A 56485-nucleotide genomic window follows, 5' to 3' on the forward strand; every position below is an offset into this window, starting at 1 on the left:
GCGAACTCGCCCCGGCCCCGCGCCTCCAGGAGCCCCTGTGTCACTGATCACGACCCTCGCCCGGCTGGAGGCGGTGAGCACCGGCCGGGCGCAGCCCGCCGCCACCGTCCGCCACCGGCGTCTCTCCGACCACCCCCTCGTGCTCGTCCCGCTCACCACCGCGGGCGAGGCCGGCGCCCCGCTCGGCGCGCTGGTGGGGACCGACCGGGACGCCCCGCGGCTCCTGGTCGTGGCACAGCCGCGCGACCGGGACCTCAGGTTCGCGTTCCTGGCCGAACTGGCGGACATCGTGCTGCCGTACGTCGACGGATACGCCGAGACGGTCGAGGCGGCCGAGCGCAACGAGACCGATCCGGAGACCGGCAAGCGCGTCAAGGTCGAGGTCGAGCTGTGCGCGGACGCCCCGCAGCTGATCCTGCCGAGCCGCGCGGGCGTGGATTTCGTACGGCTGCTCGGGCGCTCCATGCGTTTCCGGCGTACGGCGGAGCAGGACCCCGAGACCCCGTATCCGGCCCCGCCCCGGGTGCCGTTGCTGGGTCGGTGGCTGACCCACTTCGGGGAGCGGGCCCGGGTGCCGGGCTCGTCGCTGCTGCTGGCGATGACGGACGTGCTGGGACGGCACTGGTCCACTGGCCAGTCCACCCTGGAGGACCAGCACCTGGGCGCGCTGCTCGCCTGGATCGACCCGCCGGAGGGCCGCTCCGGCGCCGAGGCGGCCCTGGAGGCCGAGCTCGCCCGGGACGACCGCGGCCAGCTGCTGCACCCGCCCGCCGGTCCCGCGACCGACCCGGCGTTCGACAACAAGCTGCTCGCGCCCGCCCTGGAGCGCTACGACCGCGCGCGTACCGCCTTCGCCGCCGCCGAGGACGGACTGGAGGCCGACGACCGGCTCGGCACGCTCACCGCCGCCGAACAGGAGATCCGCGCACTGGTCGCGAGCCGCACCCGCCCCACCTGGGACGCGGTGTGGCGGGGCCTGGACCTGCTGCGGGCGCTGCCCGAAGGGGCGCACACGGAGGAGCGGTGGACGCGCGACCGCTGGTCGTTCACGAGCCACCGCGACCGGGTCACCGCTGGCGAGCCCCCGCAGCCGCGCCGCGACGACGCCGTGACCGCGGCCAACAAGCTCGCCTCCCGCGAGCGCGAACAGGCCCGTCTGGAGGCGCAGGAGGCGCTCGACGACCCGCTGGTGATGGCGGGGCGGCGGCTGGCCGGGGAGGCGTTCGCGGGCGAGGTCACGGATGTCGTGATGACGTACAGCGAGGGCAAGCGGCCGAGCCCGCGCCCGCTGGTGACCGTGCGGACCGACGACCGGCCGCATCTCGGCGAGCGCGCCAAGGTGTACCGCTCGCTGGGCGGGAAGCCGCAGTCGGCGGAGTTCGTGGGGTACGAGGAGGAGGGCGCGCTGATCGTGCTCAAGGTCCTCGACAAGATGGGCCGCGGCAAGGAGCCCGAGACCGGGTCCGTGCCCGAGAAGGGCGACCGGCTCTGCTTCACGCTCTTCGAGCACGAGCAGCGCGGCGGCGCGAAGCTCCCCGACCCGGAGAACACGCCCTGGACGCACGGCGGTCCGCCCGGTGAGGCCGTGCCGGAGAACGCCGATCCCCTGACCGCGGAGGACGTGCTGTGACCACCCCGGCCCACCGGGCCTTCGACCCCGGTGCCGAGGCCACGCGGGCCACCGACGCGATCCTTCACGACACGTTGCACGGCACCCATCGCGGTGTCGTCGTGGACTCCCCGCCCGGCGCCGGGAAGTCCACGCTGGTCGTCCGGGCGGCGCTCGAACTGGCCGACGCGGGGCGCCCGTTGATGGTCGTCGCGCAGACCAACGCCCAGGTGGACGACCTGGTCCTCAGGCTCGCGGAGAAGAACCCGGACCTGCCCGTCGCCCGGCTGCACAGCAGTGACGCCGACCCGTACGACAAGGCGCTGGACGACCTGCCACAGGTCCGCAAGTCGGCCAAGGCCGGCGATCTCACCGGGCTGCCCGTCGTGATCTCCACGGCCGCCAAGTGGGGGCATGTGAAGACGGACGAGCCGTGGGCGCACGCGATCGTCGACGAGGCGTACCAGATGCGCTCGGACTCGCTGCTGGCCGTGGCCGGGCTGTTCGAGCGGGCGCTGTTCGTGGGCGACCCGGGGCAGCTGGACCCGTTCGCGATCGTGGGCAGCGAGCAGTGGGCGGGGCTGTCGTACGACCCCTCGGCCTCGGCGGTGACGACCCTGCTGGCGCACAACCCCGAGCTGCCGCAGCACCGGCTGCCGGTGTCCTGGCGGCTCCCGGCCTCCGCCGCGCCGCTCGTCTCCGGCGCCTTCTACCCGTACACGCCCTTCCGCAGCGGCACCGGCCACGACGACCGGCGGCTGAGCTTCGGCGTCCCCTCGGACGGCTCGGGCCCCGACCGGGTGATCGACGCGGCGGCGGAGTCCGGCTGGGGGCTGCTGGAGCTGCCCGCGCGGCACACTCCGCGGACGGACCCGGAGGCGGTGCGGGCGGTGGCCGCGGTGGTACGACGGCTGCTGGACCGGGGCGGGGCCGCCACCTCGGAGCGCTCACCGGACCCGGCTCCCCTGACGGCCGACCGGATCGCCGTCGGCACGGCCCACCGGGACCAGGCGGCGGCGGTCCGCGCGGCGCTGGCCGACCTGGGCGTCGTGGACGTCACCGTCGACACGGCGAACCGCCTCCAGGGCCGCGAGTACGACGTCACGGTCGTGCTGCACCCCCTCTCCGGCCGCCCCGACGCCACCGCCTTCCACCTGGAGACGGGCCGCCTCTGCGTCCTGGCCTCCCGTCACCGCCACGCCTGCATCGTGGTGTGCCGAGCGGGCGTGAGCGACCTCCTGGACGACTACCCCTCGACGGAGCCGGTCCAGCTGGGGACGCTGGTGAAGTTCCCGGACGGCTGGGAGGCGAACCACGCGGTGCTGGCGCGGCTGGCGGAGCACCGGGTGCCGTGGCGGCCGTGATGGACGTCCGCCGATCACGCGGTGCCGGCGGAGCACCGGGTGTCCTGGAGCCCTTGAGCGGGAACATCGTGGGGGGCGTCGGCCTTGGTACCGCCGGAGGCCCCCGTGCCCTCTTGCACAGGCGCGGGACAATGGACGGTGGCCTGTGCACAGGCGGGCCGTTCGGCACGACGACGTACGAGGAGGATGAAGACATGGCGGAGCCCACGCCGCGTCGGAACGAACCGCGGCTACGCCCCGCGCCCCTGCTGTTCGAGCCCACGCAGGTGGCCGACGACCCGGAGCACTTCTTCGACCTGGAGTCGATCGACGACCCGCGCGCGCTGCTGACCCGGGCCACCGAGCTGACGCACGCCTTCCGCGCCGCGACCGACCGCGCGGTGGAGTTCCAGGCGATGGCGGCGGCCCAGCTGGCCGACCCCCGGCGCTTCGACCGGCTGACCACGGCGGACATCGCCGAGCGGGCCGAGTGGACCGAGGACTACGCGAAGAAGATGGTCGAGTTCGGCCGGGATCTGCTGCGCGGCGCGGAGGGAGGGGCGGGGCACGCCGATCCCGTGTGAGCTGTCGCCGCCGTGACCCTCGTAAAAAATGCTTGGCATATGCCAGGCGGGCAAGATACTCCCCCGCACCCTTCCCTGTCCCGAATTCCCGCAACCCTCGGAGACTGGTCGCTCACGCCCGGTACATGTAGGTGACATGAGCACACGCGAAGAACCGTTCTCCGATCGCTTCGACGTCTCGGGCGTCACCGCGGACGGGGCCGCCTGGCTCGCGTCGGCAGGAACGTATCCGCGTAGCACCCTGGCGCTGTGGGAGGAGCGGCCCACGGCCCCGGTCGTGCTGCCCTGCGGGACCGCCTTCGACGTGGTCAGCACACCGGCGATCTTCGGGCGCCGGATGCTCGACCGGCTGTGGGACGAGGGGCCCGGTTCCGGCCCGGTGGCCACACTCCGGGGCCGGATGCTGCTGTTCGTGGCGCCGGGCGCGGCCCAGCGGCTGCCGTCGCTGCTGCGCTGGGAGGAGTTCGGCCGCACGGGGGCGATCCCGCCGCTGCTGTGCCACGGCACCGGCGACGCGGTCACCGTCCCGGCCCCGCTGAGCGCCGCGAAGTCCGCGCTGACGTCGCGCTGGCTGGTCGCCCCCGACACCCGTCACCCCTGGCTGCCGGGCCCTGAAGTCCTGGTCTGGGCGGCCGTCCGAGCGGCACGGACCGCCGTACGGATTTCGATTTTTCCCCCGGCCGATCAGGATGCTAAGGTCTACGACGTCAGCAGGCGCCGCTAGCTCAGTTGGTTAGAGCAGCTGACTCTTAATCAGCGGGTCCGGGGTTCGAGTCCCTGGCGGCGCACCGACATCGAAGGCCCTCCGTGGAAGCGGGGGGCTTTCGACGTTTCCGGGTGTCGCAGGGGCGGCCGGGGGTGCGCGAACCGGCCTCGCCATCGTCGTTCCTGCGCGGCTGCGCCGCGCGTTGTGGGGGCTCCGCCACCCACACCCCCTCGGCGTCGGCCACCGAGCCGTCGGTCAAGGAGTCACCCGGCCGTGATCTCCACATCCCACGCCCCCGACTCCGTCCGCCCCGTCACCGTCACGCGTACGTTCGACCCCGGGACCTTGAAGGTCTCGCCGACCGCGACCGGGGCGTCCGCCAGGGGTGGGTAGACGGAGTTTTCCCAGCAGGCCTCGGTGTGGGGGTGGGCGTCGAGGACCTGGATGGGGCCGGTGCCGGAGGCGGCGCCGCTGTGGACCCGGTAGACGAGGACGCCCTGGCGGCAGACCGCCGTGTCGTTGGCCACCGCGCCGCGCGCCTCGAAGGCGAGCGCGCTGTCGGCGCCGGTGCGCACGACCGCGAGCTTGGTACCGCGTCCGGGGCCGAAGATCCCGGCGTTGCCGGGGCCGGTCTCCAGCGGTTCCAGCGTGAGGCGCCTCGGCTCAGGTCCCCGTACGCACGCCACCTGCCGGCGTTCCAGCCAGCCCAGCTTCCACTTGTGCCAGGCGAACAGGTCCGGGGCGAGCCCGAACTGGCTGCCCATCAGGTCCCAGTCGCCGACGTAGGTGTCCCAGTCCCCCTTGCCGTCCATCGGCCGGTGGTAGAGGTCGGGCAGGTCGAAGACGTGCCCGGTCTCGTGGGCCAGCACCAGCCGGTCCGGCGGGTGCTTCTCGAAGACGGTGACGACCCGGCGGATGTCGGTGCCGTCGGCGCGCAGCGGGACGTCCAGGTTGACGACCTTCGTGGCGTCCGAGTCGACGCCGGGCGCGTCCGGGTCGGCGACGAAGTACACGACGTCGTAGCGCGAGAAGTCGACCTGCCCGTCGGCCGCGGCGAGCGCGTCGCGCAGATACGCGCCCCGGCGTTCGGCGTTCCAGTCGCGCTGTATGGCGTACGACGTGGACGGGTGCGGCATCCGGATCCAGTGCGGCAGCGGGTGCGGGCGCAGCGTGAAGCGGCCGTAGGAGGCGCGCTCGAAGAAGCGGGTGGTGGCCGGGAAGTGATCGGCGGTCAGTTCGGCGGGGCTGGTCAGCGGACGGGCGTCCGGGAAGGAGAGGAAGACCATCACGGCGTCGAGCGCGCGGGCCGGGCGCGGATACGCGGTGTTCCAGGTGTCCACGCCCTCGGAGTGGTGGGCGTCGGTGCGACCGAGAGTGCAGGGGGCCGAGGAGAAGGGCTCGGCCACCGAGGGCCCGGTGACGAGGGAGGTGGCGGCGAGGGCCGCCATCGTGGTGAACACGGCCGCGGTGCTGCGCAGTCGGGGGCGCGGAAACGAGCGCGGCAAAGGGACCTCCGGGAGCGGTTCACGGGACACCGCACCCAGCCTGTGGGGGTTTGCAGTAATATGCCCTGTTTATCTGCACCGGACGAGTGAGAGTGCGTAACCCTCCGTCGGCGCCGACACCCCCGAATCGCTCACGGAACGTCACAAGCGGTCCGGAGCCCGAAGAACCCGTCCAGCTGCGGGCAGAAACGATCTGTCAGAAGGGGTTGCCGGTCCGTCAGACTGGGCAATGGCTGGAAGGGCCCGGGGGCAGCCTCTATGATCGGCACACTTTCCTGCGCGGACAGCGATCGAGTGCACTGCGGGAGCTAGCGGTGAACGGAACGTCCGAAGGGCCGGCGCCCGCGGCAGACCTCGACGGGTCAGCCGTAACAGAGAGTGACACCACCACACCTACTCGTACCGAGTGTCCGGCACATCGTGCGGCCTTCGCGGCCGCCCCGCTCGCCATGGCCGTGGTCGACCGTGAGGGCCTGGTCCTCGACGCCAACCCCGCCTTCGGCGAGCTGCTCGGCGCGGTGACCGAGGAGTTGGCCGGGGCGGTCGCCGCGGACCTCGTGGACCTCAGCTCGGACGCGCGCACCTGGCACGCGTACCGCGAGGTGCTGCGCGGCCGCCAGGCGAAGCTGCGCTGCAAACGCCGGCTGAAGCATCCCGACGGGCACTCGCTGTGGGCGCAGATCACGGTCGCGCCGCTGGCCGACGGCGCCCCGGGTGTCCTGCTGTCGCTCGCCGACATCACCGCCCGGCGTGAACTCCAGGCGCGGCTGCGGCACTTGCAGATGCACGACCCGGTGACCCGGCTGCCCAACCGCACACTGTTCTTCGAGCGGCTGACGGCGGCCCTGGAGGCGGAGTCGTACGAACAGGGCGGCACGGGCCGGATCGGGCTGTGCTACCTCGACCTCGACGGGTTCCAGGCGGTCAACGACACCCTCGGCCACCGGGTCGGCGACCGGCTGCTCGCCGCCGTGGCCGAGCGGCTGACGCGCTGCGCCGACGAGGCGGGGCAGGGTCGGGCGACCGCTCCCCTGGTGGCGCGGCTGGGCGGCGACGAGTTCGCGCTGCTCGTCGAGGACTCCACCGGCACCGAGCAGCTCGCCGACCTCGCCGAGTCCCTGCTGAAGGCGATCCAGGCGCCCTTCGACGTCTCGGGGCACCGGATGTCGGTGTCGGCGTCGATCGGGGTCGTGGAGCGGCAGGCCGAGGGCACTTCGGCGACCGGGCTGATGCAGGCCGCGGACACCACGCTGTACTGGGCCAAGGCCGACGGCCGGGACCGCTGGACGCTCTTCGACCCCGAGCGCAACGCCCACCGCGTGACCCGGCAGGCGCTCGCCTCGACGCTGCGTCCGGCCATCGAGCGCGGCGAGTTCCAGCTGGAGTACCAGCCGCTGGTGGGCATGGAGGACGGGCGGCTGCGCGGGGTGGAGGCGCTGGTGCGCTGGAACCACCCGCAGTTCGGGATGCTGACGCCGAATCGGTTCATCGCGCTGGCCGAGGAGGACGGCTCGATCGTGCCACTGGGCCGCTGGATTCTGGCCACCGCCTGCCGCCAGGCCCGCCGGTGGCAGCTCGACCACCCCGACGAGCCGCCGATCTTCGTGAGCGTGAACGTGGCGGTGCGTCAGGTCTGGGACTCCGACCTGGTCGCGGACGTGGCGGCCACCCTTGAGGAGACCGGCCTCGCCCCGCACCTGCTCCAGCTCGAACTCACCGAGTCGGCGGTCATGGGTTCGGCGGGCCGCCCGCTCCAGGCCCTCCAGGCGCTGAGCGACATGGGCGTCGGCATCGCGATCGACGACTTCGGCACCGGCTACTCGAACCTCGCCTACCTCAGCCGGCTGCCGGTCTCCGTCCTGAAGCTGGACGGCTCCTTCGTACGGGGCTTCCAGTACGAGGGTGAGGGCGTCGCTCCCAACCCGGCCGACGAGGTCGTCGTGGAGGCGATGATCCAGCTGGCCCACCGCCTCGGCCTCACCGTCACCGCGGAGTGCGTGGAGACCTCGGCCCAGGCCAGCCGGCTGCGCCGGATCGGCTGCGACACCGGCCAGGGGTGGCTGTACTCACGGCCGGTGTCGCCGGATCGTATCTCCGGGCTGATGGGTGTGAAGGCCTAGAAAGCCTTCGGCTTCGGCAGACCGTACGCGTCCGCGATCAGCTCGTAGGAGCGCAGGCGTACGTCGCCGCTGTGGGCGTTGCCCGTGAGCATCAGCTCGTCGGCGCCGGTGCGCTTGTGGAGGTCGTCCAGGCCGGAGCGGACCTCGTCGGAGGTGCCGTGGATCACGTTGGCGTTCCAGGAGTTGGCGAACTCCTCCTCCATGGGGCTGAACTCGTACGCTTCCGCCTCCTCCGGGGTGGGGACCAGGCCGGGGCGGCCGGTGCGCAGCCGGATCATGTTGAGGGCGGCGGCGCGGACCTGGCGGCGGGCCTCCTTCTCGTCGTCGGTGGCGAGGGCGGAGACGCCGATGAGGGCGTACGGCTCGGCGAGGACCGCGGAGGGGCGGAAGGACTCGCGGTACAGGTCCAGGGCGGGGATGGTGTTCTGCGCCGAGAAGTGGTGCGCGAAGGCGAAGGGCAGTCCGAGGGAGCCGGCGAGCTGGGCGCTGAAGCCGGAGGAGCCGAGCAGCCAGACGGGCGGGCGGTGCGGGGACTGGACGCCGCCGGGCGAGGTCGCCTGGACGGGGCCGGGTACCGCGTGGATACGGCGGTAGGGGTGGCCGTCCGGGAAGTCGTCGTCCAGGAAGCGGACGAGCTCGGCGAGCTGCTCGGGGAAGTCGTCGGCGCCTTCGTGCAGGCGGTCGCTGCGGCGCAGGGCCGCTGCGGTGGCGCCGTCGGTCCCCGGGGCCCGGCCGAGGCCCAGGTCGACCCGGCCCGGGGCCATCGCCTCCAGCGTGCCGAACTGCTCCGCGATCACCAGCGGGGCGTGGTTGGGCAGCATGACTCCGCCCGAGCCGAGCCGGATGCGGCTGGTGTGGGCGGCGAGGTGAGCCAGGATCACCGCGGGCGAGGAGGAGGCCACCCCGGGCATCGAGTGGTGCTCGGCGACCCAGTAGCGGTGGAACCCGCGCTCTTCCGTGAGCCCCGCGATGGCGACGCTGGTGCGCAGGGCGTCGGTGGCCGTGCGTCCGGCGCCGACGGTGACCAGGTCCAGTACGGAGAGGGGTACGGGGGCGGCGCCCTGTGCAGTACCCCGGATCTCGTCTTCCGCCACGGTGGGCTCCTCCTGTGTGTCGCCGTGCGCTGTCGCTCCACGGGTAACAGGGGAATGTCCCCGGTTGTTCCCGGGGACGGGGTGGATCGTCCTCCACGGCAGTCTTCGGCACCGGCGACCGTCCACCGAGCGGGCTCAGACCTGGACGATCGGCTCCTTGGTGAACAGCGCGCCCAGCGAAGGCGCGTTGACCCTGCGGTCGGTCAGCCTGAGGGCCTCCCAGACCGTGACCTGGTTCGCGGTGAGGACCGGCTTGGCGAGTTCCTTCTCCAGGGCCGGGATGTGGGTGGCCGTGTGCAGGGCGGTGTCCGGGAGGAGAACCGCGTCGGCGTCCGGTGAGTCGGCCGCCCGGGCCAGCGCGAAGACCTCCTCCTCGCCCCAGGTGCCGACCTCGGCGGCGGTGATGATCCCGGCGCCGCGCACCTGGAGCACGTCCACCCCGCCCGCCCTCAGGAACTCCGCGAACAGGCCCGCCACGTCGTCCGGGTAGGTCGCCGCGACGGCCACCCGGCGGGCCCCGATCTCCTGGGCCGCGTGCACGAAGGCGAAGGAGGTCGAGGAGGCGGGCAGACCGGCCGTGCGGGCCAGGGTGCGGACCTGGTCGTGGGCGCCCTCCCAGCCGTAGACGAAACTGCCGCTGGTGCAGGCCCAGACCACGGACTCGGCGCCCGACATCCGCAGTTCCTCGACGCCCGCGGCGAGCCGGTCGGCGGCGCCCATCTCCAGGAGGGCGTCCACGCGGTGGGCGTCGGTGCCGATGTCGGTGTGGACGACGTCCAGGCGGATGTCGCTGCCCAGGAGCTGCTCGATGCGGGGATAGTCGTCCTCGGCGGAGTGGCCCGGGTAGAGGAATCCGAGTGCGGTCATGTCCAGCCTTCCTGCTGCTGTTCTTCGTCCGGCAGGCCCCGGACTTCCGGCAGTCCCGGAATCTCCGGGCGCACGGGACCGGTCCTCGCCGCCGGGTCGATCAGCGCCTGGTACGGTCCCACGGCTCGGGTACCCAGTCGGCGCAGCGCCGCCCACATCGTCACCTGGTTGGCCGAGATCACCGGGATGCGCAGTTCGGCCTCCAGCTGCGGGATGACGTCGTACGTCGGCAGGTTGGTGCAGCTGATGAACAGGGCCTCGGCGTCGGCGCGCACCGCCTTGTGGGCCATCTCGGAGACCTGGCGGTAGGGCACCTTCCAGATGTGCCGGGTCAGGCCCATGTAGGCGCGTCCGGTGACGGCGACGCCCGCCTCGGCGACGTACTCCTCCAGCGACCTGGTCACCGACACGGTGTACGGCGTCACCAGCGCGACCCGGCGGACGCCGAGTTCGTCGAGGGCGTCGAGGAGGGCGCCGGAGGTGGTGACGGAGGGGACCGCGCCGGCCCGGGTCATGGCCTCGCACATGGCGCGTTCCCCGGCGATCCCGCCGACGAAGCTGCCGGAGGTGCAGGCGTAGGCGACGACCTCGGGGGCGATGGCGTGGAGCGTGCGCACGGCTTCGTGCAGGGTCTCGTGCTCGCTGACCAGGCGGGCGAGGTCGAGGCTGACCTCGACGGGGACGTACGGGGTGCGGGTCAGATGGAGCGAGACCTCGTCGGGGACCCAGCGCCACAGTTCGCGATCCAGCGCGAAGTCGAAGGGGGCGACGACACCGACACCGCGCTGCGGGCGCGGACCACCGAGAAAAGAAACGTCCATGGCAGGGACCGGCCTCACGGTGAGAGACGGGGGGACAGCGGAACGTGCGCAACGCCCGTGTTGACGAAGGTAGGTTCGGGTGCGAGCGTGGTCAATCCGCCCATGTCACGCTCACGTCACACGGGAGTCGCCCCCGGTGTTTCCGCCCATGTCAGACGCCCGGCCGTCGCCCGGAAACCGGCGGAAAAAGGTCGGTCACCCCGCATGAACGTGTAGAAATCGCCCCAGCGGATCTCCGCGGAAACGGTGGCCCGATGCCCGTCCCCACCCTTCTCGTCCTCGACGCCGACCCGTTGCCGCGCCTCGGCAGGCTCACCGGCCGGGCCCGGATCGAGCACGCGGACGAGACCACGCTCGCCGAGCGGCTGCCGTTCGCCGACGTGCTGCTGGTCTGGGACTTCACCTCGACCGCGGTGCGGGACGCCTGGCCGGGCGAGGGCCCGAGGCCGCGCTGGGTGCACACCGCGAGCGCGGGCGTGGACCATCTGATGTGCCCCGAACTCGTCGCCTCCGACACGCGGGTGACCAACGCGCGCGGGGTCTTCGACCAGCCGATCGCCGAGTACGTCGCCGCGCTGGTCCTCACGATGGCCAAGGACCTGCCCCGCACCCTGGACCTCCAGCGCGAGGGCGTGTGGCGGCACCGCGAGTCGCAGCGGGTGGCCGGAACCCGTGCCTGCGTGGTCGGTTCGGGGCCCATCGGCCGGGCGATCGTGGCCACCCTCAAGGCGCTCGGCATCACCACCGCCCTGGTCGGCCGCCGCTCCCGCACCGGCGTCCACGGCCCCGACGACCTGGACCGGCTGATGGCCCGCGCCGACTGGGTGATCGCGGCCGCCCCGCTCACCGCGGAGACCCTGGGCATGTTCGACGCCCGCCGCTTCGGGGTGATGCAGCCCTCCGCCCGCTTCATCAACATCGGCCGGGGCCAGCTCGTCGTCGAGGACGACCTGGTGGCGGCCCTGGCCAAGCGCTGGATCACGGGCGCGGCCCTCGACGTCTTCGAGTCCGAACCCCTGCCGCCCGACAGCCCGTTGTGGCACGTCCCCGGGCTGATCGTGTCCCCGCACATGAGCGGCGACACCATCGGCTGGCGCGATCAACTCGGCACGCAGTTCGTGGAGTTGTACGACCGCTGGGAAGCGGGAAGAGCGCTGCCGAACGTGGTCGACAAGGGACGCGGGTACGTACCAGGGCACTGAACGTCGAGCGGAGGGGCACATGCGCGACATGCCGGACATGCGGGTTCTCGACCTCACCGAACTGACCGCCGTACGACTCGTGGAGGGTTACCGCAAGGGCGAGTTCAGCCCGGTGGACGCGACCCGGGCGGCCCTGGAACGGGCCGAGGAGATCCAGCCGGAGGTGAACGCCTTCGTGCGGCTGACCGGCGAGGAGGCCCTGGCGCAGGCCCGCGCCTCGGCCGACCGGTGGCGGCGCGGCGAGCCGGCGGGCGCGGTGGACGGCGTCCCGGTCACGGTGAAGGACATCCTGCTGATGCGCGGGGCCCCGGCGCTGAAGGGGTCCAGGACCATTGCGGAGAGCGGGAGTTGGGACGAGGACGCGCCCTCGGTCGCCCGGCTGCGCGAGCAGGGCGCCGTGTTCCTCGGCAAGACCACCACCCCGGAGTTCGGCTGGAAGGGCGTCACCGACTCACCGCTGTCGGGCGTCACCCGCAATCCCTACGACCCGTCGCGCACCGCGGGCGGCTCAAGCGGCGGTGCCGCGGCGGCCGTGGCGCTCGGCGCGGGGCCGCTCGCGCTCGGCACGGACGGCGGGGGCAGTGTCCGTATCCCGGCCGCGTTCTGCGGGATCTTCGCCCTGAAGCCGACGTACGGCCGCGTGCCGCTCTACCCGGCGAGCGCCTTCGGCACCCTGGCCCATGTGGGCCCGATGACCCGTGACGCGGCCGACGCGGCCCTGCTGCTGGACGTGATCGGCGTCCCGGACTCCCGGGACTGGTCGGCGCTGGGCCCGGCCCCGGGCCCGTACTCGGCGGCCCTGCCGGGCGGTGTGCGGGGCCTGCGGATCGCGTACTCGCCGTCCCTCGGCGGCCAGGTCGCCGTGCGGCCCGGGGTCGCGGCGGCGGTCCGGCGGGCCGTGGAGCGCCTGGCCGGACTCGGCGCGTACGTCACCGAGGCGGACCCCGACTTCGCCGACCCGGTGGACGCCTTCCACACCCTGTGGTTCAGCGGAGCGGCCCGGGTGACCCAGCAACTCGGGCCGCACCAGCGGGAGTTGCTCGACCCCGGGCTCCGGGAGATCTGCGGTCTCGGCGCCCGCATGAGCGCCCTCGACTACCTCGCGGCGGTGGACGTCCGCATGGAACTCGGCCGCCGGATGGGCCGCTTCCACGACTCCTACGACCTCCTGGTCACCCCGACCCTCCCGATCACGGCGTTCGAGGCGGGCGCCGAGGTGCCGAAGGGCTCAGGGCACCGCCGCTGGACGGGCTGGACGCCCTTCACCTACCCCTTCAACATGACCCAGCAGCCCGCCGCCTCCGTCCCGGTGGGAACCGACGGCGACGGACTGCCGGTGGGACTCCAGCTGGTGGCGGCCCGACACCGGGACGACCTGGTACTGCGGGCGGCGCACGCGCTGTACGAGGCGGGGGCAGCCGGCGTACGGCCGCCCGCGCCGGTGCGCGCGGGTGAGCGCTAGAGCCGGCTGAACCGCAGGCTCTCGCCGATCGCCCCCGACCGCCACAGGTCGTTGCACCCCTCCGCCAGGGCGTCCAGGCCCTCCACCACCTGCCCCCACACGATCCCCGGCACCCAGCCCACGTCGCCGTTCAGGAGGAGGTTGTTGCGTTCGTAGAACAGGGCCAGGTCGACCAGGGTCGTGCCCGGGCGGACCTCGCGGTCGTAGCCGTAGGACTTGGTGCCGAGTTCCGCGCCGGCGAAGGAGAAATAGCAGAGATCGCCGGGGATGGGGGTGACTGTCGGGTTTTCCAGGGGTGGCTCGGATTCCGCGAAAGGTGGGAAAAGAGCGTAGATCTCATTGCGTGCGTACTTTGCGTGATAGACGTCGCCCGCGAGCGGAAGGGCGTCCCATACGGTCGCGCAGGTGATCGGCGCTCGATCGTCCAGCAGCTTTGCCGTACCGGTGACACCCCGCTTGACCAGCGAGACTTCGATGTAACGGTCAGCCATGCGTTCCATGGTCCCGCGCCGGTCAAGAGGGCCTTGTCGGGAAACGGGGCTCGAATCGATCTGCATAAGTCGCATCGGGTCGGGTAGCCGCGCCGCCATGGCTCCACCACTGGAACATGGCGAACACACATCCGGGACCACACGCCGATCGCTGCTCGCGGGGGTGGCGGCGCTCGGTGCGCTGGGCGCGGCCGGCTGCTCACGCGTGGCCACCGCCTCGACCACCGGCGGCGGCGAACTGCTCGACCGGCTGCGCGCGGCAGGTGTCGTACGGCTGGGGATCGCGGGCGAGATCCCCTTCGGCTACATCGACAAGAACGGCGACCTGACCGGCGAGGCGCCCGAACTCGCGAAGGCCGTGTTCAAACGGCTCGGAGTCGACCGGGTACAGCCCGTGCCGACCGAGTTCGGGTCGCTCATTCCGGGACTGAATTCCCAGCAGTTCGATGTCGTGGCGGCCGGGATGTATGTCACCCCGGAACGCTGCGAACAGGTCATCTTCGCCGATCCCGATTACCAGATGCTCGATTCCTTCATCGTGCGGAAGGGGAATCCGAAGGGGCTGCGCGACTACAAGGACGTCGTCGAGAAGAAGGCGAAGTTCGCCACCGGCACCGGGTACGCGGAGATCCAGTACGCCGTCGAGGCGGGGTACAAGGAGAGCGACATCCTGATCGTGCCGGACCAGGTCGCGGGGCTGAACGCGGTGGAGGCGGGACGCGTCGACGTGTTCGCCGGGACCGCGCTCACCACCCGTGAGGTGGTGAAGAAGTCGGCCAAGGCGGAGGCCACCAAGGCCTTCACTCCGACCGTGGACGGCAAGCCGCACGTGGACGGCGGCGCCTTCGCGTTCCGGCGCACCGAGACGAACCTGCGGGACGCCTTCAACACCGAGCTGCGGAAGCTGAAGAAGAGCGGGGAGCTGTTGCGGATCCTCAAGCCCTTCGGGTTCACGCAGGCCGAGATGACGGACCTGACCGCGAAGGAGCTCTGCGGCGGATGACCTCCGGACTCTGGGAACTCGTGCTCAAGGGCATCTGGACCACCGTCCAGCTGCTGGTGTTCAGCTCGCTGCTCGCCGCCGCCGTCTCCTTCGTGGTCGGCGTCGCGCGCACCCACCGGCTGTGGATCGTCCGCTTCCTCGCGGGCCTCTACACCGAGGTGTTCCGCGGGACCTCGGCGCTGGTGATGATCTTCTGGGTGTTCTTCGTGCTGCCACCGGCGTTCGGCTGGCAGCTGGTGCCGATGTGGGCCGGCACGCTCGCGCTCGGGCTGACCTACGGGGCGTACGGCTCCGAGATCGTGCGCGGCGCGCTCAAGGCGGTCGACCCGGCCCAGCAGGAGGGCGGGATCGCGCTGAGCTTCACGCCCTGGCAGCGGCTCAGGCTGATCCTGCTGCCGCAGGCGGTGCCGGAGATGATCCCGCCGTTCTCCAACCTGCTGATCGAACTGCTCAAGGGCACCGCGCTGGTGTCCGTGATGGGCATGGGCGACCTCGCCTTCAGCGGCAACCTGGTACGGCTCGCGCTCCAGGAGAGCGCCGGGATCTACACGTATCTGCTGCTCATCTACTTCGTCATCGCCTTCCTGCTGACCCGGCTGATGCGGGGTCTTGAGAAGAAGCTCAAGGCGGGCGTCGGCAAGGAGCCCCAGCGCGGCCTCGACACCGAGACCGAGCTGAAGCGGGGCCGGACCACGCCCGTAGGAGGTCGTGTCGCATGACGTGGGACTGGAGTGCCGTAAGCGACTTCATGCCGCAGTTCTGGAAAGGTCTGCTGGTCACCCTTCAGGCCCTCGCGCTCGGCTCGCTGATTTCCTTCGCGCTCGGGCTGGTGTGGGCGCTGCTGATGCGCGCGCCCTCGCGGTTCGTGCGCTGGCCGGTCGGGGTGGTCACGGAGTTCGTGCGCAACACCCCGCTGCTGGTCCAACTGTTCTTCCTCTTCTACGTGCTGCCCGAGTGGGGCGTGACCCTCTCCGCGCTCGCCACCGGTGTCATCGGGATCGGGCTGCACTACTCGACGTACACCATGCAGGTCTACCGCGCCGGTATCGAGGCGGTGCCGGTCGGCCAGTGGGAGGCGGCGACCGCGCTGAACCTGCCGCGGGTGCGGACCTGGCAGGTGGTGATCCTGCCGCAGGCGATCCGCCGGGTCGTGCCGGCCCTCGGCAACTACGTGATCGCGATGCTCAAGGACACACCGATGCTGATGGTGATCACGGTCCTGGAGATGCTCGGCGAGGCGCGGCTGTTCGCGCAGCAGCACTTCCAGTTCACCGAGCCCCTGACCGTGATCGGCGTGGCCTTCATCGTCATCTCCTATCTGGCCTCCCTTCTCCTGCGATCCCTGGAGCGACGTCTTGTCCGCTGACACCCCCCTCATGGAAGAGCCCGACGCCAACGCCAACCCCCCGGTGGACGGCAGCGAACTGATCCGCTTCGAGGACGTGACCAAGCGCTTCGGGTCGAACACGGTCCTGGACCGGCTGAACTTCTCGGTCGACTCCGGCAAGCACGTGACGCTGATCGGTCCCTCCGGGTCCGGAAAGACCACGATCCTGCGCATGCTGATGACCCTGACCAAGCCCGACGAGGGCACGGTCAGCGTCGACGGGGAGAAGCTGTACCCGGCGCCGGAAAAGCAGCTGCGCGAGGTCCGCAAGAAGATCGGGATGGTCTTCCAGCAGTTCAACCTGTTCCCGAACATGTCGGTCCTGCGCAACATCACCGAGGCGCCCGTCACCGTGCTCGGCATGTCCAAGGACGAGGCGGAGGCACGCGCGCGTGAGCTGCTCGACCTGGTGGGGCTCGCCGACAAGGCGGGCGCCCGGCCGACCCAGCTGTCCGGCGGACAGCAGCAGCGGGTGGCCATCGCGCGGGCACTGGCCATGCGGCCCCGGGTGCTGCTCCTCGACGAGGTGACCTCGGCGCTCGACCCCGAGCTGGTCGCCGGCGTCCTCGACGTGCTGCGGGACATCGCCCGCACCACCGACATCACGATGCTCTGCGTGACCCACGAGATGAACTTCGCCCGGGACATCTCCGACCAGGTCCTGATGTTCGACTCGGGCCGGATCATCGAGTCGGGCTCCCCGGAGAAGATCTTCAGCGAGCCCGAGCAGGACCGCACCCGGGAATTTCTGAGCGCGGTTCTCTGACCACAGGAAGTGAACGACGTTCAATCTTCGAGGTCCCCGGCCCGGGGCATGCTTATGGCATATGCCAGCGTGTCAGCGCCCCTGCTGAGAGCCCCCCGGCCGGGGACCGAATCTCGTCAACAGCCGCTCACTACAAGCCTTTTGCCGGTTATCGTGGAAGGGATCGCTGTGAGGATTACTGCCCAGTAGTAGTGCGACCGAGCGAGCCGCAGGGGGAACACCGTGGCGCTGCTGTGCTGTCCTGGGGGACGCTCCCCGGATCCCCGGCCGAACACTCATGTGCCCAGCTCCGCCGTGCGAGGTGTGTCACCGTGAGGATCGAGCCGACCGCGCCGTACCACTCGGCCCAGGACGCGCTGCGCGTCCTGGAGACCATGACCCGGCACACCGCCGGAGTCACCGACGTCGAACTCTCCCGCACCACCGGCCTCGGCCCGGAGCGACTGACCGCACTCCTGAGGATGCTGCGCCGCGAGGGGTACGTCGAGCAGGTGGCCGACGGCGCGTATGTCACCGGAGACGCCCTGACCAGGCTGAGTTCCGTCCAGGACCGCGACCGGGCGCTGCGCGAGAAGCTCCAGCGCACGCTCGACGGACTGCGCGACTCGATCGGCGCGGCCGTCTACATCAGCCGGTACGTCGACGGCGAGGTCACCATCGCCCAGTACGCCGACGGTCCCGCGACCCCGGCGGTCAACGAGTGGGTGGACTTCCGCTCCTCCGCGCACGCGACCGCCCTCGGCAAGAGCCTGCTCAGCCAGCTCGACCACAACGGCCGCCGCGACCACCTCTCCCGGCACCGCATGACCCGGCTCACCTCGCGGACCATCACCAACGACAAGCTGCTGCTCTCCCGCCTGGAGGCCCAGCCGCCGACGGTCCCCCACCTCGACCTCCAGGAGTACGCGGTGGGCACGGTCTGCGCCGCGGTCCCGATCACGGCGGGCTCCGCGGTCGGCTGCCTGGCCCTCTCCCTCCCGATCGAGCACGCCCACCGACTCCGCCAGGCGGCGGACCGCCTGAACAGGGAAGCGACCCCGCTCCTGCTCTCACTGGCGATCTGAGGGCGGCCCGAGGGCGGCCCGAGAGCGTCCCGAGAGTGGTCAGAAGCACCCTCGCGGACCGGGTAGTATTTTCTCTGTCGCCAGCCGCCGCAAAGCGGAGGGCGAGAGTCATGCGCCGCTAGCTCAGTTGGTTAGAGCAGCTGACTCTTAATCAGCGGGTCCGGGGTTCGAGTCCCTGGCGGCGCACACGTGAAGGGCCTCTCGTGGGAGCGGGGGGTCCTTCGGCGTATCCGGGTTCCGGGAGCAGTCTGCGGTACGTGTCTTCTCCCGGTGGGCGCCACCACACCGGGTCGGTGCAGTGGGTGCCCTCTTTTCTCAGGGCCGCTCGGTGGATCTTGTTCGTTGCCGTGACCGGCATTCGGTCGACCACGCGGACGAAGCGGGGGGCCATCTTGGTGCCGAGGTCGGGCTGGGCGGTGAGGAAGGCCGTGAAGGTCGCCGGGTCGAAGGTGCCGGCGAGCGTCGCCATCACCTGGTCCCCGGTCACCGGATCCGGCACCGCGTACACCGCGACGGCCACCGCGCCCTCGTACCGGGCGAGGATGTTCTCGATCATCGCGGCGGCCAGGTTCTCGCTGTCGACGCGGAGCCGGTCGTCGGTGCGGCCCGCGAAGTAGAGGTAGCCGTCGCGGTCCCGGTAGAAGAGGTCCCCGGTCCAGTACCACCCGTCCCGGCGCCGCTCGGCATCCGCCTCGGGATTGCGCCAGTACCCCTCGAAGGGGTTCGGCGCCCGGTTCACCAGCTCCCCTATCGCCGCGTCCCCGTTCAGCAGCCGCCCGCCCGCGTCGAACTCGGCCGGCGGACACTCCGTACCCGTCTCCTGATCCAGTACGACGAGTCCGGGCGCCGCCCGTCCGACCGCGCCCCGAGGCGTCCCGGGCGCCCACTGGATCGCAGCCCCGCCCTCGGAGGACCCGTACCCCTCCACCAGCCGCACCCCGAACCGCCGCTCGAAGGCGGCCGCGTCCACCGCCCCCGCCTCGGTGCCGAAGCCGAGCCGCAGCGGGTTGTCCCGGTCGTCCGCGCGCGGCTCGGTGGCCAGGACGTACTGGATCGCCCGGCCGACATAGGTGAAGTACGTCGCCCCGTACTCCCGTACGTCCGCCAGGAACCCCGAGGCCGAGAACCGCCGCCTGAGCGCGACCCCGGCGCCGCTCGCCAGCGCGGGCGCCCAGTCGGCGATCACCGCGTTGCCGTGGAACATCGGCATGCAGACGTAGTGCACGCCGTCGGGGCCGAGCCGGAACTGGTCGGCCAGGGAGCGTCCGGCGGCGGCCAGGCGGCCCTGGGAGCACAGGGCGGCCTTGGGGGCGCCGGTGGACCCTGAGGTGAAGTAGAGCAACAGCCGGTCGTCCGGGGTGGCGCGGGAGGCGTCCGGTTCGGCACCGGCGTAGGCCGCGAGCAGGGTGTCGTACTCCTCGGTGCCGGTCACCAGCAGGCGGACCCCGGGCAGGTCGAGGCCGCGCAGCAAAGGGAGTTGGGCCGGTTCGGTGATCAGCAGGCGGCACTCGGTGTGCAGGATGTCGCGGGCCAGCTCGGGGCCGCGTCGGGTGGGGTTGACCCCGGCGACGGCGGCACCGGCGAGGGCCGCCGCGCTCAACCACATCGGATATTCAGGGGTGTTGTCGAGGAGAACCCCGACATGGGCACCCGACGGGAGCAGATCACCGAGCAGGGCCGCCCGCGCCGCGGCCCCCGCGGTCACCTCGTGGTGGGTGAGCACCCGCCCCTCGAACCACAGCCCGGGGCGGTGGTCGCCCCACCGCCCGGCGACGAGCTCCGCGACCGTACGCCTCCTGGAGTCCATGGAGGCGCACGGTAGTTGACGAACCGTCAGATGTGGAGGGTCGAGGACATCTCGGAGAAGGTGACCATGAAGCCCACGCAGAAGGCGACGACGACCCCGAGGAACGCGAGCGTGCCGAACACGCCCACCGCGTGCTGGGTCCGGCCCGGCGCGTGGGCGGTGGCCACGACCGGTTCGCCGGCGGTGTGGTGGACGGTCACGATGTCGCCCTCGACGGTGCTGCCGGGGCCGCCCTCCTCCTCGAAGCGGACGACCCGGCCGTCCTGGGTCGTGAACTCGTAGACGTGGTGCAGTGTCGTGCTCACCATGCTGTCCCCGCCGCCACTGGTCGTCGTGTAGGTGCGCAGACAGCGCGCCTCGGCCGTCAGTCCGCTGTTCCAGGCGCCGCGCAGCCGGGACCAGCGCCGCAGCACGCCGTAGGCCATCCCGAGGGCCATGACCATGATCAGGCCGGGAGCGAGGTAGAAGAGGAAGTTGAAAGCGTCCATGACACATCCCCCGAGGTCAGCTGCTGATGTGGGGGAACCTACCCCGGGGGACGACCTGACTGTCTCAAGCAATGCTCAGAACGTGACGTCCGAGCAGGCGTAGAACGCGTTCGTCGTGTCGGCGACCGTCCACACCGCGACGATCACATGCCGTCCGCTGAGCCCGGACGGCAGGGTGCCGCTGTGCGAGAGGGTGGCCGGCGGGCGCTGGCCGTTGTAGGGCACGGTGAGGAACGGGGTGAGGTTGAGGTCGGAGCGGGCCAGGTTGTGGTTCTGGTTCCAACCCGCCTTGGTGACGTAGTACTTGAAGTCGGTCGTGGCGTGCATCGCGGTGAACTGCCAGCGGAACGTGTAGCTCTGACCGCCCGTCACCCTGGTCGCCGGCCAGGCGGTGCCCGCCGGTGTCCGCGGGGCGCTGAGCTGGCTGAAGCGGCTCACGCCGCCGTTGCATATCTGTCCGTCGGCGGGCCCGGCGCCCGGGAAGCCCTTGAGGCCCTCGACGCTCTGCGGCTCCCACTGGATGTCGCCGCAGTTGGTCACGGTGCCGTTCTGGCAGAGCTTCTGCCTGCTGATGGGGAGGTCGGTGTAGCCGTGGCTGCTGGCGCCGCCGGAGGAGAGCACGACGGCTCCGGTGGTGGCGAGGCCCACCACGGCGGCGTACCACTTGGTCTTTTTGCGCATGCTGCCGCTCCTGGAGAACGTGGGGGATGTCCTGTGAGGCGTGCAGGTCTAGACCAAGTCTCAGATTATTGCCGTGCATTGACCATGTCCATACCAATCACGCCCCCTGTTCTCCACGTCCCGAGCAGAACGCCACCGTCAGGTCCTTCACCAGCGCCTTGCGTTCGTAGTCGTCCAGTTCCACCAAGCCCCGCATGGTCAGCCGGGTCACCGTGTCCTCCACCGAGTCCACGACCGACGTCAGCATGGTGGCCCGGTGCTGGGCGTCCAGCGCGGCGATCCGGCGGCGGTGCATCGCGGCGGCGACCTCGGGGGCGTACTCCACGCGCAGCGGCTGGACCGAGAACACCTCGACGCCGACGGGCGCGGTCTCCGCGGCCACCAGCCGGGTCAGCGCCTCCCCCGCCGCGTCGGCGGAACCCCGGCCGGAGCCCGGCGCCTCCACCGGGACCCGGGCGAGCGCGGCCTCGACGCACTCGCGCAGATACGTCTCGTGGTCGTCGACGCCGAGCGTGGCCCGCGCGGTGTCGCGCACCCGCCACACCACCAGGACGACGACCCGGAGCCCGACCCCGCTGGCGTCGGCGGCCGCCATCGGCTCGCTGCGCCAGTGCCGCAGCCGTACGTCGACCCGGCGGCGCAGCAGCAACGGGTTGACCCACATCAGGCCGGTGCGCCGGACGGTCCCCCGGTAGCGGCCGAACAGCCCGAGCACCCAGGCGCGTCCGGTGGTGCCGCGGGCCAGTCCGCCGAAGCCGAACAGGCCGAGGGCACCGGCACCGGCGTAGGCCGCCCACTGCACCGGGCCGAGGCCCGGTCCCGCGTACGACGGCAGCCGCAGCGCCTCCATCGCGAGCGGCGGCAGGGTGCCCGCCCACCAGGAGGTGACCGCGCACCCGGCGAGCCCGCAGGCGCCGGCGAGAACGCCCGCGGAGCCGGGCAGCACCCGGGCGGGGCGCTCGGCCAGGCCGGGGTCGACGTCGGGGGCGGGGCGCGGGGCGGCCCGGTCGGGCCTGCGCAGACGGGGCTGCTCCCCGGTGCCCTGGCGGCGGGCCACCACGGCGGGCTTCAGCGGCACCGACACCGGGTCGGGGTCGTCCCGGAACAGCAGATGGACCGGGATCTCGGTGGTCGCCTCGTTCTGGATGAGCCGGGCGGGCCGCGAGGGTCCCTCGGACTCGGGGGTGTGTGAAGTGGTCGTGCTCATGAGTGCCTCCAGCCTCCGCGCCAGATGCGTCACAACAGGGGTGGGTCAGAACAGGGATGGGTCAGGACAGGGACGGGTCGTGACAGGGATGGGTCACAGCGGTCGGGTACCGGCGGACGGGTCAGGTGAAGAGGCGGCGCCAGGTCTCCGGTCCCGGGTAGCCGTCCGCCGCGCCGCCCCGCCAGCCCTGGGCGCGCTGGAAGGCCTCGACGTTGCGCCGGTCCGGCTCGCCCCAGCGCGGTCCCGGGCCGGTCGTGTAGTACTTGCCGAACCCCTTCTTCACCAGCCGCTCGCCGAGCTGCGTGACGTACTTGTTGGTCGCGCCCGGCCGGAACATCGCGCGCCCCGGGTAGCCGGGGACGCCGTGCGAGGAGGGCGCCGGCGGTCCGGCCGCGCCCGTGGTAATGTCCTTGCCGCCGCCGGTGATCAGCAGCGCCCAGGTCTGGGCCCCGGGCAGCCCGTCCGCGTCCTTGCCCCGCCAGCCCTGCGCCTCCTGGAACGCCTGGGTGGCCCTGCGGTCCGCGTCCGTCCAGCGGGGTCCCGGCCCCGAGGTGTAGTAGCGGGCGGCACCGCGCTCGACGAGCATGCGGCCGAGCTGGGTGACGTACTTGTTGTTGGCCCCGGGACCGAAGTAGGCCGCCCCCGGGAACGGCGTCACGTCCGGCGCCTCCGGCTTGGCGGTGTCCGGCTCGGTGCCCGCCGTACCGCCCGCGAGGCCCTTGTAGCGGTAGGCGAGGTAGCGGCTGGAGTTGCTCCAGTACGCGTACGGGGTGGCCTGCTTGCGGGCGTAGGGGCGGGTCTCCTCGTAGGCGAGGTAGTAGGTGTGCGTGTAGTCGGTCCAGCCGCCGAAGATGACGACGTGGGAGCCCTGCTCGGGATTGGCCGGGTTGTGGAAGAGCAGAATGTCGCCGGGCTGGAGGTCCTCCTTGGCGATCCGCACGCCGTACTGGTCGAGGCTGCCGGTCCATTCGTTGCCCGGGAGGTTCCAGGCCATGGAGACGAAGCCGGAGCAGTCCTGGCGGTAGCCGTCGCCCCAGTACTCGGACATGCTGTACGGCACCCTCGCGGCGACCCACTGCTTGGCACGCTTGATGATGTCGGCGCGGGTGGTGGCCGGGGCCTTGATCACCGCGGGCTTGCCGCCGGGGCCGTGCAGCGGGGCCTTGTCGCCCTGCGGGGTGTCGGGCTCGTCGGCCGTGGGGGCGCCGGGGCGGGCGGGAGCGTGCGGGGCGGCGAAGGCAGGGGCCGCGTGCACGATGCCGAAGGCGGTGGAGGCGGCGGCCGCGAGGATCACGGCCCGGGTGGCCGCCGGGTGGCCGCCCGCCGGGCGGGGAAGTACGCGTCGCCAGTGGAGGCAGCCGGGGCAGTCGCAGTCGTTCGCGGGATCGATTTCCTCGAATACCGGAGTCTCCATGCGACGCCCCTCACACTCCAGGCCGAAATGTCCGCAACTGTGCACATTCGCCAGTTTCCCAACTGTCGCCCCGACGCGCATGCTGACGGTCCGAATGATGTACGGCGGCCCGGACCACCCTCCCGAATCGGGTAGAGTCGTGCAGGTCAGCAGGCGCCGCTAGCTCAGTTGGTTAGAGCAGCTGACTCTTAATCAGCGGGTCCGGGGTTCGAGTCCCTGGCGGCGCACAGACACGGGGAGGCCCCTCGCTTCGGCGGGGGGTCTTCTTGCATGAACGGGGTGAAACGGATCACGTCGGTGACCGTATGGATGTCCACAACGACTCCACAAGGTCCCCACAGGCGCCACAATGAACGCGTATGACCGGTAAACACCGCGTTTCGCATCTTGCGATCATGATGAGCACCGTAGAACCCTGGTTTTCAAGATGCTGCGGATACGCGGCAGTTGGGGGGCAAGGAGCCGGTTGCCGGTGTTGCGGGGAAAGGGGGCCCCGCTGCCAGGGACGCCGGAGGGGGCGTCTGCAACCGGAAGGTCGCGGTTACCTGTCTAATGCTGTGAAGATTGTGGTGACTGCGGCCCACCACTGATACGTCTGTGAAGGTCGAGGGGGACCGGAGCAGGGGTAAGGAAACGACAACACGCGATCGATTCGCGTGTGGGGGGATGACTCATGACGTCGACGCCGACGGGCGCCCGGCAGAACTTCGACCCGTCAGACACCACACAGCTCAGGCTGCCTTCGCATCGGACCGGCACTTTCCGCCGGATAAAGAAAACGCTTCCGAAGTACGACTACGAGCACTACAGCAGACTGGCCGGTCCCCTCACGCAGCCCGATCCGGGCAAGCCCTACAAGGTGCAGTACCGCTCGCTGATCTCGCAGGAGCCGCACCGCATCAGAGTCGCCCTGATGCTCGCCGCCGCGCCCCTGCTCTCGCTGGTCCTGCTCGCCTGGCTGCTCCAGCCCGAGCACTGGACCGAGCGCGACTACCCGGCCTTCTCCTGGCTGCCGGCGCTCGACATCGTCATGCTCGTCTCGATCGGCCTGATCGAGTTCTTCCGCTGCATGAACGTCCTGTCCAACGCGCACGCCACCCTGGTCGCCCGCGACCCGGTCCCGGTCGTGCCCGAGACCGGCACCAGAGTCGCCTTCCTCACCTCCTTCGTGCCCGGCAAGGAGCCGCTGGAGATGGTGACGAAGACCCTGGAAGCCGCGGTCAGGATCCGGCACCGCGGCCTCATGCACGTCTGGCTCCTGGACGAGGGCGACGACCCGGCCGTCAAGGAGGTCTGCGCCCGGCTCGGCGTGCACCACTTCTCCCGCAAGGGCGTCGCCAAGTGGAACCAGGCCAAGGGCCCGCACCGCGCCAAGACCAAGCACGGCAACTACAACGCCTGGCTGGACGCGCACGGCGACCAGTACGACTTCTTCGCCTCGGTGGACACCGACCACGTGCCGTTGCCCAACTACCTGGAGCGGATGCTCGGCTTCTTCCGCGACCCGGACATCGGCTTCGTGATCGGCCCGCAGGTCTACGGCAACTACGACAACTTCGTCACCAAGGCCGCCGAGTCCCAGCAGTTCCTCTTCCACGCGCTGATCCAGCGGGCCGGCAACAAGTACGGCTCCCCGATGTTCGTCGGCACCTCCAACGCCGTACGCATCAAGGCGCTGAAGCAGATCGGCGGCCTGTACGACTCGATCACCGAGGACATGGCGACCGGCTTCGAGATCCACCGCCACAAGAACCCGGCCACGGGACGGAAATGGCGCTCGGTCTACACGCCGGACGTTCTCGCCGTCGGTGAGGGGCCCAGCGCCTGGACGGACTTCTTCACCCAGCAGATGCGCTGGTCGAGGGGGACGTACGAGACGATCCTCAAGCAGTATTGGAAGGGCTGGTACTCGCTGCCGCCGAGCAAGCTCTTCAACTACACGATGATGATCATCTTCTACCCGATGTCCGCCCTCAACTGGATCCTCGCGGCGCTGAGTTGCGCGCTGTTCCTGGGCCTGGGCGCCTCGGGCGTGAACATCGACCCGACCGTGTGGCTGATGCTCTACGGCAACGCCTCCGCGCTCCAGATCGGCCTGTACATCTGGAACCGCCGCCACAACGTCTCGCCGCACGAGCCCGAGGGCTCCGGTGGGGTCGCGGGCATGGTGATGTCGGCGCTGTCCGCCCCGCTGTACGCGAAGGCGCTGGTCGACTCGGTGCTGCGGCGCAAGAGCAAGTTCGTGGTCACGCCGAAGGGCGACTCGGCCAGCCCCGACCGGTGGTTCGGGACGTTCCGCTACCACTGGTACTTCATCGCGATCTTCGGCGGCTCGATCGGTGCCGGTATCGCCCTCGGGCACTCGCACCCCGCGATGATCATCTGGGCCACCTTCGCCATGCTGATCACCGCGACACCGATCTTCACCTGGCGGCACATGCTGCGGCAGGCGAAGAAGAAGCCCGCAGGCGCGCCGCCGGAGGCCGTGGTCCCGGCTCAGGTGCCGCCGCAGGCCGCGCCGCGCACGCAGTACCAGCCGCAGCCGGTGCCCGCCCAGCACGCACCGGCCCACAAGCCGAGCTGGGCCGACTCGCACCCGCGTGACGACGAGGGCAACGACCAGACCATGCAGATCGCCCTTGGTGGACTTGGGGGACGTAAGGAATGAACGACCGTGCAGGCCGCCGCCGCGCCCGTCGACTCGCGATAGGTACGGCGGTGGTGCTCGCGCTGGCCGGGATGAACGGGCCGTGGCTGTACCGCTTCGGGACCGAGAAATACCACCAGTACCAGATCAACAGACCGGAGTACAAAGCCGAGAACGGCAAGTGGGAGATCGTCGACTTCCCCGAGAAGTACCGCCAGAACACCATCCACGCGGCGCTGCTGCGCACCGGGAAGGTGCTGCTGGTGGCGGGTTCGGGAAACAACCAGGACAACTTCGACGCGAAGAAGTTCGACACCCGGATCTGGGACCCGGTCAAGGGCACCATCAAGAAGGTGCCCACGCCGAGCGACCTCTTCTGCACCGGTCACACCCAGTTGGCGAACGGCAATCTGCTGATCGCCGGTGGTACCAAGCGGTACGAGAAGCTCCAGGGTGACGTCACCAAGGCCGGCGGCCTGATGATCGTCCACAACGAGAACCCGGACAAGCCGATCACCCTGCCGGCGGGCACCAAGTTCACCGGCAAGGAGGGCGGCAAGACGTTCGTGTCCAAGGACCCGGTCGTCGTGGAGCGGGCCAAGAAGGTCTTCGACAAGGCGACCGGCAAGTTCCTGCGCAACGACCCCGGGCTCGGGCGTATCTACGTCGAGGCGCAGAAGAGCGGCCGGAAGTACGAGACCGGCACCCAGGACAACTACCGGGTCCAGGGGCTCACCGGGACGGACGCGCGCAACACCTACGGGATCGCGCAGAAGCTCGCGCTCGACAAGAAGGACTTCCAGGGGATCCGGGACGCCTTCGAGTTCGATCCGGTCGCCGAGAAGTACATCAAGGTCGACCCGATGAAGGAGGCCCGCTGGTATCCGACGCTCACCACCCTGAGCGACGGGAAGGTCCTCAGCGTCTCCGGGCTCGACGACATCGGTCAGCTGGTACCGGGCAAGAACGAGGTGTTCGACCCGAAGACCAAGAAGTGGACGTACACCTCGAAGATCCGCCAGTTCCCCACCTACCCGGCGCTGTTCCTCATGCAGAACGGCAAGATCTTCTACTCGGGGTCCAACGCGGGGTACGGGCCGGACAACGTCGGGCGTGAGCCGGGCATCTGGGACGTGGACAGCAACAAGTTCACGAAGATCCCGGGGCTCAGTGACGCCAAGGAGATGGAGACCTCAGGGACCGTGCTGCTGCCTCCGGCGCAGGACGAGAAGTTCATGGTCATCGGGGGTGGCGGGGTCGGCGAGTCCGCGCAGTCCAGCAACCGGACGCGGATCGTGGACATGAAGGCGGACAGCCCGCGGTTCGTGGACGGGCCGACGCTGGAGAAGGGGACGCGGTATCCGCAGGCCTCGATCCTTCCCGACGACTCGGTGCTGGTGTCCGGGGGGTCGGAGGACTACCGGGGGCGGGGTGACTCCAACATCCTCCAGGCGCGGCTGTACCACCCGGACACGAACACGTTCGAGTCGGTGGCCGATCCCCTGGTGGGGCGGAACTACCACTCCGGGTCCTTGCTGCTGCCGGACGGGCGGGTGATGTTCTTCGGGTCGGACTCGTTGTACGAGGACAAGGCGAACACGAAGCCGGGTGTCTTCGAGCAGCGGATCGAGATCTACACGCCGCCTTATCTGTACCGGGATTCGCGGCCTTCGCTGTCCGGGGGGCCGCAGACGATCGCTCGGGGTGCGTCCGGGACGTTCACCTCTCCGCAGGCTTCTGTGATCAAGAAGGTGCGGTTGATTCGGCCCAGTGCGTCCACTCATGTGACCGATGTGGATCAGCGGTCCATCGAGTTGAAGTTCACGGTGTCCGGGGACAAGGTGAAGGTGACTGTGCCGGAGAACAAGAATCTGGTGCAGTCGGGGTGGTACATGCTGTTCGTCGATGACGATCAGGGGACGCCGTCGAAGGCACAGTGGGTTCGGGTGCCGTAGGGCTCAAAAAAGCTCCCGCACCTTAGGTTTTTCGGGTGCGGGAGCGTTGTGGCTTGTCGCGCAGTTCCCCGCGCCCCTAGGTGCCTGACGCTTGCGCCAGTTTCAATGCGTAGGTTGGCCACCACTGACCCGCCTTCGGGCCGCCCTTGCATTCGCCGTCCGACTCTCCTGGGCGCTTGACCCACAGGTACGCGTCGACGAGCGAATCCGCCGTCTTTATCGTGGGAGTTTCTCCCAACGCCCGGCCCGGCGGGTTGCACCAGCGTTCGTTCTCGTCGCCGTCCTTGTACGGGCCGTTGCCGTTGCGGCTGGTGTCGATGACGAAGTGTTTGTTGCCCACCTTGGCGGAGAGTTGCTTGCCGTAGGCGATGGAGTCCTGGGTGGAGTAGAAGTTGGAGACGTTCACCGAGAAGCCGTCGGCCTTGGCGATGCCGGCCCATTTGAGGGGCTCGAAGATCTGGTCGGGGTGGCCCCAGCCGGCGTTGCCCGCGTCCAGGTAGACCTTGGTGTTCTTCAGGGACTTGAGCTTCTCGATGGCACCGGTGAGGAGGTCGTAGCGCTCCTCGTGGAACTCGTCCTGAGTGCAGCCGTCGACCAGGTGCAGTACGGCGTCCGGTTCGAGGATCACCGTGGCCGAGCGGTCGCCGATGCCCGCGGCCACGCCGTCGATCCAGGACCGGTAGGCGTCGCCGTCCGCGGCACCGCCCTGGGAGTACTGGCCGCAGTCGCGGTGCGGGATGTTGTAGAGGACCAGGAGGGCCGTACGGCCGGCCTTGTCGGCGGCCTCGGTGAAGCCGCGCGCCTCCTGCTCCGGGTTCTCCGGGCCGATCCACTCGCCGGTGGGCTGCTGGGCGATCTTGCGGATCTGCTCGGCGTCGTCGTCCTTCCCGGATTTCGCATACCGCGCGACCTGCTTCGCCGCGTTGCCGTCCGGGTTGACCCAGAACGGGTCGGCCTCCTTGGGCTGCTGGGTGATCCCGGCACCGACCTTGTCCCCCTCGCCGTCCTTGTTCGCGTCCCCCGACGACGAACACGCGGCCAGCAGCAGTGCCGCCCCCAGCACCGCCGCGGAAGCCCCTGCGCGGGTCGCCGTCCTGGCCCCCCTGCTGACGTACATCCAATTCCCCCCTGGGTGCACCGTGGCAAGTCTCAATCGTGACACATCAGGCGCGCCGCCCACGAGGTCGCCGGAGCCTTGTCCAGGAGCTGTTACAGCCCCGAAGGTCGGGGTAGGCGCGCGACTGTAGGGGGGCGCTCGTCGACGAAGGGGAGTGCTCAGGGATGCGGTACGCCACCAGGGAGATACAGCTGGCCACGGCGCTGGTGGAAGCGGCGGACACCCTCGTCGAGGGTTTCGAGGCCACCCGGTACTTACAACGGCTGTCGGACCACTGCGTGGAGCTGCTGGCCGCGCGGGCGGCCGGCGTGATGCTCATCGACGACGGCCGGGCGGTCTCGCTGGCCGCCGGGAGCCGGCACGAGGAGATGACGCTGGAGCTGCTGGAGGCGCAGCACGGCGGCGGGCCCTGTCTGGAGACCTACAGCTCCGGACGGGCGGTGGCGCCGGTCTCCGTCCGGGTCGCGCACGCGGACGCCCGCTGGCCCGGGTTCACCGAGCAAGCCCTGCGGCACGACGTCGTGGCGACCTTCGCGGTGCCGCTGTGCCGCCGCGGGACCCTGCTGGGTGCCCTCAACGTGTTCACCGCGACGCTGCCCGTCGCCGTGCCCGGCGAGACCTCGCTGGAGCTCCAGGTCGCGCAGGCGCTCGGCGACGCCGCCGCGCTGGGCCTCCAGAACCGCCGTACCTACACCCGGTACCGCACCCTGTCCGGGCAGTTGCAGGAGGCCCTGTCGAGCAGGGTCCGGATCGAGCAGGCCAAGGGGATGCTCGCGGAGCGCTGGGGGGTACCGGCGGACCGGGCGTTCGTGGCGCTGCGGCAGTACGCACGACGGCAACGGCTGCCCCTGGACCGGGTGGCGAGCGCCGTCATCGAGGGCGCGGCCGACGGCGCGGGACTGCGCCGGGAACTCGACGAGAACGCGTAACACCCTTGCCCACCACGGGACATGACGGAAAGTCACCCCCTCGGGACGTGGCGTCATTCAGCCCTCTAGGCCCGGGCGCTCATCCGTTCTAGAGTCTTCTCATACGGACACGGCCCCAGCCCCTGGCCGTAGTCATCACCACCGGGCCTCCCAGGCCTCCCGCGCTGTCGCCGGGTTACTCCCGCAGCCCGAGCGCGTGCGGTCGAGGACCAGCCCGGTCGGCGACTTCGGGGGGAGCGGGTCGCCGACCGGGCCAGGTGCCTCCCGGGACCGGGACCGCGGTCAGGCCCTGCGGCGCCTGACGAGGAGCACCAGCACTCCACCGAGCAGCAGCGCGCCCGCGCCCACCGCGGCGGCGACGGGCAGGATGCCGCTGCTTCCCGTGCTGGCGAGGGAGCCGGAGTCGACGGCCGTGGCGACCGTCTGGGTCTTCACGTCGTTGCCGCCGTCGGAGGAGGCGGTCGCGGACGGCGACGGGGACGGGGACGGCGAGGCGGAGTCGCCCTCGACCTCGACCGTGACGTCCGCGGTGTCGTTGGCGTGGTGGTCGTCGAACTCCATGGTGTTGCCGTAGCTGGTGGTCGCCTCGGCCTCGCCGGTGGTGGTCTCGGCGCCCGCTCGGATCTTCAGGCCGAAGGTGAAGGTACGGGTGTCGCCGACCTCGAACTCGTTCGGGCGGGGCTGGCAGATGTACTGCGCGGCCCCCGGCGTCCGCTCGCCGGTGCCGGACTCCGCCTCGGGGTTCCACACGCTGCACCGCTCGGGGATCTCCACGGCCTCGGTGCCGGTGGGGACGGTGAACAGCAGCGCGGGCTGGTCGTCGTCGACGTTGTTCTCGACCCGGGCCGGGCCCTCGTTGCCCAGGGTGACGTCCACGTGCACCAGGTCGCCCGGGGCGCCCTCGGCCGTGTCGCCGCCCGCGACCATGTCGGCGGTGTTGACGACGGAGACGTACTGCCGGGCGAGTTCGGTGCCGTCACCGGCCGCGGTTCCGTCGGGGACCAGGGCGAGCTTCGGGCCGCTGCCCGACACGGTCGGGGTGCCCGGCAGGGGCAGCGCCTCTCGGCTGACGAACTCGTACAGGGCCTGCTTCGTGACATCCAGCTTCAGCGGCTGGTCCAGCCGGTAGCGCTTGCCGGGCTCGACGACCGTGTCAAAGGTGCACAGCGCCCGCTGGGTGGCGCCGTAGTCGTCGGGGACCTTGGAGTACACGCAGTTGGAGAACCGGTCCGCGTAGGCGAGCCCGGGGGTGGTCTGCACCCGCAGCTGGACGCCGTCCGCGGGGACGGAGCCGGTGTTGCTGACGGTGACCGGGGTGTCGAACGCGGTCCCCGGCTTGTCGCCCTTGCGGTCGGCCAGTTCGTTGACCGTCAACTCGGCGGAGCCCACGGTCAGTCGGACGGTGGTGGAGACCACGGTGCCGTTGGCCGAGGTACCGCTCAGGGTGACCGTGCCAGTGGTGCCGAGGGGGGTGTCGGGCTTGGGGTTGACGTCCGCGATGTAGCCGGCCTGGTCGCCCTCGGGGACCTCCGCCATGGTGGACCAGGCATAAGTGTCCTCGGCGGGCTTGCCGTTGACCGTGAGCCAGCTCTTGACCTTGCTCAGGTCCATGCTGACGGTGACGTCCTTCGCGGTGCCGGGGCCGTCGTTGTGCAGCAGCCAGCCGATCTGCGGCGGGTCCTGGCTCGGTGGCATGGGCAGGGCGAGGTTGTCGCGCGGCGCGTCGATGCGTACGACCGGACCGTCCGCGGCCTGCGCCGAGGTCGCGGGCAGCCAGGTGGCGACGGCGGCCGCGAGAGCGGCGAGCACCGCCCCCGCCCTGCGTCGGCGGTTGATCATCTGTGCAGCCTCCCCCGCGGGGCGCATCTCGCCCCGCCGGCCACTCAGACACCCCACAGTCACCAAGGGTTGTACCGGCGTTCTAGCTTCCGCCACTCGTGAGGTACGCCGACACGACCACGTTGGCCGTGTAACTGCGGCTCGTCCGGTCGAAGTTGCCCCCGCAGGTGATCAGCCGGAGTTCCGCCCGCCCCGACTCGTGCTGGCCGTAGGCCTGTCGGGCGTCGAACCGGTCGCGGGCGAGGACCCGTACGTCGTCGACGGTGAACTCGGCGACCTTGCCGTCGTCGCGGGTCACCCGGACCGTGCCGCCCGGCCGGAGCGCGCTGATCTTGTAGAAGACGGCGGGCCGGGTCTCGGTGTCGACGTGTCCGACCATCAGCGCGGTCCCGACCGCACCGGGCTGGACTCCGGACGCATACCAGCCGACGACTCCGGGCTGGTCGAAGGGCGGTGGGTCGAGGGCGCCGCGCGGGTCGAGGCCGCGGGCGACCACCGGTGCCTGCACCCCGAGGTCCGGGATGTCCAGGCGCTGCGGGCGGGCGCCCTTCAAGGGCTTGGCCGGGGGCGGCAGTTCGACGTCCGGCGGGCGTCCGACGGCGGCCACGTCACCGGTCGTCGGGTCGGATATGCCGTGCCGTACGTCGGTCACCTGGCGGCCCCACAGCCACAGCCCGAGCAGCAGCATCGCCCAGGCCACGCCGGTCAGCAGCCGGCCGGTGCCGCGGGCGCCGCCGGGGCCGTCGTGCCCGGGGGGACGGTCGCCGGAGAAACGGTCGTCGGGGAAGCGTTCGGCCATCGCCGGTCAGCTCCGCCCGCGGCTCCGGCGGCTGCCGCGCAGCACGACGGCCACCGCGGCGACCCCGGCGAGCACCAGCCCGGTCACCGCGTGCCCGGCGCCGGGTCCCGCGGAGCGGGTGTCCATGGCGGAGAAGTGGGTGGCCGTACCGCCGCCGCCCGCGTCGACGGGGGCGGTCGGCGAGGCGGGCGCGGACGGATCGGTCCTCCCGCCCTTCGCTACGACGGTGATGCGGCCCTTCACCTGGAAGTCGGCGCAGGTGATCTTCACGTCGTAGGAGCCGGGCCCGATCGAGGAGCGCACGCGGGTCTCGCCGGCGAGGCTGCCGCCGGACCCCGTCAGCCGGGCGTCGGCGACGAACGCGGCCGAGGCGGCGGTCGCCGTCTTCCCGGCGCAGCCGGTCACGCGCAGCGTGAGGTCGGCGCCGGGGGCCGGGGACGACGGGGTCACCGAGACGCTTCCGCCGTCGGCCGCCTGGGCGACCGGGGTGAGGACGGCGACGGCCAGGACCGCGGTACAGAGAGTGAGGCGTAGGGAACCCATCGTGAACCTCCAGATATCTGGAGACTCCCTCGGCGGGCCGGGCGGCGCATCCCGAGGCGGCGCCCCACTACTCCGTACGAGTACCGCGCGCGAGCCGGTTCTCAGATCCGGTCGACGAGGTCGGCGATCGAGTCGACGACCTTGGAGGGCCGGTACGGGAAGTCCTCGACCTGCTCGGGCCGGGTCAGGCCGGTGAGCACCAGGTAGGTCTGCATGCCGGCCTCGATGCCGGCGAGGACGTCGGTGTCCATGCGGTCGCCGATCATGGCGCTGCTCTCGGAGTGCGCGCCGATGGTGTTGAGCCCGGTGCGCATCATCAGCGGGTTGGGCTTGCCCGCGAAGTACGGCTTCTTGCCGGTCGCCTTGGTGATCAGGGCGGCGACGGCGCCGGTGGCCGGCAGCGCGCCCTCGGCGGAGGGGCCGGTCTCGTCGGGGTTGGTGCAGATGAAACGGGCGCCGTCGTTGATGAGCCGGACGGCCTTGGTCATGGCCTCGAAGGAGTAGGTGCGGGTCTCGCCGAGGACCACGTAGTCGGGCTCGTGGTCGGTGAGGATGTAGCCGATGTCGTGCAGCGCGGTGGTCAGCCCGGCCTCGCCGATGACGTACGCCGTGCCGCCGGGGCGCTGGTCGTCCAGGAACTGGGCGGTGGCCAGGGCGGAGGTCCAGATGTTCTCGATCGGCACGTCCAGGCCCATGCGGCGCAGCCGGGCGTGCAGGTCGCGCGGGGTGTAGATCGAGTTGTTGGTCAGCACCAGGAAGGGCTTGCCGGAGTCGCGGAGCTTCTTGAGGAAGGCGTCGGCGCCGGGGATCGGTACGCCCTCGTGGATGAGCACACCGTCCATGTCGGTGAGCCACGACTCGATGGGCTTGCGGTCTGCCATGTGCGGGATCTCCTGCCGTACGCGGTACTGCGTGTGCCTCAGCCTAGCGATCAGCTGTCGGTGGCAGATTTCCATTCTTCGACGTATTACGGAAGGTTCTGCTCGATCTCGGCCCGATCCTGGTCAACGCGGTCCCGTCGCAGGCCACGGTGACGCCGTCGAAGCGGATACCGCCGCTCACGCGAGGACTCCGGGCAACCGGTGCACGCCGTCCAGCACCTGGGTCGCCCCGGCCGCCCGCAGCGCGTCCGCGCCGTGCGCCCCGGTCAGCACACCGGCGACCAGCCCTGCGCCCGCGCGGACCCCGCTGAGCATGTCGTAGGAGGTGTCGCCGACGACGGCGACCTGCCGGACGTCGTCGGCGACCGCCGTCCGCAGGAACGCGGTGAGGACCATGTCCGGGTACGGCCGTCCCCGGCCCCCGGCGTCGGCGGGGCACAGGGTGAGGGGCACGAGGTCCTGCCAGCCGAGCGCGGCGAGGATGGCGTCCTGGGTGGGCCGGGCGAAGCCGGTGGTCAACACCACTGTGCGGCCCTGGGAGTTGAGCTCCTCGATGGCCTCGCGGGCGCCGGGCAGGGCCGCGACCCGGCCGCCGTCGACGAGTTCGGCGTACGCCGTCTCGAAGGCCCTGTTCGCCTCCTGGGCCCGGCTCTCGTCGCCGAACAGGTGCCGGAAGACGGAGATCTTGGACTCGCCCATGGTGGCGCGGACGTGGTCCAGCATCGGTTCGGGATCGGCGTCCAGGTGCCGGGCGGCGGCCACGAAGGCCTGCTCGACGAGGCCGCCGTCGGCGACGGTGGTGCCGGCCATGTCGAGGACGACGAGCCGGATGCGGTGCGGGTGGTTGGGGTGGTGGGAGTGGTGCGAGTGGTTGAGGTGGTGGGAATGGTGCGGGTGGTGGGAGTGCTGGGGATGGCGGGGGTTGTTGTCGGGGTTCAGGTCGGTCATGGGTGTCACCAGCCCAGTTCGTTCGCGGTGGTCTCGGCGATCGCCGGGGAACAGGTCATGCCGCGCCCGCCTGGTCCGGTGACCAGCCACACCCCCTCGTGCACCTGCTGCCGGTGCACGACCCGCCCCGGCTCGGTGCACTGCGCGTACACCCCGGCCCAGCGGCGGCGGACCCTCGGCAGCGGGCGGCCGAGGAAGGACTCGACGACCTCGGTGAGGTGCTCGTAGGGCTCCTCGACGGTGTCGAAGGCGAAGGGGTGCTCGTACTCGTGGGTGTCGCCGATGGTCAGGCCGCCGTCGGCGCGCTGCACCATGAGCAGCTGCATGCGGTGGGCGGCGGCCGTGTCGCCCTGCGGCTGCCGGGAGTTGAGGCCGTCCAGGGCGGGCGAGGCATAGGCGGGGTAGTAGCGGAAGCTGTCCGCGTCGGCGACCGAGGTGGTGAGCGGTTCGCCCAGCGGGTCGGTCTGCATCATCTGGAGGCGTACGCGGCGGACCGGCAGGTCGGGTCCGGCGAGTTCGCGGACGAGCCCGCCGAGCCAGGCGCCGGTGCACAGGACGACGGCGTCGGCGCGGTGCACCTCGCCGTGGTCGTCCCTGACGGTGCCCGGGCCGGTCACCTCGCGGACCTCCCGGCCCGGCAGGAAGGTGTAGTGCGGGGACCTCGACAGCTCGGCGCGCAGGGCGAGTTGGGCGGTGCGGGGTTCCACGGCCGCGTCCCGCTCGCAGTACAGGGCCGCGTCGAACGCACCGCGCAGGGCGGGGTTCAGGGCGCGCGCCTCGGTGGGCGTCAGCAGCTTGTGGCCACGCGCCGCCGCGTCCTGCCGGGCTACGGCGGCCTCGGCGACGGCGAGTTCGTACGGGCCCCTGACCGGGGTCAGCGAGCCGTTCGCCCGGAAGCCGAGCCCAGGCACGCGGACGCCGATCTCCTGCCACAACTCCCTTGCGCGCAGGGCGGTTTCGAGTTCCTCGCCGCCCGCGCGCCCGCTCACCCAGATCTGCCCGAAGTTGCGCAGCGAGGCACCGCGGGCCTCGGCCTCGCGCTCGATCTGCACGACCTCGTGGCCGCGCTCCACCGCCTGCCAGGCGTGCATGGTGCCCACCACGCCCGCGCCCACGACTGTCACTCTCACGACGCTCACGCTCCTCGCGCACGGGGAACCGGAGGAATCCGGCCGACGACAAGAGCCTGAACGAGCGATCACGTTTGGGCTAGACCCGTTATCTTTTAGTTACTCAAGTGGAAGGTCCCGAGGTGATCGTTCTCAGCCGCGCAGATGGGTCGTGAACGAGAACCGGTCGCCGCGGTAGAGGGACCGCACCCGCTCCAGCGGGCGGCCCCCGGTGTCCCGGGAGACCCGGTGGATCAGCAGCATGGGCAGGGCGGGCGGGGTGCCGACGAGGAGGGCCTCGCGCGGGGTGGCCAGGACGGTCTCGATGCGTTCGTCGGCGTCCCCGAAGGCGATACCGCGATCGTGGAGGTAGCCGTAGAAGGAGGAGTCCGGCTCGAAGTCGGTGTCCAGGTGCGGGACCCGGGCCACGGCGACGTACGTGCTCTCCAGGCCGACCCGTTCGTCGTCCGCGAGCAGCAGGCGCTCCAGGTGCCAGACGGGTTCGCCGCGTTCGAGCCCGGTCTCGGCGGCGAGCGGGTCGGGGCAGGGGAAGCGGTCGAGGGTGACGAGGGTGCGGCCGGGGGTACGGCCCTGGCGCCGCACGCCCTCGGTGTAGCTGGCGAGGGACAGCGGCTGCTCCAGCTTGGGCCCGGCGACGACCGTCCCCCGCCCCTGCCGCCGCAGCCGCCCCTCCAGCACCAGCTCGCGCAGCGCCTGCCGCACGGTCTCCCGGGCGATCCCGTACTTCTCCGACAGATCGCGCTCGGTGGGGATGGCGCTCCCCTCCCCCAGCTCACGGATCAGCTGGTCGATCCGCGCCTTCGCCGCGTAGTACTTCGGGATCCGGCCGTGCTCCGGGATGCCGGAGCGGACGGGGGCGCCGGGGGCCTGGTTGTTCGGGTAGTCCACGGGGGGATCGTCGCAGACGGGGGTACGGGGGCGGGGGTACGGGGAGGTTGCCGGCTCGGGGTCAGCGGCGCCTTCGGGGGCCGGTCGGTCTGCGGATGAGCAGCAGGGCGCCGGTGACGAGCAGGAACGCGGCGGTGAGGAGGGCTGCGGGGGTGGCCAGGCCGGTGCGGGCGAGTTCCTGGGCACGTTCGGCCGCGTCGGTGAGGGGGCTCCGCTCGTCCGGGCCGGGGGAGGTCGAACTGCCCGGCACGGGGCCGTCCTCGACGCGGAACGCGTAGTCCTCGGACTGCCCGACCCAGTCGCCGTCGTTCCCGTGCCGCTGGACCACGGCCGCGGTGGCGGTGACCTCGTTCGGCGCGGTGTCCGAGGTGAGCGCGAGGCGGACCTTCACGGAGACGGTCCTGCCGGGGCCGACGGTGAAGCCGGGGAAACGGCCCTTGTCGTCGGCGAACGCCCCGACGAGTTCGTCCTCGTCGGTGGTCTCGAAGGTGACGGGGTGGGGGTCTTCGCCGTCGTAGAACTCCAGTCGCGGCTGGCCGGGGCGGAGGGACCTGGCCCGGTCGACGAGGACGACGACGGGGTGGATGTCCGCACAGGTCCGGCCGGTGGTGTTGGTGAGGTCCAGGTACCAGGTGCCGTATCCGCCCCCGGCCTCGTAGGCGTCGGGGCCGCCGTGGATACGGGTGGTGAGGGGGAAGGTACGGCCGTCGGGGGCGCAGTCGGAGCCGACGGCCGCGGAGCCGGGGTGCGGGGCGGCCGGAGGCGCGGAGCCCAGGACGGCTGCCACCGCGAGGCCGAGAAGAGCGGGCGTGAACAGTCGCATGAACACATGAGCGTGCCGGGCCACGGCGGGAGCGCGGTGCCACCACCCCGGGCGGGCGCCGGAACTACGGTGCAAATCCGCCCGATCAGCGGAGCGGGGGGATCGGCGGAGCGGGGGGATCGGGGATCAAGGGGGCGCGAGTCTGCGGGGCCGGGGGCGGGCGGTGTTCAACGGGGGTGCGGGGCTCTGGGGCTGGGGGCGGGGGCGGGCGGTGGTCAACGGAGGCCCGGGGCACTGGGGCCGGGGCGGGCGGTGATCCACAGAGGCGCGGGGCTCCAGGACCAGTAGCGGGCGTCAATCCACAGAAGCCCGGGCCTCCGGGACCGATGGCGGGCGGTGGTCAACGGGGAGCGAGTTCCCGGGGCCGGTGGCAGGCCATGGCCGGTGGCAGGCCATGGGCAACAAGGGCGCGAGCCCCGGGACCTGTGGGGCAGGCCATGCTCAGCGAGGTCGCGAGTCCCCCGGTCCGGTGACACTCGCGTCCGCGCCCCCGGCCAACCCCTCCCCCGGCCCGAACACCGGCGCCAGAAGCAGCTGGGCCGCCCCCTCCGCGACTCCAATCCCGGCGAGGCGTACCGGTACCGCGTCGGCTCCCCGGGCGCGTTCGGTGAGGACCGCTCGTACGCCCCGTACGAAGGTGTCGGGGGCCGCCGTGACGGTCCGGCCGCCGAGCAGGACCTGGTCGATGTCGAGCAGGCCCACGAGATTCGCCGCCCCGACCCCGAGCACACGTGCCGCCTCGTCCAGGTCGCCGTCGGCCACCGCGCGCAGGCACAGCGCCTCGACGCACCCCCGGTTCCCGCACCCGCACAGCGGCCCGTCCAGCTGGACGACCTGGTGTCCGAACTCCCCCGCCCCGGTCCGCGCCCCCCGGTGCACGGTCCCGCCGATCACGAGCCCGGCCCCCAGCCCCGTACCGAGATGGAGGTAGCCGAACGACCCCGGCTCCCCGCCGACGGCCAGCCCCAGCGCGACCGCGTTGGTGTCCTTGTCGACGACGACCGCCACCCCCAGCCGCCGGGTGAGCGCGTCCCGCAACGGAAACCCGTCCCACTCGGGAAACCCGGTCACCCGGTGCAGCACGCCCCGCACGTGGTCGAGGGGGCCGGGGAGCGCCACGCCCACGCCGAGCAGAGTGGGGATGCCGGCGAGCGGGACACGGGGGCCGGCGATGGGCGAGGACTCCGGGGAAGCACCGGCCGGCGAAGACCCCGGGCCCAGCACTCCGGAGACCCCCTCGCACACCGCCTCCGACGACACCCCACCCACCCCACAGCACACATCCCCCACCAACCGCTCGACCTCCCCCACCACGACCTCCGCCCCCGCCCCCAGATCCAGCGGAGCAACCCGCTCCGCCACCACCGCGCCCGTCAGATCCACCAGCACCGCACGCAGCTCGTCCCGGTCCAGGTGCACCCCCACCGCGTGCCCCCCCCCCGGCACCAGCCGCAGCACCGTCCGCGGCTTGCCGCCCGTCGACGCCCGGCGGCCCGCCTCCGTCGCGAGCCCCCGCTCCCGCAGCCGGGCGGTGATCTTGCTGACGGCCTGCGGGGTCAGCCCCGTGCGGTCGGCGAGTTCGAGCCGGCTGATGCCCTCGGCCCCGGCCCCGCGCAGCAGGCCGAGCACGAGCGCGGTGTTGTGGCTGCGCAGGGCCAGCAGGTTGGCGCCGCCGTTCGTCCTGTTCACACCCGCCATTGTGGCCCGTACTTGCACTTTGGCAACAGCGTTGCGAAAGTGGACGTCATGGCTGCTACCCCTCTCCGCGTGGGCCTCGTCGGCTACGGCCTCGCGGGCTCCGTCTTCCACGCCCCGCTGATCGCCGCCACCGAGGGCCTCGCCCTCGACACGGTGGTCACCTCGAACCCCGAGCGGCAGGCCCAGGCCCGCGCCGAGCACCCGGACGTCCGTACGGTCGCGGACGCCGACGAGCTGTTCGCCCGCGCCGGAGACCTCGACCTCGTCGTCATCGCGTCCCCGAACAAGACGCACGTGCCGCTCGCCTCCACCGCCCTCAAGGCCGGTCTCCCGGTCGTGGTCGACAAGCCGATCGCCGGCACCGCGGCCGAGGCCCGTGAGCTGGCGGCGCTGGCCGAGGAGCGCGGCCTGCTCCTCTCGGTCTTCCAGAACCGCCGCTGGGACAACGACTTCCTGACCCTGCGCAAGCTGCTCGACGAGGGCGAACTCGGCGACGTATGGCGCTTCGAGTCACGTTTCGAGCGCTGGCGCCCGCAGCCGAAGGGCGGCTGGCGCGAGTCCGGCGACCCCGCAGAGATCGGAGGTCTGCTCTACGACCTCGGCAGCCATGTCGTCGACCAGGCACTGACCCTCTTCGGCCCCGCCGCCTCCGTGTACGCCGAGTCCGACATCCGCCGCCCCGGCGCCGAGGTCGACGACGACACGTTCTTCGCGATCACCCACACCGGCGGTGTCCGCTCCCACTTGTACGTCTCCGCCACCACCGCCCAACTCGGCCCCCGTTTCCGGGTGCTGGGCTCGAAGGCCGGCTATGTGAAGTACGGCCTCGACCCGCAGGAGGCGGCCCTCAGGGACGGCGGGCGCCCCGGGCCTGACTGGGGCGCCGAGCCCGAGTCGCTGTGGGGCCGGCTCGGCTCCGGCGAGTCCCCCGTGACCGGCGGCGGCACCCCCGTCCCCACCCTCCCGGGCGCCTACCCCGCTTACTATGCGGCCGTGGCCAGGGCCCTCTCCGACGGCGGCACCAACCCGGTGACCGCGCTGGAGGCGGCCGCCGCCCTCGACGTACTGGAGGCGGCGCGCCGTTCGGCCCGCGACGGAGTGGCGGTGGAGCTGTGACGCACAACACCGAGCTGACCCCGAAGTTCCACCCGGAACTCACCCCGCCCCTGGAGGAGTTGGAGGCGCAGGAACGCCGCCTGGTCTTCCGGCAGTTCACGTACGACGACGCCTGGGCGCTGGGTTCCCTGCTGGTCGAGCTGGCCCGGGAGCGGCAGGCACCGGTGGCCGTCGACATCCACCGCGCCGGCCAGCAGCTCTTCCACGCGGCCCTGCCCGGATCCACCCCGGACAACGACGCCTGGATCACCCGCAAGCGCCGGGTCGTGGAGCGCTACGGCTCCGCCTCCTACCTGGTCGGCGCCCGCTTCCGCGCCAAGGGCAGCACCTTCGAGGAGTCCTCGCGCCTGGACCCCGACGAGTACGCGGCCCACGGCGGCTCCTTCCCCATCACGGTCGAGGGCGCGGGTGTGATCGGCTCGGTGACGGTGTCGGGGCTGCCCCAGCTCCAGGACCACCGTCTGGTCGTGGAGGCGCTGGAGCAGTTCCTGGGCAAGGAGGGTTAGCCGGGCCGGAAGGAGCGTCGGCCGGGCCGGAATGATGCCGGGCTTCTGCTCGTTGGCACCTGCCATGAACTCGTTGGCACCTGCCATGAAGCAGAGCATCGGACAGTACGGCATCTGGAACGGCGGCGGTCTGCGTGGGGAGGACCCGTCCCTGCGGGCCGAACGCGCGGAGGCCGCCGCCGAGTTGGAGGAGCTCGGGTTCGGCGCGATCTGGCTGGGCGGCAGCAGTTCGGCCGCCAACGCCGCTCCGCTCCTCGACGCGACGTCCCGGATCGCCGTCGGCACCAGCATCCAGAGCATCTGGGACCACGAGGCCGAAAGCGCCGCCGCGAGCCGGACCGCCCTGGACTCCGCCCACCCCGGCCGCTTCACCCTGGGCCTCGGAGTCAGTCACGCCAGGCTCGCGGAGCAGTACCGCCGACCGTACTCGGCGCTGGTCGGCTACCTGGACGCCCTGGACGCGGCGGGGGTCCCCGCCGAGGCCCGTGTCCTGGCGGCGCTGGGCCCGAAGACCATCGAGCTGGCCCGGGACCGCGCGGCCGGCTCGATCCCGTACCTGATCAGCGCGGACCAGGTCGCGAAGTCCCGCGAACTCCTGGGCGCAGAGCCCCTGTTGGCCCCCGAGCTGAAGGTGGTCCTGGAGACGGACCCGGCCACGGCCCGCGCCCTGGCCCGCGACTGCCTCTCCATCTACCTCGCCCTCCCCAACTACACCAACAACTTCCTCCGCAACGGCTTCACCGAGGACGACCTGAAGGACGGCGGCAGCGACCGCCTGGTCGACGCGGTCTTCGCCTGGGGCACGGAGGAGCAGATCCGCGCCCGCATCGGCGACTTCACCGAGGCGGGCGCGGACCACGTGGCCCTTCAGATAGTGGACGGCGCCCCGAGGGAATCCCTCCCGAGGGAGGCGTGGCGGAAGCTGGCCTCTCTGCTCGGGTGAGGGGAACCGCTTCGGGGGCGCGAGGAACCGCGCGACCAGCCACGGCCGCGCCGCACCCGCGCCACCCGCTCCACCCGCTCCACCCGCTCCACCGGCGGAGCCCTACGCGTCCTTGAACTCCTGCCGCTGACGCCCGAGTCCGGAGATCTCGAGCTCCACGACATCCCCGGCCCGCAGATACGGCTTGGGCTCGGGCTCCCCCATGGCCACCCCCGCAGGCGTCCCCGTGTTGATCACGTCACCGGGATAGAGCGTCATGAACTGGCTGACGTACCGCACCACTTCACCCACGGGGAAGATCTGCTCGGCGGTCGTACCGTCCTGCTTCAACTCCCCGTTGACCCACAGCCGCAACGACAGGCTCTGCGGATCCGGCACCTCGTCCGACGTCACCAGCCACGGCCCCAGGGGGTTGAACGTCTCGCAGTTCTTCCCCTTGTCCCACGTCCCCCCGCGCTCGATCTGGAACTCCCGCTCGGACACGTCGTGCGCCACCGCGTACCCGGCGACATGAGCGAGCCCCTCCTCCGCGGACCCCAGATACCGGGCCGTACGCCCGATCACGACCGCCAGCTCGACCTCCCAGTCGGTCTTCACCGACGTGCGGGGCACCAGAACCGTGTCGTACGGCCCCACCACCGTGTCCGCGGCCTTGAAGAAGATCACCGGCTCGGCGGGCGGCTCGGCCCCCGTCTCGCGCGCGTGGTCGTGGTAGTTGAGCCCGATGCACACGATCTTCCCGATCCGGGCGAGCGGCGGCCCGACCCGCAGTCCGGTCGCGTCCAGCGAAGGCAGCTCACCGGAGTCCGCGGCGGCGCGGACCCGGCCGAGTGCCGCGTCGTCGGCGAGCAGCGTCCCGTCGATGTCGTCGACGACACCGGACAGGTCCCGCAGGACCCCGTCGGCGTCGAGCAGCGCGGGCTTCTCCGCTCCGGCCGTACCGACTCGCAGCAGCTTCATGATGACTTTCTCCCTCGATCGCGCGGGGCGTCCTCCGACGGGTGCAGCCATCGGATGACTGGTCGATCCTCCAAGCTGAGTGTCCGGTCCGCAATACCCGGTTCACGGACTGGACCGTCGCCACCCCGGTCAGCGGTAGAGCGCGGCCCTCTCGACCGCGGCCCACGTCGAACTGGTCACCACGTACAGCGCGGCCGCGAGCGGCACCACCGCCACGGTGAAGAGCGTGAAGAAGGACATGAACGGCATGACCTTGCTCATCGCGCCCATGCCGGGCACGGCCTGGCCGTCCCCCGCCGGCAGCACGGGGTTCGCGGCCATCATCCGCCTGGTGCGCCGGAAGTTGAAGCTCGCGACGGCGGCGACCACCGCGAACAGCCCGACGTAGACGAGCCCGGCCGCGCCGAACACCCCGCCGTCCCCGAGGGCGTCGGCCCACCGCCCGCCGAGCGGGGCGGCGAACAGTTCGTGGCCGAGGAGTTCGTTCGCCTTCCCGCCGATCGTGGTGTTGGAGAACAGGTGGTACAGCAGGAAGAACGCGGGCAGCTGGAACAGCCCGGGCAGACAGCCGGACAGCGGTGACACCTTCTCCTCGGCATGCAGCTCCAGCACCGCCTTCTGGAGCCCCTCGGGACTGTCCTTGTGCTTCCTGCGCAGCTCGGCGATCTTCGGCTGGAGCTTGGTGCGGGCCTTCTGACCGCGGGCGGCGGCGCGGGACAGGGGGTGCACGAGCAGTCGTACGAAGGCGGTGAACAGGACGATCGAGGCGGCGGCCGCGGTGGCGCCGAAGAACGGGTGGAGCAGGTCTGCCAGGTGCTGGACCAGGTCGGCGAAGACAGACATGGGTGAGCCCTCCGGGGGTCTCGTCGTGCCGGGAGTGGTGAAGGCGGCATGACGACCCGCGCGGGGTGCGCTGATTACCGAGCTGAACCCCTACGCGGTGGTCGTCCGGAGGGTGTGGCCGGGCGCCCGGGGACGCGGCCGGCCCTTGGCGTCGGGGTCCCGCTGCGGCAGGAAGGCCGTGCGGCGGGCGCGGTCGCGGATGGCCGTACGGACCCGGGTGGGCGGTACGGCGGGCGCGCAGCGCGAGGCGATCAGGGAGCAGGCGGCGAACGCGGAGCCGGCCGCGGCGGTCGCGGCGAGCGCGACGGCGGCGGAGAGGCTGCCGGTGTCGAGCAGGACGACGTCGAGGACGAGAAGGAGCAGCACGGCGGCGGGACGTACGGTCGTCCACCTGCGGATCACGGCCACTCCCCCTCTCCGTTCTGCGAGTCCTCCCCCGGTTATACCTGATCGACCACGAGGGGCTGCAAGAGCCTCTTCGGCTTGAGCAGGGCCCGGCTGACCGGGTCCGCGGGGTCGGGGTCGAGTCCGGGTCCGGGGAGCATGAGGACGTCCTCGACCGGTACGACGGTGGCGCAGGCGGGGCATTCGCCGTAGGACCCGAGTTCGGTACGGCACTCCGCGTGCTGGAAGGTGCGCAGCACGGTGGGGTCGTACTGCTCGCGGCCCCAGCGGCCGAGGGCGCGCAGGGCCGGCCACAGGGCGATGCCGCGGTCGGTGACGACGTACTCGTCGCGCGGCGGGGACTCCTGGTAGCGGCGCTTTTCGAGGATGCCCTCCTCGGTGAGCATCTGGAGGCGGGCGGCGAGGACCGCGCGCGGGATGCCGAGGTGGACGAGGAAGTCGTTGTAGCGCCGGATGCCGTAGAGGGCGTCGCGGACCACGAGCAGGGTCCAGCGTTCGCCGACGATCTCGAGCGCGCGGGCGATCGAGCATTCCTGTGTCGCGTAGTCCTTGCCCAGTGCCATGCCGCCCACTGTAACCATTTTCCAGCCTTGGGTTCAATGAACGAACCTACTCTGCTACGGTTCACCGCATGACTAAGTTCAATGAACGAACCCTCACTGAGGTGAAGGTGCCGGCACCCGCCCCGCAGGCGGCTTCCCGTCCCGGTGCCACCCTCGCCCTGACCAGCGCCGCCACCGCCGTGGCCCTCATGACCTACACCGCGCCGATGGTCACGCTCCCCGAGGTCGCCGCCGACCTGCACACCCCGCTCTCCGCACAGGCCTGGCTCCTGAACGGCACCCCGCTCGGCGTCGCCGCGCTCCTCCTGGTCGCCGGCAGCCTCGCCGACGACTACGGACGGCGCCGGATCTTCGTCGCGGGCACCCTCGCGCTGGGCCTCACCACCGCCCTCGGCGCCCTGACCTCGTCGACCTGGCTGTTCACCCTGGCCCGGATCGCCCAGGGCGCGGCCAGCGCGGCCCTGCTCGCGAGCAGCCTGGGCCTGCTGGTCCACGCGTTCCCCACCCCGCGCGGCCGACTGCACGCGACCGGCGTCTGGGGCGCGTTCGTGAGCGGCGGCATCGCGGTCGGCCCGCTGCTGAGCGGCGCACTGCCGAGCTGGAGAGTGTCGTACGGCGTTCTCGGCGCCGCCGCCGTGCTCGTGGCCGCCCTCTCCGCCCGCCTGCTGTCGGAGTCCCGGGCCCCGCGCGGCGGCCGCCCCGACCTCGCCGGGGCCGTGACCTTCGGGCTCGCCCTGGTGGCCCTGGTCGCGGCGCTGACCCTGGGCCGGGACGGATGGCTCCGGGCGCCCGTGGGGCTGCTGTCGCTGGCCTTCGCCGTGCTGCTGGCCCTGTTCGCCGTGGTCGAGCGGCGCTCGGCGACCCCGATGATCGACCTGGGCCTGCTCCGCCACCGCCGTTTCCTGGCGTCCTCCGTCAGCGGCCTGTTCACCGGGCTCGCGGTGATCGGCCTGTTCAGCTTCCTCCCGGCGCTTCTCCAGCAGACGGTCGGCCTCTCCGCGATGGACACCGCCTGGCTGTTCCTCCTCTGGTCCGGCCTCTCCTTCGCGGTCGCCCTCCAGGTCCGGCGCCTGGCGGGCCGGGTCTCCCCCCGCTGGCAGCTCGCGACCGGCTTCCTCCTGCACGCGGCCGGCGTCCTCACCATGCTCGGCTCCCTGGACGCGGGCTCCTGGACCCGCCTCCTCCCCGGCCTGGTCACAGCGGGCATCGGCAGCGGCCTCCTGAACGCGGCGCTCCCGCTGGCCGCGGTGGAATCCGTCCCGGCCACCCGAGCGGCCATGGGCTCCGGCGCCCAGCAGACCTTCCGCTACATCGGCTCCTGCGCCGGGGTGGCCCTGACGATCGCCATCGCCACGTCCACCGGCGGCGGCCTGGCGCACGGGGCGGACATCGCGATGGTGGTGTCGGCGGTGCTGGCCCTGGTGGCGGCGGGGGGTGTGGTGGGGCTGCGGGAGCGGGCGTGAGGGGGGTGGGGGCGAGGTGAGGGAGGTGAGCGGGGTGAGGGAGGAGGGCGGGGTGAGGGAGGTGGGCGGGGGCGCCGGACCGACCTCAGCCTCAGCCCCGAGGCCGCATCGACACCAGCTTCCCCCACACCACCAGCCGATACCGGGACGTGTACTCAGGCGTGCAGGTAGTGAGCGTGATGTAGTAACCAGGCTGCCCGTACCCGGAGTTGGGATGCACCGAGGAGCGCGGGACCGGCCGGATCACCCCGGCGTCACGGGCCGAGGTCTGCCGAAGGGTCCGGTCCACGGCGTACGTGTAGACCGCACTGCGCGTCTCCACCTCGATCGTGTCCTTCGGCGCGAGCCGGTTGATGTACCGGAAGGGCTCGCCGTGGGTGTTGCGATGCCCGGCGAGCGCGAAGTTCCCTGCCTGGCCCGGCTGTTGACTGCCCGGGTAGTGCCCGACGTACCCCTTGTTGAGCACGCTCCGCTTGCCGACCCCTTCGGCGACGGGAACGCGGAGGTGCAGCCGGGGGACGGTGAGAATGGCGTACGCCTGCGACCAAGTGGCCTGGGAGCGACCGGTGTTGGAGGTGCCCCCCGACCGGGACGACCGCGCCGGGGACGACTGCGGGGACGGCGGCGGGACGGCCGTATCGGAGTCACCGCGGGCCGCCGCGGCGCCGCCGTCGCCACCCCCCTGCCCCCACTCCCGCTCCAGCGCCTCGACCTTCCGCCGGGCCCCCTCCCGCGCCTCCCGGTTGGTCCACCACAGCTGGTGGACGACGAGCAGCATGAGGACGACCCCGACGGTCACCAGGACCTCGCCGCCGGTCCACAGCACGCGTCGGCGACGGGCCCGCCGACGCCGTACCGCGTGCTCCAGGACGCGAACCCGCATGCGCACGCCTCCCTCCACCGGGCCCGCACCATAGGCGCTCTCCCCCCAACTGGCCATACACATCGGTAAGTAAGAGTCACACAGGGGCTGCGCTCCTATACTTCACGCATGCGATCCACGACGATCCAGCCCGCCCTCGCCCAGGACGCGGAGCGTCTCACCGCGCTGATCCAGGCGTCCGGCGCCTACCGGGGGACGTACGCCTCGATCATCTCCGGCTACCGGGTCACCCCCGACTACATCGCCCGGCACCGGGTCTTCATGGCCGTGGACGAGACGGGACGGCTGCTCGGTTTCTACGCCCTGGTGCTCGAACCGGCCGAGCTGGACCTGGCGTTCGTGGCGGACGACGTCCAGCGGGGCGGTGTCGGCCGGCTGCTCGTGGAGCACATGCTCGGCCAGGCCGGCGAGGCGGGTCTCGCGGAGGTGCGGGTGGTGGCGCATCCCCCGGCCGAGGACTTCTACCGCCGCCTGGGCGCCGAGCGCGTCGGGACGGTCCCGCCGTCACCGCCGAAGGTGACCTGGGAGCGCCCCGAGCTGTCGTTCAGGACGCCTCAGCCTCACCCCGGGAATGGCCACCCCTTGTCATAACCGTTGGAGAAATAGAAAGCCGCATAGAAAGAAAGCGCTGTCCCGCCTCTCGACAACCTCGTGTGCCACACCTGATGCTTCGTGATGGCGCGCGGGGGGCGAGTTGGGCGAGCCACTTGGTTCCACTGGCCGACTCCTGTCCAGGACAGGACGCCGGGCCCCACGGAGAGGTGGAGAAGACAGCCATGATCCGACGCAGAACGCTGCTGACAGCCGCAGGAGGAACCCTCCTCGGCAGCGCCCTGGCCACCGGCACCGCCCGCGCGGACGCCACGATCGCCATCGCCCCGGGAACGTCGTACGGCACCTGGGAGGGCTGGGGCACCTCCCTGGCCTGGTGGGCCAACGTGTTCGGCGCCCGGGACGACTTCGCCGACATCTTCTTCACCACCAAGTCGACGTCCTACAACGGCACTTCACTTCCCGGCCTCGGCCTGAACATCGCCCGCTACAACCTGGGCGCGTGCAGCTGGAACAGCGTGAACGGCGAGTCGATGGTCGCCTCGGCCAACATCCCCGCGTTCAAGCAGATCGAGGGCTACTGGCAGGACTGGAACAACGAGGACCCGACGTCGAGCGCCTGGGACTGGACGGCGGACGCCAACCAGCGGGCGATGCTGGTGAAGGCCACGTCCCGCGGGGCGACCTCGGAGCTCTTCGCCAACTCCCCGATGTGGTGGATGTGTTCCAACCACAACCCGTCCGGCGCCTCGGGCGGCGGCAACAACCTCCAGACCTGGAACTACCGCCAACACGCCTCCCACCTCGCGGCCACCGCCCTGTACGCCAAGAACAACTGGGGCGTGAACTTCGCGACGGTCGACGCCTTCAACGAGCCCTCCTCGTCCTGGTGGACGGCGACCGGCACGCAGGAAGGCTGCCACATGGACTCGACGGTCCAGTCCGCCGTACTGCCGTATCTGCGCAGCGAGTTGAACACCCGCGGCCTGACCGGCGTGAAGATCTCGGCCTCGGACGAGACGAGTTACGACCTCGCCCGCACCACCTGGAACTCCTTCAGCTCCACGACCAAGGGGTACGTCAACCAGGTCAACGTGCACGGCTACCAGGGCTCGTCCGGCCGCCGCGACCTCCTCTACACCGACGTCGTGACCACGGCCGGCAAGAAGCTGTGGAACTCCGAGACCGGCGACAGCGACGGCACCGGCTACACCACGGCCTTCAACCTGCTCTACGACTTCCGCTGGCTGCACCCCACGGCCTGGGTCTACTGGCAGGTCATGGACCCGACGGCGGGCTGGGGAGTGATCAAGTACGACGCGAGCACCCTCCAGGCCGGCGCGATCGAGACGAAGTACTACGTGCTGGCCCAGTTCAGCCGCCACATCCGCCCCGGCATGAAGATCCTCGACACGGGGGTGAGCTACGCGGTCGCGGCCTACGACTCCTCGGCCAAGCGCCTGGTCATCGTGGCCCTGAACACCTCGACGTCGGCCCAGACCCTGACCTTCGACCTGTCGTCCTTCACCACGGTCACGGGCGGCTCCGGCGGCCTGGTCCCGCGCTGGAACACGGTGACGACGGGCGGCGACAAGTACGTGTCGTACTCCAACACCTATCTGAGCGGGAAGACGGTGGCGGTGCCGTTCGCGGCGAAGGCGGTGCAGACGATACAGATCGACGGTGTGACGATCTGAGGAGGGTGTGTGCGGTCGGGGGGAGGGCGTGCGCGGTCCGGGAGGAGGGCGTGCGCGGTCCGGGCGGAGGGCGTGCGCGGTCCTGGGGTTTTCGGTTGACCGCCCCCTGGCCTGCACCTCCCTCTCCCTTTGTCACTGATCGGCAGTACGGTGTCCCCCATGCGCCCCGACACGCCTGCCGAGAACGTCGACCACAACGCCGAAGCGGCGCGCCTGGAGCGGACCGCCGACCGGTATCCCGAGGACGCCGAGGCCCTGCTCGTGCAGGCCGCGGCCCATCTGGAACTGGCCGGCGACCGCCCCGCCGCGACCGCCCTCTACGACCGCCTGCTGGCCACGCAGGACGGCCTGGAGAACCCCTTCCTGGTCCGCGCCCTCAAGGCCGCGAACCTCTGGGAGTACGGCCATGAGGCCGAGGCCCGCGCGATCATCGAGGGCGTCCGGGCGGCAGCCCCGCGGGACCCGGCGCCCTGGGTGATCGTGGCGGAGGCCCTGGAGTCCCACGACGAGCTGGAGCAGGCGCAGGAGACGTTCACGGAGGGGGCCGGGGTGCTCCTGACGGACGTGGCGGAGCCGCCGTACTCCACGCATCCGCTGCTGTTCGGCCGCCACCGGGTCCGGCGCATGCTGGGTGTGGCGCACGACGAGTGGGACACCCTCGCCGACACCCTGCACTCCTCCTCGGTCTCCCTGGACGAGCTGCACGACCCGAAGCGCGTCTGGTCCCTCGGCTCGGACAACCCGGCGGAGCTGGCGGCGGAGATCTCCCGCCTGCGCGCCGAGCTCGGCACCTACCGGGAGGCGCTGTCCCGCCCGTTCCCGGTGGCGGTACTGCACTGGCCCGCCGCGGAGCTTTCCGAGCTGGTGAGCGGGTATCCCCCGCTGGTGTCGGAGTATCCCTCCCACGAGGAGCACCTGGCGACGATAGAGGCGTCCCTTCGGGAACTGTCCGCGTCGGGCACCCCCAACCTGGGAATCGTCACCGGGACGGTCCCGTCCTACGAGGCCTTCGCGGCGTCGGAGGGTTCGTCCCCGTCGGATACGGCCCTGCTCCCCCAGTACGCCACGACGCTGGCGGCGCGGGGGCGGGCGGTGGAGTGGCCGCCGCAGCGGGGGACGGCGTGCTGGTGCGGGTCGGGACGTGGATACGGGGAGTGCCACGGGGAGTGAGCCGGCGAGGGGGCGAGGAGATGCCGCTCGCCCCCTCTTTTTCCCTTACTCGGAGAGCCAGTCGGTGGCGTTGAGGGCGAGGGCGGCGTTGGTGGCGCCGGTGTCGTTCCAGCCGTCGTAGAGGGTGTTGCCGGACTGCCCGGTGCCGTCGTCGATCGGCGAACTGTCACCCCAGAAGGCGATCTTGCCGCTGCCGTAGGTGCTGGTGAGAAAGAAGGCGCCGGTGTTCCCGGAGTAACCGGTCCGGTAGAGCAGCCCCTTGACCGCGGAGTTGTCGGAGGGCGCGAGCGTGGCCGTGGTCCCACTGGCGATGAGACTCTTCTTGACCGTCCCGAACGACCCGTGCAGCACGGGGTCGCTGCTGTCGCTGATGGCGCTCGGGTAGTCGGAGCTGATGTTCTTCGAGTCGATGGAGAACCCGAACGGGTCGTCACTGTCGACGCTGTTGTTGCTCATCAGGTCGTTGAGGATCTCGACCGCGTCGTACCCGTCGTTGTTCCGATCGGACCCGGTGTGATCGGAGATCATGAACAACCCGCCCCCGTTCTTCACGAAGTTCATGATCGCGGTCTTCTCGGCGGTCGTGAACTTGGTGTTGGGCTCGGGCAGCACGAGCGTGTCGAACTTGGAGAGGTCGGTGGCCGAGGAGCCACCGTAGGTGAGGGCGCTGGTCGCGGTCTTGAGGCTGTAGTCCCCGGTCTGCTGAAGGGCAACGCCCCAGGAGGACAGCGCCCCGGTCCAGTCGCTCTCGTCACTCGGCGAGGAGTCCTGCCCGAGCGGGTCCGGCTGACTGGTGGAGATGATCCAGTCGGCGTTCCCGGCGGTCTCGGCGTGGGCGTTGTCGAACAGGACACGGTGGGTGGTGGCCGCGGCGGCGGGGGTGGACGCCTGAAGCGTGGCACCGGCGGCGACGAGGCCGAGGACGGTGAGAGCGGTGGCGAATCTACGGGGACCGGGCATCGCGTGAACCTCCATGAGTGGGGGGGCGGAAGAGGCGGTGCGGGTGCGGTGCGGTGTTGTGTGGTGCGAGTGGGGTGCGGTGCGGGGTGACGAATCTGCGCGCGTAGAACAGGGGTTGAGGGGGCCCGCTCGACACAGGGCAGGACGCTACACAGAGGATCACGGGGGTCGGGAGACTCGACTGGGCGTTCATGTCGATCTCTTACTCAAGAACCCACCCGTCCGGCCGCCCGCCAGCTTTCCGCCGCAGAGGCGGGCGGCCCGACAACAGCTACCAGCAGCTGTACCAAGCGAGCGGCGCTGCTGGGCAGTTCAACGCCAACGGCACAGGATCAGCCGCACCGGATGTCCGGGGTGCTGAGGGTGTACTTCACCCCACCCCGGACCAGCGAGCCGCTCAGGTGGATGCAGTGGTTGGTGGCGTCGAACCAGGTGTAGACCGGCCCGGCGTAGTAGTGGTAGTTCGCCGGGTGCTCCGGCGGCGGGTCGGCGGTGTAGTCGCCGCTCTCGTCATGGAGATACAGCGTGATGTTGGACGCGAGGCCGTCGTAGGGGCTGGAGAAGAACTTCGCGCAGTTCCGCTTGGTCGAGGCATTCCAGTAGGTGCGCGCGTACCCACCCCCGTTGCGCCCGGCGTGCGTGGCCCAGTACGACTTCCCGTCCCAAGTACCGCTGCACTCGGCGGCAGCAGCGGCGGCGACGGGGGCGGCAGTCACCACCCCCGGCGCCGCCTGAGCGGCCGGCGCGGCGACCAGCCCGAGCAGCAGCCCCATGACCCCGAGCCCCAGCAACTGTGTTCTCCGCAGACGCTTCATCCGCAACTCCCCTGGTGAGATACCGCTGATCCGGTACATGACAGATGCACCGAAAATCCTCACCCCACCCCAGCGAAAACATCCCCCATTTCACGAAACCTCCGCGCCCACAACACCACCGAAACCAGCCCACCCATCAGCGAACTCCCCCACCTCCCGCCAAAGAACCACCAGCTCAACCACCGCGCGCGGCAAATCCGCCACCCAGCGGAATCTCAGCCCCCGCAGCAGACGAAGGCTGACCCGAAACCGGAAACACCACAAGCGGAGCGATATCCTCAAGCCGGTCTCGACATTCCGGGATGCACGGTATTGATCTGAATCTCCCGAGCCCGCACCCCCACGTGTTCTCAACGCCACGCGCCCGACAACTCCCGGGCGACAACGGCGCTGAGCGTCCGCACCCCCCGTGTCGAGCCAGGATCGACACCCGTCAACTCGCGGACCCGGCGCAGGCGGTAGTCGAGGGTGCGGGGGTGGACATTGAGCGCGGTCGCCGCCGCACCGCGATGCATGTCGTGGCGGTAGTACGCGTCGAGAGTGGCGAGAAGGTCGGGGCCCGGGGCCAGACGACGGGCCACCACGCGGAGCCAGTCGTCGATGAACGGCACGTCCCCGACAGCAAGTTCGACGAACACGTCGGCAAGGGTGTGTGGCCGCAGCAGGGCCGTCACCTGGCTCGGCGCGGCCACCCGACTGATCCGCCGAGCCCGCTCCAGAGCCTCGGGCAACTCGGCCAGCGGCGCGGTGGCCGTGCCGACGGCGCAGGGGCGACCGACGGCGTGGGCGAAGTCGCGTACAAGATCCGGCAGGTGGTCGGGGACGAGGTCGGGCAGGAGGTCGGACACAAGATGCGGCGGTACGTCCTGCGACGCCGCGGTGCCGGAGAAGAGGGGAAGCAGGGCGACCAACTCGCCGCTCCCGTCGCCACCCTCCGGTCCCCACATCACCGGCGCCCGATGGCTCTTCACCAGCTCCCCTATTTCGCTTTCCAGAAAACGATCGACGACGGGTCGATCCGGAAACCGGAAAACCGTCACCGCGTAGCGATCCGACAGTTCCATGTCGATGATCTCGGCGAGTTCCGCCGAAATCAGATCTCCATTCAGCAATGACCGGACCAGCAAGGCAACCTGCTCCGTATACGAGATTCGGCGGCGCAGCACGCGTACGAATCCCTGCCGGTAGGCACTGATGCCGCGTTCACCCTGCGGGGCGAACCAGGCCATCATGCGCATGAGCTCGTCGACACCCCCGCCGCGCTGAGCCTCGGTCGCCTCGTTGATCTCACGCAGCATGAGTTCGGTGTGCACGCGCAGCACCCTCTGCCGCCCGTCGAGCGACACCCCGGCGCGCGCCCGCAGCTCCCCCATCGACGCGATGTATTCGAGGTCTGCTCCGCTCAACTCGTCGTTGCCCGGCGAGAGTTCGACGGTGCGACATCGAAACCACATCGCATGTTCCAGCGTCTGGGCTCGCGCCCGAGCGTCCTTGTCCAGGAACCCGAACTCCTGGATCTCCCGTGTGTACGTCTCGACCTCACGACGGGCGTTGGTCGACGCCCGCCGGGCCAACTCGGCGAAGAGGCTCCCCATGGAACGTGAGCATGCCAGCCAGGGAGAAAGGTCGGCAGACGAGATCAGGACGACTTTCATCACCTCGGACAAAGCAGCGACAAGCCACGTGACGGGCTTTTGTCACAGTGCACAAAATTCTCAGATCTGGGCGTTCTCGTCAGTCAATCCACTTGTGGGGGAACCGTAAAGAGACATTAATGGAAGCCGCATAAAAACCCATTCTCAGCCAGGCACGGTAAATGGTTCCTGGCCAAACGGGAGGGAAACCCCGATGAGAACAGGAACGCGAAAGAGAATCATGGCGACGGTGGCGGTCATGGTCACGTCGACGGCACTCATGCTCGGCGCACCGGGCTCCGGCTCGGCCGCACCCGCCGCCACGCCCAGCCTGCGTGCGTTCGGGATCAGCGGCGACGGCACCCTGATGGCCACATTCACGACCGACCGGCCGCAGGTCCTCGACTGGGTCAGGGTCGTCACCGGCCTCAGCGGCGACACCGGCCTGATCGGAATCGACTTCCGGGTACAGAACGGTCTGATGTACGGCGTCGGCAACAAGGGCGGCATCTACACGATCAAGACCCCGCCGGCCACCGCGGACGTCGTGGTCACCAAGGTGTCCCAGCTTCAGTACGCCCTGAACGGCACCAACTTCGGCGTCGACTTCAACCCGGCGGCCGACCGCCTGCGCGTCATCAGCGACAACGGACAGAACCTGCGGCACAACCTCAACGACCACACGACGATCCAGGACCTGAACCTCACCACCCCGCCCACCGAGGGCACGACCAAGGGCGTCTCCGCCGCCGCCTACACGAACAACGACCTCGACGGGACCACCGTGACCACGCTGGTCGACATCAATACGACCACCGACCAGGTCGTCCTCCAGTCACCGGCGAACAACGGCACCCTCGCCCCGACCGGCAGTCTCGGCATCGACGCCGGGATCAACGCCGGCATGGACATCTACAGCACCCTGTCCGGCGGAAAGACCACCGACAACACCGCCTTCGCCACCCTCACCCCGTACGGCGCCGGCACCCCCTCCCTTTACACCATCAACATCTTCACCGGCCAGGCCACCTCCATCGGCCAGTTCCCCCTGAACATCACGGACCTGGCCATCTCCCTCACGGGATCCTGATCCCCAGCCTCCGACCGGCGTTCGCCGCGGCCGGACCATCCGCCGGGCCGCGGCGAACTGGAGCCCCTTCAGCCGGACCCTCTCCAGCACCTGCCGACGCCCTTCCGACATGCTGCACGGAGGCCTGGAGCTGCTGCCGCTGCACGTCGCGCATGCCTGAGAGATGGCCGCGGCACTGCGATCCGGCCCACGGGAAGTCCATGGGTGCTGGTCAATCGGCCTCCGCCCCTGCGGCCAGCGCATCGAGAACCGTACGTAGCTCGGCCAGTTCCGCCGCAGTGAGGGCGGCCGATGGCCTCTGGCACGGCTGCCCGGAGCACGCGACAGTCCAGGTCCGACGCCTCAGCCAGGGACGACGGCCGGAAAACGATCACTTTTCGACGCAAGGGCTTCGATTGTCAGTGACTGCTGTTAGAACTGATCCGTAACGGCACGGAGGAACGAAGGAGCGGTCGTGGCGGAATCGGGGGACCTCAAGGCTGGCGTCCACGAGCGGCTCGTCACCCAGGAGCTGCACGATCAGATACAGGATCTCGAGGCCGCGGGCTGGAAAGCCATCGACGCAGAGGTCAGCGCAGAGTCCACTCCGCACGTTCTGGCCAGGCATATCAGTGACGTCATCGGCCGTCGGTTGGCTCAACTGCCGCAGAAGGATCAGGTCTCCGTAGCGAACCAGATCATGCAGTCGCTGACCGGCAGTGCACCCGACCCGGACGAGAACACCAGCGACGGCACCATCATCGAAGGCCCCAGGCAGCTGCTCGCACTCGCGGAGCAGGAAGCCCCTGGCGTCTACGCCATCCGCCCGCTGACGCCCCTCTCCGAAACTGCATTGATCACCAACGCCCCCGACGATCCCAATCTCGGCGCCGAACTGCGCGCCGAGCTGGCCACAGCCGACCGCATCGATCTTCTGTGTGCGTTCGTAAAGTGGTATGGCATCCGCGTACTAGAGAGCTCGCTCCGTGAGGCCGCCCACCGCGGCGTGCCCATTCGCGTCATCACCACGACATATATGGGCGCCACCGACCGGCATGCCCTCGACCGTCTTGTACGAGATTTCGGCG

At 70.9% G+C, this 56485-nt stretch carries 51 protein-coding genes, 3 tRNA genes and 1 pseudogene (1 of these 55 running past the window's edge); 27 read left to right on the top strand and 28 right to left on the bottom strand.

Features of this window, described 5'->3' with window-relative positions:
- The first annotated feature begins 37 nt into the window (after positions 1–37).
- The 5 genes from G3I78_RS37585 to G3I78_RS37605 all read left to right on the top strand — a co-directional run bounded on the left by G3I78_RS37585 (position 38) and on the right by G3I78_RS37605 (position 4324).
- Positions 38–1630: a hypothetical protein gene (locus G3I78_RS37585; protein ID WP_164433203.1), complete on the top strand. Its 1593-nt coding sequence runs from the start codon at positions 38–40 to the stop codon at positions 1628–1630.
- Positions 1627–2973 carry an AAA domain-containing protein gene (locus G3I78_RS53015; protein WP_164433205.1) on the top strand — a complete coding sequence of 449 codons (1347 nt, stop codon included), beginning with the start codon at positions 1627–1629 and terminating at the stop codon, positions 2971–2973. Before G3I78_RS37585 ends, G3I78_RS53015 begins: the two co-directional genes overlap by 4 nt.
- Positions 2974–3167: 194 nt before the next feature.
- Positions 3168–3536 (top strand): hypothetical protein, encoded by a 369-nt coding sequence (locus G3I78_RS37595; RefSeq protein WP_164433207.1) that lies wholly within the window; start codon positions 3168–3170, stop codon positions 3534–3536.
- A gap of 136 nt (positions 3537–3672) precedes the next feature.
- The gene (locus G3I78_RS37600; RefSeq protein ID WP_164433209.1) at positions 3673–4260 is read left to right on the top strand and encodes a bifunctional DNA primase/polymerase; all 588 of its coding nucleotides are present in this window, start codon (positions 3673–3675) and stop codon (positions 4258–4260) included.
- Positions 4251–4324 (top strand) — tRNA-Lys (locus tag G3I78_RS37605). Before G3I78_RS37600 ends, G3I78_RS37605 begins: the two co-directional genes overlap by 10 nt.
- A 181-nt stretch (positions 4325–4505) precedes the next feature.
- Here G3I78_RS37605 and G3I78_RS37610 read toward each other — a convergent pair.
- Positions 4506–5777: a M6 family metalloprotease domain-containing protein gene (locus G3I78_RS37610; RefSeq protein WP_164433211.1), complete on the bottom strand. Its 1272-nt coding sequence runs from the start codon at positions 5775–5777 to the stop codon at positions 4506–4508.
- A gap of 284 nt (positions 5778–6061) precedes the next feature.
- Between G3I78_RS37610 and G3I78_RS37615 the strand changes: the two genes are divergently transcribed.
- Positions 6062–7867 carry an EAL domain-containing protein gene (locus G3I78_RS37615; protein ID WP_164433213.1) on the top strand — a complete coding sequence of 602 codons (1806 nt, stop codon included), beginning with the start codon at positions 6062–6064 and terminating at the stop codon, positions 7865–7867.
- Here G3I78_RS37615 and G3I78_RS37620 read toward each other — a convergent pair.
- The 3 genes from G3I78_RS37620 to G3I78_RS37630 form a co-directional block, all read right to left on the bottom strand.
- A complete protein-coding gene (locus G3I78_RS37620; protein ID WP_164433215.1) occupies positions 7864–8961 on the bottom strand; it encodes an LLM class flavin-dependent oxidoreductase in 1098 nt (365 codons plus the stop codon). The two genes, G3I78_RS37615 and G3I78_RS37620, sit on opposite strands and share 4 nt — an antisense overlap.
- A gap of 135 nt (positions 8962–9096) precedes the next feature.
- Positions 9097–9828: an aspartate/glutamate racemase family protein gene (locus G3I78_RS37625; RefSeq protein WP_164433217.1), complete on the bottom strand. Its 732-nt coding sequence runs from the start codon at positions 9826–9828 to the stop codon at positions 9097–9099.
- Positions 9825–10649 (bottom strand): aspartate/glutamate racemase family protein, encoded by an 825-nt coding sequence (locus tag G3I78_RS37630; RefSeq protein ID WP_164433219.1) that lies wholly within the window; start codon positions 10647–10649, stop codon positions 9825–9827. The genes G3I78_RS37625 and G3I78_RS37630 overlap by 4 nt, the downstream gene beginning before the upstream one ends.
- A 254-nt stretch (positions 10650–10903) precedes the next feature.
- Between G3I78_RS37630 and G3I78_RS37635 the strand changes: the two genes are divergently transcribed.
- Together G3I78_RS37635 and G3I78_RS37640 are read left to right on the top strand one after the other, a co-directional pair.
- Positions 10904–11851, top strand: coding sequence for a D-2-hydroxyacid dehydrogenase (locus tag G3I78_RS37635; RefSeq protein ID WP_164433221.1), 948 nt, complete (start codon positions 10904–10906; stop codon positions 11849–11851).
- Between the two features lie 19 nt (positions 11852–11870).
- Complete coding sequence (locus tag G3I78_RS37640) at positions 11871–13313, top strand: amidase (protein ID WP_239158303.1); 1443 nt, start codon at positions 11871–11873, stop codon at positions 13311–13313.
- Here G3I78_RS37640 and G3I78_RS37645 read toward each other — a convergent pair.
- Entirely contained in the window at positions 13310–13804 is a 495-nt protein-coding gene (locus G3I78_RS37645) for a DUF3830 family protein (protein WP_164433223.1), read from the bottom strand. The two genes, G3I78_RS37640 and G3I78_RS37645, sit on opposite strands and share 4 nt — an antisense overlap.
- Positions 13805–13901: 97 nt before the next feature.
- Between G3I78_RS37645 and ehuB the strand changes: the two genes are divergently transcribed.
- From ehuB to G3I78_RS37675, 6 genes are all read left to right on the top strand, one after another.
- Positions 13902–14807: an ectoine/hydroxyectoine ABC transporter substrate-binding protein EhuB gene (gene ehuB, locus G3I78_RS37650; RefSeq protein WP_164433225.1), complete on the top strand. Its 906-nt coding sequence runs from the start codon at positions 13902–13904 to the stop codon at positions 14805–14807.
- Positions 14804–15526, top strand: coding sequence for an ectoine/hydroxyectoine ABC transporter permease subunit EhuC (gene ehuC, locus G3I78_RS37655; protein WP_164433227.1), 723 nt, complete (start codon positions 14804–14806; stop codon positions 15524–15526). The genes ehuB and ehuC overlap by 4 nt, the downstream gene beginning before the upstream one ends.
- Positions 15523–16173 carry an ectoine/hydroxyectoine ABC transporter permease subunit EhuD gene (ehuD, locus tag G3I78_RS37660; protein ID WP_164433229.1) on the top strand — a complete coding sequence of 217 codons (651 nt, stop codon included), beginning with the start codon at positions 15523–15525 and terminating at the stop codon, positions 16171–16173. The genes ehuC and ehuD overlap by 4 nt, the downstream gene beginning before the upstream one ends.
- Before the next feature lie 10 nt (positions 16174–16183).
- Entirely contained in the window at positions 16184–16960 is a 777-nt protein-coding gene (gene ehuA / locus G3I78_RS37665) for an ectoine/hydroxyectoine ABC transporter ATP-binding protein EhuA (RefSeq protein ID WP_164433231.1), read from the top strand.
- Between the two features lie 311 nt (positions 16961–17271).
- Complete coding sequence (locus G3I78_RS37670) at positions 17272–18024, top strand: IclR family transcriptional regulator C-terminal domain-containing protein (protein ID WP_164433234.1); 753 nt, start codon at positions 17272–17274, stop codon at positions 18022–18024.
- A gap of 112 nt (positions 18025–18136) precedes the next feature.
- A tRNA-Lys gene (locus tag G3I78_RS37675) sits at positions 18137–18210 on the top strand.
- On the opposite strand, the gene G3I78_RS37680 is transcribed toward G3I78_RS37675, so the two are convergent.
- From G3I78_RS37680 to G3I78_RS37700, 5 genes are all read right to left on the bottom strand, one after another.
- The gene (locus tag G3I78_RS37680) at positions 18176–19831 is read right to left on the bottom strand and encodes a long-chain-fatty-acid--CoA ligase (RefSeq protein ID WP_164433236.1); all 1656 of its coding nucleotides are present in this window, start codon (positions 19829–19831) and stop codon (positions 18176–18178) included. The genes G3I78_RS37675 and G3I78_RS37680 overlap by 35 nt on opposite strands.
- A gap of 26 nt (positions 19832–19857) precedes the next feature.
- Positions 19858–20319, bottom strand: a complete 462-nt coding sequence (locus G3I78_RS37685; protein WP_164433238.1) for a DUF3592 domain-containing protein — start codon at positions 20317–20319, stop codon at positions 19858–19860.
- Positions 20320–20394: 75 nt separating this feature from the next.
- On the bottom strand, positions 20395–21000 hold the full coding sequence (locus G3I78_RS37690; protein WP_164433239.1) for a lytic polysaccharide monooxygenase auxiliary activity family 9 protein: 606 nt from the start codon (positions 20998–21000) through the stop codon (positions 20395–20397).
- 97 nt (positions 21001–21097) lie between these two features.
- Positions 21098–22207: an SPFH domain-containing protein gene (locus G3I78_RS37695; protein ID WP_164433241.1), complete on the bottom strand. Its 1110-nt coding sequence runs from the start codon at positions 22205–22207 to the stop codon at positions 21098–21100.
- 121 nt (positions 22208–22328) lie between these two features.
- A complete protein-coding gene (locus tag G3I78_RS37700; RefSeq protein WP_164433244.1) occupies positions 22329–23621 on the bottom strand; it encodes a peptidoglycan-binding protein in 1293 nt (430 codons plus the stop codon).
- A gap of 153 nt (positions 23622–23774) precedes the next feature.
- On the opposite strand from G3I78_RS37700, the gene G3I78_RS37705 reads away from it, so the two are divergent.
- The 3 genes from G3I78_RS37705 (at position 23775) to G3I78_RS37715 (ending at position 28223) form a co-directional block, all read left to right on the top strand.
- Positions 23775–23848 (top strand) — tRNA-Lys (locus G3I78_RS37705).
- A gap of 446 nt (positions 23849–24294) precedes the next feature.
- Positions 24295–26289 (top strand): cellulose synthase catalytic subunit, encoded by a 1995-nt coding sequence (locus tag G3I78_RS37710; protein WP_164433246.1) that lies wholly within the window; start codon positions 24295–24297, stop codon positions 26287–26289.
- Entirely contained in the window at positions 26286–28223 is a 1938-nt protein-coding gene (locus tag G3I78_RS37715) for a kelch motif-containing protein (RefSeq protein WP_164433248.1), read from the top strand. Before G3I78_RS37710 ends, G3I78_RS37715 begins: the two co-directional genes overlap by 4 nt.
- Positions 28224–28299: 76 nt before the next feature.
- Here G3I78_RS37715 and G3I78_RS37720 read toward each other — a convergent pair whose 3' ends face one another.
- Entirely contained in the window at positions 28300–29340 is a 1041-nt protein-coding gene (locus G3I78_RS37720; protein WP_164433250.1) for a glycoside hydrolase family 6 protein, read from the bottom strand.
- A 164-nt stretch (positions 29341–29504) separates the two neighbouring features.
- On the opposite strand from G3I78_RS37720, the gene G3I78_RS37725 reads away from it, so the two are divergent.
- Positions 29505–30269 (top strand): GAF and ANTAR domain-containing protein, encoded by a 765-nt coding sequence (locus G3I78_RS37725; protein ID WP_164433252.1) that lies wholly within the window; start codon positions 29505–29507, stop codon positions 30267–30269.
- A gap of 282 nt (positions 30270–30551) precedes the next feature.
- Here G3I78_RS37725 and G3I78_RS37730 read toward each other — a convergent pair whose 3' ends face one another.
- From G3I78_RS37730 to G3I78_RS37770, 9 genes are all read right to left on the bottom strand, one after another.
- Entirely contained in the window at positions 30552–32108 is a 1557-nt protein-coding gene (locus tag G3I78_RS37730; protein WP_164433254.1) for a hypothetical protein, read from the bottom strand.
- An 82-nt stretch (positions 32109–32190) separates the two neighbouring features.
- A complete protein-coding gene (locus G3I78_RS37735; protein WP_239158307.1) occupies positions 32191–32796 on the bottom strand; it encodes a class F sortase in 606 nt (201 codons plus the stop codon).
- Between the two features lie 117 nt (positions 32797–32913).
- Positions 32914–33450 carry a hypothetical protein gene (locus tag G3I78_RS37740; protein ID WP_164433258.1) on the bottom strand — a complete coding sequence of 179 codons (537 nt, stop codon included), beginning with the start codon at positions 33448–33450 and terminating at the stop codon, positions 32914–32916.
- Between the two features lie 101 nt (positions 33451–33551).
- On the bottom strand, positions 33552–34331 hold the full coding sequence (locus G3I78_RS37745) for an HAD-IIA family hydrolase (protein WP_164433260.1): 780 nt from the start codon (positions 34329–34331) through the stop codon (positions 33552–33554).
- Between the two features lie 177 nt (positions 34332–34508).
- Positions 34509–35141 (bottom strand): HAD hydrolase-like protein, encoded by a 633-nt coding sequence (locus G3I78_RS37750; protein WP_239158308.1) that lies wholly within the window; start codon positions 35139–35141, stop codon positions 34509–34511.
- A gap of 143 nt (positions 35142–35284) precedes the next feature.
- Positions 35285–36409, bottom strand: a complete 1125-nt coding sequence (locus G3I78_RS37755; protein WP_164433262.1) for a TIGR03364 family FAD-dependent oxidoreductase — start codon at positions 36407–36409, stop codon at positions 35285–35287.
- Between the two features lie 132 nt (positions 36410–36541).
- Entirely contained in the window at positions 36542–37297 is a 756-nt protein-coding gene (locus tag G3I78_RS37760) for a GntR family transcriptional regulator (protein ID WP_164433263.1), read from the bottom strand.
- 61 nt (positions 37298–37358) lie between these two features.
- On the bottom strand, positions 37359–38120 hold the full coding sequence (locus G3I78_RS37765; RefSeq protein ID WP_203616041.1) for a hypothetical protein: 762 nt from the start codon (positions 38118–38120) through the stop codon (positions 37359–37361).
- Between the two features lie 441 nt (positions 38121–38561).
- On the bottom strand, positions 38562–39809 hold the full coding sequence (locus tag G3I78_RS37770; RefSeq protein WP_343243957.1) for an ROK family transcriptional regulator: 1248 nt from the start codon (positions 39807–39809) through the stop codon (positions 38562–38564).
- Positions 39810–39866: 57 nt separating this feature from the next.
- On the opposite strand from G3I78_RS37770, the gene G3I78_RS37775 reads away from it, so the two are divergent.
- The 3 genes from G3I78_RS37775 to G3I78_RS37785 all read left to right on the top strand — a co-directional run bounded on the left by G3I78_RS37775 (position 39867) and on the right by G3I78_RS37785 (position 42383).
- Positions 39867–40934, top strand: a complete 1068-nt coding sequence (locus tag G3I78_RS37775) for a Gfo/Idh/MocA family oxidoreductase (RefSeq protein WP_164433265.1) — start codon at positions 39867–39869, stop codon at positions 40932–40934.
- Positions 40931–41440: a heme-degrading domain-containing protein gene (locus tag G3I78_RS37780; RefSeq protein ID WP_164433266.1), complete on the top strand. Its 510-nt coding sequence runs from the start codon at positions 40931–40933 to the stop codon at positions 41438–41440. Before G3I78_RS37775 ends, G3I78_RS37780 begins: the two co-directional genes overlap by 4 nt.
- An 85-nt stretch (positions 41441–41525) precedes the next feature.
- Positions 41526–42383, top strand: coding sequence for an LLM class F420-dependent oxidoreductase (locus tag G3I78_RS37785; protein WP_164433267.1), 858 nt, complete (start codon positions 41526–41528; stop codon positions 42381–42383).
- Between the two features lie 102 nt (positions 42384–42485).
- Here G3I78_RS37785 and G3I78_RS37790 read toward each other — a convergent pair whose 3' ends face one another.
- The 4 genes from G3I78_RS37790 to G3I78_RS37805 all read right to left on the bottom strand — a co-directional run bounded on the left by G3I78_RS37790 (position 42486) and on the right by G3I78_RS37805 (position 45154).
- Complete coding sequence (locus tag G3I78_RS37790) at positions 42486–43343, bottom strand: fumarylacetoacetate hydrolase family protein (protein ID WP_164433269.1); 858 nt, start codon at positions 43341–43343, stop codon at positions 42486–42488.
- Between the two features lie 129 nt (positions 43344–43472).
- Positions 43473–44186 (bottom strand): YidC/Oxa1 family membrane protein insertase, encoded by a 714-nt coding sequence (locus G3I78_RS37795; protein ID WP_164433271.1) that lies wholly within the window; start codon positions 44184–44186, stop codon positions 43473–43475.
- 90 nt (positions 44187–44276) lie between these two features.
- Complete coding sequence (locus tag G3I78_RS37800) at positions 44277–44588, bottom strand: DUF6412 domain-containing protein (RefSeq protein WP_164433273.1); 312 nt, start codon at positions 44586–44588, stop codon at positions 44277–44279.
- Between the two features lie 38 nt (positions 44589–44626).
- The gene (locus tag G3I78_RS37805; RefSeq protein WP_164433275.1) at positions 44627–45154 is read right to left on the bottom strand and encodes a helix-turn-helix domain-containing protein; all 528 of its coding nucleotides are present in this window, start codon (positions 45152–45154) and stop codon (positions 44627–44629) included.
- A 68-nt stretch (positions 45155–45222) separates the two neighbouring features.
- Between G3I78_RS37805 and G3I78_RS37810 the strand changes: the two genes are divergently transcribed.
- The gene (locus G3I78_RS37810) at positions 45223–46617 is read left to right on the top strand and encodes an MFS transporter (RefSeq protein ID WP_164433277.1); all 1395 of its coding nucleotides are present in this window, start codon (positions 45223–45225) and stop codon (positions 46615–46617) included.
- Between the two features lie 91 nt (positions 46618–46708).
- Here the strand turns inward: G3I78_RS37810 and G3I78_RS37815 are convergent, their stop codons facing one another.
- Positions 46709–47500, bottom strand: a complete 792-nt coding sequence (locus G3I78_RS37815) for a class E sortase (RefSeq protein ID WP_164433279.1) — start codon at positions 47498–47500, stop codon at positions 46709–46711.
- 108 nt (positions 47501–47608) lie between these two features.
- Between G3I78_RS37815 and G3I78_RS37820 the strand changes: the two genes are divergently transcribed.
- From G3I78_RS37820 to G3I78_RS37830, 3 genes are all read left to right on the top strand, one after another.
- A complete protein-coding gene (locus G3I78_RS37820; RefSeq protein WP_164433281.1) occupies positions 47609–48091 on the top strand; it encodes a GNAT family N-acetyltransferase in 483 nt (160 codons plus the stop codon).
- A gap of 185 nt (positions 48092–48276) precedes the next feature.
- The gene (locus G3I78_RS37825; protein ID WP_164433283.1) at positions 48277–49749 is read left to right on the top strand and encodes a beta-1,6-galactanase; all 1473 of its coding nucleotides are present in this window, start codon (positions 48277–48279) and stop codon (positions 49747–49749) included.
- Between the two features lie 159 nt (positions 49750–49908).
- Entirely contained in the window at positions 49909–50919 is a 1011-nt protein-coding gene (locus tag G3I78_RS37830) for an SEC-C metal-binding domain-containing protein (protein ID WP_164433285.1), read from the top strand.
- 51 nt (positions 50920–50970) lie between these two features.
- Here G3I78_RS37830 and G3I78_RS37835 read toward each other — a convergent pair.
- The 3 genes and pseudogenes from G3I78_RS37835 to G3I78_RS37845 all read right to left on the bottom strand — a co-directional run.
- A pseudogene (locus G3I78_RS37835) lies at positions 50971–51879 on the bottom strand (hydrolase); the annotation flags it as partial.
- A gap of 332 nt (positions 51880–52211) precedes the next feature.
- Positions 52212–52694 carry a hypothetical protein gene (locus tag G3I78_RS37840; RefSeq protein ID WP_239158304.1) on the bottom strand — a complete coding sequence of 161 codons (483 nt, stop codon included), beginning with the start codon at positions 52692–52694 and terminating at the stop codon, positions 52212–52214.
- Between the two features lie 350 nt (positions 52695–53044).
- A complete protein-coding gene (locus tag G3I78_RS37845; RefSeq protein WP_164433328.1) occupies positions 53045–54289 on the bottom strand; it encodes a helix-turn-helix domain-containing protein in 1245 nt (414 codons plus the stop codon).
- A gap of 280 nt (positions 54290–54569) precedes the next feature.
- Here G3I78_RS37845 and G3I78_RS37850 point away from each other — a divergent pair, with 280 nt between their 5' ends.
- Both G3I78_RS37850 and G3I78_RS37855 read left to right on the top strand, forming a co-directional pair.
- Positions 54570–55418: a DUF4394 domain-containing protein gene (locus tag G3I78_RS37850; protein WP_164433289.1), complete on the top strand. Its 849-nt coding sequence runs from the start codon at positions 54570–54572 to the stop codon at positions 55416–55418.
- Positions 55419–55872: 454 nt separating this feature from the next.
- Positions 55873–56485 carry the beginning of a DEAD/DEAH box helicase gene (locus G3I78_RS37855; RefSeq protein WP_164433291.1) on the top strand. Its footprint extends 2528 nt past the window's final position, so the window shows 613 of its 3141 coding nt (coding positions 1–613); it begins with the start codon at positions 55873–55875; its stop codon lies beyond the right edge, outside the window.

The organism is Streptomyces sp. SID13726 (genome assembly GCF_010548375.1).
Classification (GTDB): domain Bacteria; phylum Actinomycetota; class Actinomycetes; order Streptomycetales; family Streptomycetaceae; genus Streptomyces.

What these genes read in the sequence shown, in the direction of transcription:
- G3I78_RS37595 (WP_164433207.1), top strand. Translation starts at nt 3,168, where the DNA reads ATGGCGGAGCCCACGCCGCGTCGGAACGAACCGCGGCTACGCCCCGCG.
- G3I78_RS37600 (WP_164433209.1), top strand. Translation starts at nt 3,673, where the DNA reads ATGAGCACACGCGAAGAACCGTTCTCCGATCGCTTCGACGTCTCGGGC.
- G3I78_RS37625 (WP_164433217.1), bottom strand. Translation starts at nt 9,828, where the DNA reads ATGACCGCACTCGGATTCCTCTACCCGGGCCACTCCGCCGAGGACGAC.
- G3I78_RS37630 (WP_164433219.1), bottom strand. Translation starts at nt 10,649, where the DNA reads ATGGACGTTTCTTTTCTCGGTGGTCCGCGCCCGCAGCGCGGTGTCGGT.
- G3I78_RS37635 (WP_164433221.1), top strand. Translation starts at nt 10,904, where the DNA reads ATGCCCGTCCCCACCCTTCTCGTCCTCGACGCCGACCCGTTGCCGCGC.
- G3I78_RS37640 (WP_239158303.1), top strand. Translation starts at nt 11,871, where the DNA reads ATGCGCGACATGCCGGACATGCGGGTTCTCGACCTCACCGAACTGACC.
- G3I78_RS37645 (WP_164433223.1), bottom strand. Translation starts at nt 13,804, where the DNA reads ATGGCTGACCGTTACATCGAAGTCTCGCTGGTCAAGCGGGGTGTCACC.
- ehuB (WP_164433225.1), top strand. Translation starts at nt 13,902, where the DNA reads ATGGCTCCACCACTGGAACATGGCGAACACACATCCGGGACCACACGC.
- ehuC (WP_164433227.1), top strand. Translation starts at nt 14,804, where the DNA reads ATGACCTCCGGACTCTGGGAACTCGTGCTCAAGGGCATCTGGACCACC.
- ehuD (WP_164433229.1), top strand. Translation starts at nt 15,523, where the DNA reads ATGACGTGGGACTGGAGTGCCGTAAGCGACTTCATGCCGCAGTTCTGG.
- ehuA (WP_164433231.1), top strand. Translation starts at nt 16,184, where the DNA reads ATGGAAGAGCCCGACGCCAACGCCAACCCCCCGGTGGACGGCAGCGAA.
- G3I78_RS37680 (WP_164433236.1), bottom strand. Translation starts at nt 19,831, where the DNA reads ATGGACTCCAGGAGGCGTACGGTCGCGGAGCTCGTCGCCGGGCGGTGG.
- G3I78_RS37685 (WP_164433238.1), bottom strand. Translation starts at nt 20,319, where the DNA reads ATGGACGCTTTCAACTTCCTCTTCTACCTCGCTCCCGGCCTGATCATG.
- G3I78_RS37690 (WP_164433239.1), bottom strand. Translation starts at nt 21,000, where the DNA reads ATGCGCAAAAAGACCAAGTGGTACGCCGCCGTGGTGGGCCTCGCCACC.
- G3I78_RS37695 (WP_164433241.1), bottom strand. Translation starts at nt 22,207, where the DNA reads ATGAGCACGACCACTTCACACACCCCCGAGTCCGAGGGACCCTCGCGG.
- G3I78_RS37700 (WP_164433244.1), bottom strand. Translation starts at nt 23,621, where the DNA reads ATGGAGACTCCGGTATTCGAGGAAATCGATCCCGCGAACGACTGCGAC.
- G3I78_RS37710 (WP_164433246.1), top strand. Translation starts at nt 24,295, where the DNA reads ATGACGTCGACGCCGACGGGCGCCCGGCAGAACTTCGACCCGTCAGAC.
- G3I78_RS37715 (WP_164433248.1), top strand. Translation starts at nt 26,286, where the DNA reads ATGAACGACCGTGCAGGCCGCCGCCGCGCCCGTCGACTCGCGATAGGT.
- G3I78_RS37720 (WP_164433250.1), bottom strand. Translation starts at nt 29,340, where the DNA reads ATGTACGTCAGCAGGGGGGCCAGGACGGCGACCCGCGCAGGGGCTTCC.
- G3I78_RS37725 (WP_164433252.1), top strand. Translation starts at nt 29,505, where the DNA reads ATGCGGTACGCCACCAGGGAGATACAGCTGGCCACGGCGCTGGTGGAA.
- G3I78_RS37730 (WP_164433254.1), bottom strand. Translation starts at nt 32,108, where the DNA reads ATGATCAACCGCCGACGCAGGGCGGGGGCGGTGCTCGCCGCTCTCGCG.
- G3I78_RS37735 (WP_239158307.1), bottom strand. Translation starts at nt 32,796, where the DNA reads ATGCTGCTGCTCGGGCTGTGGCTGTGGGGCCGCCAGGTGACCGACGTA.
- G3I78_RS37740 (WP_164433258.1), bottom strand. Translation starts at nt 33,450, where the DNA reads ATGGGTTCCCTACGCCTCACTCTCTGTACCGCGGTCCTGGCCGTCGCC.
- G3I78_RS37745 (WP_164433260.1), bottom strand. Translation starts at nt 34,331, where the DNA reads ATGGCAGACCGCAAGCCCATCGAGTCGTGGCTCACCGACATGGACGGT.
- G3I78_RS37750 (WP_239158308.1), bottom strand. Translation starts at nt 35,141, where the DNA reads ATGGCCGGCACCACCGTCGCCGACGGCGGCCTCGTCGAGCAGGCCTTC.
- G3I78_RS37765 (WP_203616041.1), bottom strand. Translation starts at nt 38,120, where the DNA reads ATGCGACTGTTCACGCCCGCTCTTCTCGGCCTCGCGGTGGCAGCCGTC.
- G3I78_RS37775 (WP_164433265.1), top strand. Translation starts at nt 39,867, where the DNA reads ATGGCTGCTACCCCTCTCCGCGTGGGCCTCGTCGGCTACGGCCTCGCG.
- G3I78_RS37785 (WP_164433267.1), top strand. Translation starts at nt 41,526, where the DNA reads ATGAAGCAGAGCATCGGACAGTACGGCATCTGGAACGGCGGCGGTCTG.
- G3I78_RS37790 (WP_164433269.1), bottom strand. Translation starts at nt 43,343, where the DNA reads ATGAAGCTGCTGCGAGTCGGTACGGCCGGAGCGGAGAAGCCCGCGCTG.
- G3I78_RS37795 (WP_164433271.1), bottom strand. Translation starts at nt 44,186, where the DNA reads ATGTCTGTCTTCGCCGACCTGGTCCAGCACCTGGCAGACCTGCTCCAC.
- G3I78_RS37805 (WP_164433275.1), bottom strand. Translation starts at nt 45,154, where the DNA reads ATGGCACTGGGCAAGGACTACGCGACACAGGAATGCTCGATCGCCCGC.
- G3I78_RS37810 (WP_164433277.1), top strand. Translation starts at nt 45,223, where the DNA reads ATGACTAAGTTCAATGAACGAACCCTCACTGAGGTGAAGGTGCCGGCA.
- G3I78_RS37815 (WP_164433279.1), bottom strand. Translation starts at nt 47,500, where the DNA reads ATGCGGGTTCGCGTCCTGGAGCACGCGGTACGGCGTCGGCGGGCCCGT.
- G3I78_RS37820 (WP_164433281.1), top strand. Translation starts at nt 47,609, where the DNA reads ATGCGATCCACGACGATCCAGCCCGCCCTCGCCCAGGACGCGGAGCGT.
- G3I78_RS37825 (WP_164433283.1), top strand. Translation starts at nt 48,277, where the DNA reads ATGATCCGACGCAGAACGCTGCTGACAGCCGCAGGAGGAACCCTCCTC.
- G3I78_RS37830 (WP_164433285.1), top strand. Translation starts at nt 49,909, where the DNA reads ATGCGCCCCGACACGCCTGCCGAGAACGTCGACCACAACGCCGAAGCG.
- G3I78_RS37840 (WP_239158304.1), bottom strand. Translation starts at nt 52,694, where the DNA reads ATGAAGCGTCTGCGGAGAACACAGTTGCTGGGGCTCGGGGTCATGGGG.
- G3I78_RS37845 (WP_164433328.1), bottom strand. Translation starts at nt 54,289, where the DNA reads ATGGGGAGCCTCTTCGCCGAGTTGGCCCGGCGGGCGTCGACCAACGCC.
- G3I78_RS37850 (WP_164433289.1), top strand. Translation starts at nt 54,570, where the DNA reads ATGGCGACGGTGGCGGTCATGGTCACGTCGACGGCACTCATGCTCGGC.